Annotated in this window: 39 protein-coding genes (1 of these 39 running past the window's edge); 16 read left to right on the plus strand and 23 right to left on the minus strand. The window is 42.2% G+C overall.

The window, feature by feature from the left end; genetic code table 11:
* A protein-coding gene (locus tag AC1DO4_RS06535; protein ID WP_477414033.1) for a cellulose binding domain-containing protein crosses the window boundary here: on the plus strand, window positions 1–4,957 show its 3' portion. 2,297 nt of this gene lie to the left of the window's left edge; 4,957 of the gene's 7,254 nt are visible here — the last part of the coding sequence; its start codon lies beyond the left edge, outside the window; the stop codon is at window positions 4,955–4,957.
* A 21-nt stretch (window positions 4,958–4,978) separates the two neighbouring features.
* A complete protein-coding gene (locus tag AC1DO4_RS06540; protein ID WP_477414035.1) occupies window positions 4,979–5,917 on the plus strand; it encodes a PorP/SprF family type IX secretion system membrane protein in 939 nt (312 codons plus the stop codon).
* A 107-nt stretch (window positions 5,918–6,024) separates the two neighbouring features.
* Here AC1DO4_RS06540 and AC1DO4_RS06545 read toward each other — a convergent pair whose 3' ends face one another.
* From AC1DO4_RS06545 to AC1DO4_RS06580, 8 genes are all read right to left on the minus strand, one after another.
* Window positions 6,025–7,047, minus strand: coding sequence for a LacI family DNA-binding transcriptional regulator (locus AC1DO4_RS06545; RefSeq protein ID WP_477414037.1), 1,023 nt, complete (start codon window positions 7,045–7,047; stop codon window positions 6,025–6,027).
* 63 nt (window positions 7,048–7,110) lie between these two features.
* Window positions 7,111–8,598, minus strand: coding sequence for a glycosyl hydrolase family 28 protein (locus AC1DO4_RS06550; RefSeq protein WP_477414039.1), 1,488 nt, complete (start codon window positions 8,596–8,598; stop codon window positions 7,111–7,113).
* 252 nt (window positions 8,599–8,850) lie between these two features.
* Window positions 8,851–9,432, minus strand: a complete 582-nt coding sequence (locus AC1DO4_RS06555) for an RNA polymerase sigma factor (protein WP_477414041.1) — start codon at window positions 9,430–9,432, stop codon at window positions 8,851–8,853.
* Between the two features lie 234 nt (window positions 9,433–9,666).
* Window positions 9,667–13,809 (minus strand): hybrid sensor histidine kinase/response regulator, encoded by a 4,143-nt coding sequence (locus AC1DO4_RS06560; protein ID WP_477414043.1) that lies wholly within the window; start codon window positions 13,807–13,809, stop codon window positions 9,667–9,669.
* 692 nt (window positions 13,810–14,501) lie between these two features.
* On the minus strand, window positions 14,502–16,178 hold the full coding sequence (locus AC1DO4_RS06565; RefSeq protein ID WP_477414046.1) for an RICIN domain-containing protein: 1,677 nt from the start codon (window positions 16,176–16,178) through the stop codon (window positions 14,502–14,504).
* A 473-nt stretch (window positions 16,179–16,651) separates the two neighbouring features.
* Entirely contained in the window at window positions 16,652–17,275 is a 624-nt protein-coding gene (locus tag AC1DO4_RS06570; RefSeq protein WP_477414048.1) for a hypothetical protein, read from the minus strand.
* 130 nt (window positions 17,276–17,405) lie between these two features.
* Window positions 17,406–17,693 (minus strand): hypothetical protein, encoded by a 288-nt coding sequence (locus tag AC1DO4_RS06575; RefSeq protein ID WP_477414050.1) that lies wholly within the window; start codon window positions 17,691–17,693, stop codon window positions 17,406–17,408.
* A 390-nt stretch (window positions 17,694–18,083) separates the two neighbouring features.
* Window positions 18,084–18,851, minus strand: a complete 768-nt coding sequence (locus tag AC1DO4_RS06580; protein ID WP_477414052.1) for a GH12 family glycosyl hydrolase domain-containing protein — start codon at window positions 18,849–18,851, stop codon at window positions 18,084–18,086.
* A 340-nt stretch (window positions 18,852–19,191) separates the two neighbouring features.
* Here AC1DO4_RS06580 and AC1DO4_RS06585 point away from each other — a divergent pair, with 340 nt between their 5' ends.
* Window positions 19,192–19,872 carry a GNAT family N-acetyltransferase gene (locus tag AC1DO4_RS06585; RefSeq protein WP_477414054.1) on the plus strand — a complete coding sequence of 227 codons (681 nt, stop codon included), beginning with the start codon at window positions 19,192–19,194 and terminating at the stop codon, window positions 19,870–19,872.
* Window positions 19,873–20,014: 142 nt separating this feature from the next.
* Here AC1DO4_RS06585 and AC1DO4_RS06590 read toward each other — a convergent pair whose 3' ends face one another.
* Window positions 20,015–20,923 (minus strand): metallophosphoesterase family protein, encoded by a 909-nt coding sequence (locus AC1DO4_RS06590; RefSeq protein WP_477414056.1) that lies wholly within the window; start codon window positions 20,921–20,923, stop codon window positions 20,015–20,017.
* A gap of 17 nt (window positions 20,924–20,940) precedes the next feature.
* Entirely contained in the window at window positions 20,941–21,108 is a 168-nt protein-coding gene (locus tag AC1DO4_RS06595; protein ID WP_477403888.1) for a hypothetical protein, read from the minus strand.
* A 248-nt stretch (window positions 21,109–21,356) separates the two neighbouring features.
* On the opposite strand from AC1DO4_RS06595, the gene AC1DO4_RS06600 reads away from it, so the two are divergent.
* Window positions 21,357–22,166, plus strand: coding sequence for a lysophospholipid acyltransferase family protein (locus AC1DO4_RS06600; RefSeq protein WP_477414058.1), 810 nt, complete (start codon window positions 21,357–21,359; stop codon window positions 22,164–22,166).
* 15 nt (window positions 22,167–22,181) lie between these two features.
* Here AC1DO4_RS06600 and AC1DO4_RS06605 read toward each other — a convergent pair whose 3' ends face one another.
* The 8 genes from AC1DO4_RS06605 to AC1DO4_RS06640 all read right to left on the minus strand — a co-directional run bounded on the left by AC1DO4_RS06605 (window position 22,182) and on the right by AC1DO4_RS06640 (window position 35,425).
* Window positions 22,182–23,183 carry a ligand-gated ion channel gene (locus tag AC1DO4_RS06605; protein WP_477414060.1) on the minus strand — a complete coding sequence of 334 codons (1,002 nt, stop codon included), beginning with the start codon at window positions 23,181–23,183 and terminating at the stop codon, window positions 22,182–22,184.
* Window positions 23,184–23,237: 54 nt separating this feature from the next.
* Entirely contained in the window at window positions 23,238–24,221 is a 984-nt protein-coding gene (locus tag AC1DO4_RS06610) for a glycoside hydrolase family 43 protein (RefSeq protein ID WP_477414062.1), read from the minus strand.
* Between the two features lie 110 nt (window positions 24,222–24,331).
* Window positions 24,332–25,339 (minus strand): family 43 glycosylhydrolase, encoded by a 1,008-nt coding sequence (locus tag AC1DO4_RS06615; protein ID WP_477414064.1) that lies wholly within the window; start codon window positions 25,337–25,339, stop codon window positions 24,332–24,334.
* Window positions 25,340–25,418: 79 nt separating this feature from the next.
* Entirely contained in the window at window positions 25,419–27,392 is a 1,974-nt protein-coding gene (locus AC1DO4_RS06620; RefSeq protein WP_477414066.1) for an alpha-L-arabinofuranosidase C-terminal domain-containing protein, read from the minus strand.
* A gap of 191 nt (window positions 27,393–27,583) precedes the next feature.
* Window positions 27,584–29,071 (minus strand): family 43 glycosylhydrolase, encoded by a 1,488-nt coding sequence (locus AC1DO4_RS06625; RefSeq protein WP_477414068.1) that lies wholly within the window; start codon window positions 29,069–29,071, stop codon window positions 27,584–27,586.
* Between the two features lie 169 nt (window positions 29,072–29,240).
* A complete protein-coding gene (locus AC1DO4_RS06630; RefSeq protein WP_477414070.1) occupies window positions 29,241–30,800 on the minus strand; it encodes a RagB/SusD family nutrient uptake outer membrane protein in 1,560 nt (519 codons plus the stop codon).
* 28 nt (window positions 30,801–30,828) lie between these two features.
* Window positions 30,829–34,110 (minus strand): TonB-dependent receptor, encoded by a 3,282-nt coding sequence (locus AC1DO4_RS06635; RefSeq protein ID WP_477414072.1) that lies wholly within the window; start codon window positions 34,108–34,110, stop codon window positions 30,829–30,831.
* Between the two features lie 220 nt (window positions 34,111–34,330).
* A complete protein-coding gene (locus tag AC1DO4_RS06640; RefSeq protein ID WP_477414074.1) occupies window positions 34,331–35,425 on the minus strand; it encodes a FecR family protein in 1,095 nt (364 codons plus the stop codon).
* 155 nt (window positions 35,426–35,580) lie between these two features.
* Here AC1DO4_RS06640 and AC1DO4_RS06645 point away from each other — a divergent pair, with 155 nt between their 5' ends.
* Window positions 35,581–36,063 carry a PDDEXK nuclease domain-containing protein gene (locus tag AC1DO4_RS06645; RefSeq protein WP_477414076.1) on the plus strand — a complete coding sequence of 161 codons (483 nt, stop codon included), beginning with the start codon at window positions 35,581–35,583 and terminating at the stop codon, window positions 36,061–36,063.
* A 153-nt stretch (window positions 36,064–36,216) separates the two neighbouring features.
* On the opposite strand, the gene AC1DO4_RS06650 is transcribed toward AC1DO4_RS06645, so the two are convergent.
* On the minus strand, window positions 36,217–36,810 hold the full coding sequence (locus tag AC1DO4_RS06650; RefSeq protein WP_477414078.1) for an RNA polymerase sigma-70 factor: 594 nt from the start codon (window positions 36,808–36,810) through the stop codon (window positions 36,217–36,219).
* 51 nt (window positions 36,811–36,861) lie between these two features.
* The gene (locus AC1DO4_RS06655) at window positions 36,862–38,037 is read right to left on the minus strand and encodes an aldose epimerase family protein (protein WP_477414080.1); all 1,176 of its coding nucleotides are present in this window, start codon (window positions 38,035–38,037) and stop codon (window positions 36,862–36,864) included.
* Between the two features lie 306 nt (window positions 38,038–38,343).
* Here AC1DO4_RS06655 and AC1DO4_RS06660 point away from each other — a divergent pair, with 306 nt between their 5' ends.
* The 8 genes from AC1DO4_RS06660 (at window position 38,344) to AC1DO4_RS06695 (ending at window position 50,126) form a co-directional block, all read left to right on the plus strand.
* Window positions 38,344–39,051, plus strand: a complete 708-nt coding sequence (locus tag AC1DO4_RS06660) for an NUDIX hydrolase (protein WP_477414082.1) — start codon at window positions 38,344–38,346, stop codon at window positions 39,049–39,051.
* Window positions 39,052–39,151: 100 nt separating this feature from the next.
* The gene (locus AC1DO4_RS06665; protein ID WP_477414084.1) at window positions 39,152–40,870 is read left to right on the plus strand and encodes a ribulokinase; all 1,719 of its coding nucleotides are present in this window, start codon (window positions 39,152–39,154) and stop codon (window positions 40,868–40,870) included.
* Window positions 40,867–41,565, plus strand: a complete 699-nt coding sequence (locus AC1DO4_RS06670; protein ID WP_477414086.1) for an L-ribulose-5-phosphate 4-epimerase — start codon at window positions 40,867–40,869, stop codon at window positions 41,563–41,565. Before AC1DO4_RS06665 ends, AC1DO4_RS06670 begins: the two co-directional genes overlap by 4 nt.
* Window position 41,566: 1 nt before the next feature.
* Window positions 41,567–42,934, plus strand: a complete 1,368-nt coding sequence (locus tag AC1DO4_RS06675) for a glycoside hydrolase family 27 protein (protein ID WP_477414089.1) — start codon at window positions 41,567–41,569, stop codon at window positions 42,932–42,934.
* 70 nt (window positions 42,935–43,004) lie between these two features.
* The gene (gene araA / locus AC1DO4_RS06680; RefSeq protein WP_477414091.1) at window positions 43,005–44,495 is read left to right on the plus strand and encodes an L-arabinose isomerase; all 1,491 of its coding nucleotides are present in this window, start codon (window positions 43,005–43,007) and stop codon (window positions 44,493–44,495) included.
* A gap of 539 nt (window positions 44,496–45,034) precedes the next feature.
* The gene (locus AC1DO4_RS06685) at window positions 45,035–46,735 is read left to right on the plus strand and encodes a sodium:solute symporter family transporter (protein ID WP_477414093.1); all 1,701 of its coding nucleotides are present in this window, start codon (window positions 45,035–45,037) and stop codon (window positions 46,733–46,735) included.
* A gap of 324 nt (window positions 46,736–47,059) precedes the next feature.
* Window positions 47,060–48,880, plus strand: a complete 1,821-nt coding sequence (locus AC1DO4_RS06690) for a S8 family peptidase (protein ID WP_477414095.1) — start codon at window positions 47,060–47,062, stop codon at window positions 48,878–48,880.
* Window positions 48,881–48,914: 34 nt separating this feature from the next.
* Window positions 48,915–50,126 carry a ComEC/Rec2 family competence protein gene (locus AC1DO4_RS06695; protein ID WP_477414097.1) on the plus strand — a complete coding sequence of 404 codons (1,212 nt, stop codon included), beginning with the start codon at window positions 48,915–48,917 and terminating at the stop codon, window positions 50,124–50,126.
* A gap of 42 nt (window positions 50,127–50,168) precedes the next feature.
* Here the strand turns inward: AC1DO4_RS06695 and AC1DO4_RS06700 are convergent, their stop codons facing one another.
* Window positions 50,169–52,469, minus strand: a complete 2,301-nt coding sequence (locus AC1DO4_RS06700) for a PAS domain-containing protein (protein ID WP_477414099.1) — start codon at window positions 52,467–52,469, stop codon at window positions 50,169–50,171.
* 313 nt (window positions 52,470–52,782) lie between these two features.
* On the opposite strand from AC1DO4_RS06700, the gene AC1DO4_RS06705 reads away from it, so the two are divergent.
* Complete coding sequence (locus tag AC1DO4_RS06705) at window positions 52,783–53,022, plus strand: hypothetical protein (protein ID WP_477404782.1); 240 nt, start codon at window positions 52,783–52,785, stop codon at window positions 53,020–53,022.
* 38 nt (window positions 53,023–53,060) lie between these two features.
* On the opposite strand, the gene AC1DO4_RS06710 is transcribed toward AC1DO4_RS06705, so the two are convergent.
* Window positions 53,061–54,281 (minus strand): family 8 glycosyl hydrolase, encoded by a 1,221-nt coding sequence (locus AC1DO4_RS06710; protein ID WP_477414101.1) that lies wholly within the window; start codon window positions 54,279–54,281, stop codon window positions 53,061–53,063.
* Between the two features lie 583 nt (window positions 54,282–54,864).
* Between AC1DO4_RS06710 and AC1DO4_RS06715 the strand changes: the two genes are divergently transcribed.
* Window positions 54,865–55,224, plus strand: coding sequence for a response regulator (locus AC1DO4_RS06715; RefSeq protein WP_477404786.1), 360 nt, complete (start codon window positions 54,865–54,867; stop codon window positions 55,222–55,224).
* 91 nt (window positions 55,225–55,315) lie between these two features.
* Window positions 55,316–57,181 carry a CHASE3 domain-containing protein gene (locus AC1DO4_RS06720; RefSeq protein WP_477414103.1) on the plus strand — a complete coding sequence of 622 codons (1,866 nt, stop codon included), beginning with the start codon at window positions 55,316–55,318 and terminating at the stop codon, window positions 57,179–57,181.
* 117 nt (window positions 57,182–57,298) lie between these two features.
* Here the strand turns inward: AC1DO4_RS06720 and AC1DO4_RS06725 are convergent, their stop codons facing one another.
* Window positions 57,299–57,598, minus strand: coding sequence for a hypothetical protein (locus tag AC1DO4_RS06725; protein ID WP_477414105.1), 300 nt, complete (start codon window positions 57,596–57,598; stop codon window positions 57,299–57,301).
* Window positions 57,599–57,671: the final 73 nt, after the last annotated feature.

A 57,671-nucleotide genomic window follows, 5' to 3' on the forward strand; every position in this document is an offset into this window, starting at 1 on the left:
CTGGAAACCGACGACCGAAACCGATTCACTAAAGCTGGCTTCCAACTGGGTAGAAAATGCTATACCGGCAAGCCCGGCCATTATAATGTTCAATGCATCGGCCGATACTATTTTGACTAATGACATTAAAGGGCTGGCGGTTGCGCGGATGCAATTTAATGCGGGCGCAAACAGTTATACCATGTCTGGCGATACACTTCATTTAAAGAATGACCTGGTTAACAATGCCACAACCTCTCATACCCTGAGTACACCTGTTGTACTGGATACTTTACTCAATGTAAACAACGTAACCAGCGGTACGGTATCCCTCACCGGAGGGATAAGCGGAAACGGAAGTTTGCTTAAAAATGGTATAGGATATCTTTATATATCAGGAAACAATACTTACACCGGCACCACCACACTAAACGGTAACGGGCAAAGCTGGCCTCCTGTATATGGTATGGAGGTTTCGGGCGCTGGTACCGGAACGCCTTCGGCTCCAACATCCGGTCCGCTGGGCACGGGTAAGATCATTATGAATGGCGGAGCATTGTTCTCTGCAAATGGCGATGCAACCTTTTATAACGACTTTGAAATAGCTGCCGGTAAAACCAGTTATTTTTATCAAACCAGTAATGCGATAAACCTGCGGGGCAAGCTTTTGGGCAGCGGCACCATTGTACAGGATGGGAACGTTTATGCTGGCTTACACCTTTTTGGCGATAACAGCAACTTTACTGGTACTTTTGTATCCAAATTACGTAGCGGTAACAACCGGGTGCGTTTTGAAGTACCAGAATCGGGTAGTGCAAAAGCTTACTGGAACCTGGATGCCAACGGAAACGACTGCCAGGGCATACTGTTCGCTACCGGTACCATCAGTTTTGGCGCACTTTCCGGCAGGGGGGCAATCCGAACAGATGCGGGGGGCAGTCCTACCATCAGCATTGGGGCATTAAACCTTAGTACAAATTTTGGAGGCGTCATGTCGGGCTCAATGAACGTTGAAAAGGTAGGCTCGGGCGTACTTATTTTTAGCGGCAATAATTCATATAGCGGCACCACAACCATCAATGGCGGAAAATTCTTGCTGAATAACGACCCGTCATCCGGCGTATTTAACAGCGCGCTTACGGTTACAGCCGGTTCATTCGGCGGAACCGGTAAAGGTTCAGGATCAGTTACTATCGGAACCGGAAGCGGAACAGGCGCGATACTTGAGCCCGGAAACCAGGCAATCGGTTCGCTGATAACCGGAGCCTTAACATTAAAGTCTGATGCTACCTACAATGCCGAAATTGATTTGGGAAGTGCTGCGGGAGATAAGATAACAGCTACCAGTGTGAGCCTGGTCAATAATCCTAAATTATCTGTAACCGGCATTGCCGGCACATTACCATCGGGCACTTCTTATACCATTATTAATAATACAGGCAGCACCGCCATTGCCGGAACTTTTAAAGATTTGCCGGAATTGTCGTTAGTTACCGTGGGCGGTTATAGTTTCCGGATAACCTATCAGGGAGGAACGGGCAACGATGTTCAGTTACTGGATGACCGTACTTTGCCCGTTACCATCACCAGTTCATTAACCGACACTGTTGTAGTCGGAAAGTCTTTTAATTATACTATCGGGGCAATCAAATCGCCCAATAGTTTTTCGGCAAGCGGGCTTCCTGCCGGGTTGAATATTAATACAAATACGGGAGTAATTTCGGGCGCTCCAACCCAAACCGGAGTTTTTTCTGTTACCCTAACTGCATCAAACGGAAGCACTGCGGATACCGCAGCTCTTGCTTTAACCGTTCAAAGCAACATAGTTAGCGGAATCCTGGTTGCAGCGGGAGATGCTAAAAACATTATTGAATGGGGGCCCATATCAAACTTCAGCTATAAAGTTAAACGTTCCACTACTTCCGGAGGGCCTTATACCACCCTTGGAAATGTTAGTACTACACAATATACCGATGCGAACGTGACTAACGGAAGCACCTATTTTTACGTGGTTACATCAATTGACAGTACTGTTGAAAGCCCAAACAGCATAGAAGTAATTGCGAAACCCAATATTGGCCAGAATGATTATTATAAATTTGATGAGCAAAGCGGCACCAAAGGGGTCGACGCCTGGGGTGCAAAACATGCTACACTGGCGGCTACAGCCAGCCATGGTACCGGCAAGTACGGCCAATCGCTCCTGTTGGATGGAACGGCCAATGCTTATACAACGCTTCCATCGGGCATTATGAGTACGCTAAATGATTTTACCATTTCTACGTGGGTAAGAATGGACGCTATTACTACCTGGATGCGTGTATTTGATTTTGGGCAAAGCACTACTCAGTATATGTTCTTAACAGCTCAGGCAGCCGTGGTAAGCGGAAAATCAACTATCCGTTATGCAATTAAAAACGGGTCTGCTGCCGAACAGAACTTGAATTTTAATTATACCTTCCCGCTCAATACCTGGACAAACCTGGCAGTAACAAGGTCGGGCAGTACTTGTACTTTATATATCAACGGCGCAGCTGTAGCGTCCACCACAGCTATCAGTATCAAGCCATCGGCCCTGGGAACTACAAGTTTTAATTATTTAGGCAAATCGCAATTTTCAGGTGATCCTATGCTTAAAGGCTCAATTGACGCGTTTAAGATTTACAGCAGGGCATTAAGCGCTACAGAAATTGCTGCCGATCTTCTTAGCGATCAAACAATTACCTTTAACCTTATGACGCAGAAGGCAATGGGTGATGCAGATTTTGCACCTCCTGCCACAGCATCTTCGGGCCTTCCACTAACATACGCCAGTTCAGACACTACAATTGCAGCTGTTGTTAACGGGAATGTCCATATTAAAGCAGCAGGAACGGCTGTCATTACCGCTTCCCAGGCCGGAAATACTGCTTATAAAGCGGCAACATCCATGAACCAGACTTTAACCATAGTTAAAAAAGATCAAACGATAACTTTTAATACGTTAAGCTCTAAAACCGTTATCGATACTGATTTCTATGCGGGTGCGGCAGTAAGTTCAGGCCTATTGATCTCTTACGCAAGTTCTGATACAACAGTTGCAGCTATCTTAAGCGGGAAAATTCACATCAAAGGAGCAGGTACCACTGTTATTACCGCTTCACAAGCCGGCAATGCTACTTATCTTCCGGCAAGTTCGGTAAGCCAAAACCTTACTGTAAGCAAACTGGCTCAAACTATAGCTTTCAATACTTTAACCCCCAAAACTGTTATCGACGCCGATTTTGATGCAGGTGCCACTGCAAGCTCAGCCCTATTGGTGTCTTACGCAAGCTCCGATACGACAGTTGCAGCCATCTTAAACGGGAAAATTCACATCAAAGGAGCAGGTACCACTATTATTACCGCTTCACAAGCCGGGAATGCCACCTATCTTCCTGCAAGTTCGGTAAGTCAAAGCCTTACAGTAAACAAACTGGCTCAAACTATTACTTTCAACGCCCTGCCTGCTAAAAGACCAGGCGATGCTGATTTTAGTATTTCCGCAACTGCTTCATCGGGTCTGCCGGTAAGCTTTGGCAGCAGTAATGCAAACGTTGCAACGGTAACCAACGGACTGGTTCATATTGTGGGAACCGGAACAACTGTTATCACTGCCAGCCAGGCGGGTAATGCAACTTATAAAGATACGACGCTTAGCCAAACCTTTACCGTTATTCCGCTTAACCTGCAGGTACAGTACCAGGATGGGGATACCGGGCAATTGACCAATAACATCGCCCGCCCATTTGTGAAGGTAGTGAATGCCGATTCTGTTGGCGTAGCCTATAGCGAGTTAACCATGCGTTACTGGTTCACTGCAGAGAATTATGCCGGCATCAATACCTGGATTGATTACGCCCAGCTGGGGAACAGCAATGTAAAAATGAAATATGTTCCGTTGGATCAGCCCCGGAATGGCGCCCTGGGTTATGTGGAATATAGTTTCACTGCAACAGGGAACCTGGGCGCTAACAGCAATACCGGGCAAATACAATCCAGGTTTGCCAACCAGGACTGGGGATTGTTGAACGAGGCGGATGACTATTCCCATCAAAGCAATACCAGCAGCTATGCTGGTAATAACCATATCACGCTTTACCGCAACGGGATGCTGATATGGGGAACCGAGCCAACTGCTGCTACCCCGCTTACCAGCCTGAACGTGTTTTACCAGAATCAAAACACCGGTACCAGCGGCAATACCATCAGCACCTACCTGGCCATTAACAATACCGGGAATGTACCGGTAGCTTTTGGCGACATTACTGCCCGTTATTGGTTTACCAAAGACGGCACACAAAGCCTGAACTACTGGATAGATTATGCTAAAAAAGGCAGCGGTAACATCAGCGGTAATTTTGTACCGTTAAGTACTTCGCTTACCGGGGCCGATACCTATTTTGAACTTGCGGTAAATTCCTCAGCCGGTACCCTTTATCCTTTAAGTTCATCGGGCAATATCCAGTACCGTATTGTCAAAGCAGACTGGTCGAACTTTAATGAGCTGAATGATTACTCGTACCTGGCCAAAGATGTGATGAAGGAGAATAGCCACATTACGGTTTATTATAAAGGCCAGCTCATTTACGGAACAGAACCTTCTACAGGCTCCATGTCGTTAAAGAGCGCCCCGCTGGCCGTAGCTCCGCCGCAGCGCGATATCAGCAATGAAGGAATTATAGTACACCAGGGCCTTTCTCCAAACGGGGATGGTATTAATGATGTGCTGATCATAGACGGCTTAACAGCCTACCCGGATAATAAATTAACGATCATGAACCGCAGTGGTGTTAAAATATTTGAAGCGAATGGCTATGATAACAGCTCGAAAGTATTCGACGGGCATTCCAGCATAGGCGGTGCCATGCAACAGCCGGGCACCTATTTTTACACGCTGGAATATAAGAAGGGTGAAGAAAATAAACATAAAACCGGTTTCATCATCATTAAATACTAATAGCACGGCATGACCCGGGATATGAATAAAATTTATAATAACAAGAAACCCCTGCTTGTTGCATTAAGCCTGTGCCTGTTACTTATAGTAACAGGCAACGGCGCTGTTGCGCAGCAGCAAGCCTTTAGTTATACCCAGTACATGGATAACTTAACACCGTTTAACCCGGCCTATTCCCTTTTGGATAAAGCAGGCTCAATTCATACCCTGGCGCGCAAACAATGGGTAGGGATAGACGGGGCGCCGGTAACCTACCTCATCAACGGGAACCTGCCCATCGAATCGATTGATGGTGCAGCAGGACTGATCGTATTTAATAACCAGTTGGCCATTGAACATCAAACCGAAGTAAATGCCTATTTTGCAAAAGGGGTACAGTTAAATTCAGAGAGCTATTTAGCCGTGTCGCTCAATGCGGGTGTACGGAGTTATGCAGCCAATTATTCTACATTGGATTCCAACGATCCAACCTTCAGGAATGATGTAAGGGGAACCAAACCCAATATTGGATTTGGCGTAATCTATTATACCGGCTGGTACTACCTGGGCATCTCGGCGCCCGAGCTTACCATAACCAGTTTGGGTACCGCATCTATTCAAAACAGTTCCAATTTCAGGAGCCATTATTACTTTTCGGGGGCATTGCTGACCAATATCAGCGAGGATATCAAATTTAAACCGGCAACATTGGTTGCCTATGCAAAAGGAGTACCGCTTGTTGCGGATATATCTGGTACAATGTATATAAAAGAGACCCTGGGGCTTGGTATCAACTACCGTACCGATAAAACGATGGCGGGGATTCTTACATTAAATATGAATGCTTTTCATATAGGTTACAGCTACCAGTTAGGGACCTCATCGGCCAACCTGGGGGGCTTTAACAATGCCACCCATGAGATATCTATCAGCTATCGGTTTGGGAATGGGAAACTTCTTAATAATATTAATTTACTATAGCCCTTTTTCCAGCATTATTAAAAAGCTGTTGCAAAAAGAAAAACAAGGTAGTGTTCATTTTAAAATCCGGGAATTAATTTCCCGGTTTTTTTGTAATAAACTGGCTATTATCTTGCTTGTGATGATGCCCGGATAATAAGTTCAGCATCCAGAATAACTGTTTCCGGGCTACTCTCATCATCGTTGGTGCGGGTAAGAATCGCGAGCATCAAAGCGACCAAATGGCTGGCGATTGCTGTAATTGGTTGGGATATGGCAGTAACAGGCGGCGAATGTAATTTAAACAGCCTGCTATCATCAAATACAATTACAGCCACATCTTGCGGAATTCGGAGGCCAAGATTCCTGATCGCTTCCAGTCCGTTTTCGGCGATATAGTTTGTTGAAAAGTAAAGCGCGTCGATAGCGTTGTTCTCTTTCAGGAAATTTTCAATTTCAACTATGCTTTGCTCCCTCTGGCTATGATACCTTATTTTTTTAATTATTGGCGATTGTTTTAAATCAGTTATTGCTTTTAGGTATCCATTTTGCCGTTCAATCATTTGAAATTGCTCGGATACCAATGTTATTAATGCAATATTTTGATAACCTTCCTGCACCAAATGCTTTACTCCCGAAAAGCTTGCAAAAAAATTGTTTACCAGAACAGTATCTGCATTAATATTCCCGAGCGGGCGATCGAATATAACGATAGGAAAACCTTCTTCCAATAATTCGCTGACAGCGGATTCAATACCCGGTGCCGGCGCGATAATAAAACCATCAACACCATGGTTTTTAAAAGCCAGTATTAAATCCTTAGCTTTCCTGGTGTCATTTTCTGTGCTTCCATAAATGATCTGATATCCTTTGTTGTATGCATGCTCCTCGGTTGCTCTTGCAATAGATGAAAAAAAGGGATCAGAAATATCCTCAATCATCATACCCAGAATTTTGGTTTTTCCCGCCCTGAATCCCTGGGCTATTTTATTTGGTATATAACCAACATTCTTTACATAATTCAGGACTTTATTTTCTAAATCAGGAGTAATCCCATATTCTTTCGCCTTCCCGTTCAGGATAAATGAAACCGTAGTTTTAGAAATGTTTAATTGGTTTGCGATATCCTTTATTCCTAACTTCTTTTTCATAAAAGCTCCCGGGCATATTTACACTTTGAAATGTTCAGGTTTATTTTAAGTAGCTGTGATTAATCATTCCGTTTTGATAAATCTTAAACCCTCAACATGCTCACCAACAAATATATCCGCCATATCTCCCGTTTTGTAAAACGACGGCTTATTAACCATATCATCCGAGATGATCTGATCTGCGATTTTCAGGTTCTCAAATGTTATATTCTTGATTCCCCGTTTCTCATCATAACCAGCAATAATTGACATGTTCGCGTTTTTACCTGCATAATGAATATTTTTAAAATAAACATTCTCTATACCATCACCGGGCGACGTATTATACTTATGATTAAACATTACCCTGATATTGATAAGCTGGCCCTTGCTTATGCTTTCAACTGCAATATTTTCAAATCGAATATCGCGCAGCAAATTGCTATCCCCGGCATTTAACGACATACATCCCTGGTAATCTATCTGGTTTTCATGCTGATTAAGTATGATTATATTTTTGAATTTTATGTTTTCGAGCGTATCTGGATTTTTACTGTCGCCATGGGTGCCTACCAGGATGGGATGGGCTACATCAGCCCACAAAATTGAATTACTTACGGTTAAGTTTTTTACATTACCATAATAATCCCAACGGTGCCCATATACGGCCACACAGTCGTCAGAATTTCGCATAAAAACATGATCAAGCAAAATATCTTTACTACAGAACACATCAATTCCATCTGCATTTCCCTCCGAACTGAAGGATTTAAGATCTTTTATGCTTACGTTCTCCGATTGACCAATAAGTACCGAATATTTATGAGGAATAACGATAATGCCGCTGATCTCGACGTTTTTTGAATATTGAACGAGAATGGCATCCTTTCTTGTTGTCACAGAATCAGTTGACTTGTTATTTTCGTGCCGGGCAAACTCTTGTCCAACATTTAATTGTGTTAAAATACCGCGACCAAAAATCTTTACATTTTCTGCGTGATCAACTATAAAGCTGCCGTGTACAATAGCTCCTCCGGATATATAAACTTTTTTATTTGAAGGCAGAAGCATCCTGCCGATTTCATGAATTCCGGGACCAAAATAAATAAGGTCCGCGTTTCCTGAAGTGGGTCGTTCGGTATCAATAGCATTCGCAAAGACCTGGAGGTTCTCAAGAATATTCCCGTTTATTTCAACAGAAACAAACTGTGAAGCATCCATAGAAAAGGTAATGGTATTTCCGTGTATTTGCGAAACAATCCCATAAGCCGCCGGGCGGATTTTAACACTTTTAACTTTGGCATTATTTACCGTTACCGAAACATTTACCTTAGCCGAACAATCAAAATAAGTATAGGAAGTATGCTTTACTGCCATCCTGTTATTAACCGAATGGGCAACGTTTGCATAATACACGTCCGGCCTTTGCCAGGCTGAGCCTGCCTCTTTTATCTTTACCTGGTAGGCTTTACTTATTATTGTACAATTAGGGGCTTTATAGTTAATTATTTCTGCAAAACTGCAAATTGTGGTTTGCAGAAAAATGCATACCGTAAATATTGATTTAAACATATATTATTTATAAACACTGAAATTTTAGAAAAGACAGCCTAATTGTATTTACATACTCATGTTATTAAGGATAAATTAGAAAAAAGCCCCGATAGCTTAAGCCTTATAACCAATTGATACCCGTATGTATGAAGAAGGCTTAATTACAGATGTTAATTATAGTTGTGAAGTAATAGTTTTAGCATATGTTAAATAAAATCATTGATGTGGATTGTAAATGCAATATTTATTTAAAATTGAGGTCTTAATTTTTTAAACGGCAACTCTGCAATCTGCCATGTATTTATCTTCGGACAGCTCTGTCCTCAACTGAAGTATCCCACGATGGACATGATTAACTACCGACTGGTATTTTATACCTGTAACCTCGGCTATCTGCTCATAGTTCCAGCCGTCAAAATATTTTAAAAATATCATTTCACGCTGCCGTTTTGGCAAGCCATTGAGTGCAATAGAGAGCTGCCGCTTCATTTGAAGGTTAATTTCCTTGTTAACCAGTATTTCTTCCTGGGAAAACACCATTTCAATCTCAAAGTCTTGTATAGTGTGAGTATACCGCACCTTATCACTTTTAATATAATTGATAGCAATGGAACGGGCGRCTTTAAAAAAGTACACCTTAACGTTACTAATCGGGCCAAGCTTTTCCTTTTTTTCCCATAATTTAATAAAAAGATCCTGGAGTAAATCGTAGCATACATCTTCATCCTTCAATATCTTAAGTAGATAATGAAACAGACCGGGAAATAATTCATTATGGATACATTTGAATGCCCCAACGTCCCCACTGCGGGAATCTTCCCACCAACTTGATAACTGACTGCTCTTATTCATAAACGGTTTTGGATTTTCTTAATGCTACATACTTTATACATACAAAACTCAATATGCCGTGCACATTGGCTGGTTTGAAGAACAAAGAAATAACAATGAATAATTGGTTTAACAAGAGCTAATATGGCGCGAATTGCACATAAATACGGGGTACAAACAAGCCATTTAAAGGGTACAATTCGACCAAAAAAGGCTCTCTAAACCGGTTTAGAGACAAAACCAATGGATTACCTGTTAAGTGCCGCTAACGTTGAAGCGTTTTTTAAATACCGGGCGCTTCTGACGAACAAAATCGGAAGGATTCACCCCGAAGAGTTTAAAAAACTGTGTACGAAAGTATTTAATATTGTTGAAGCCGGTTTCAAGCGCAACTTCATTTACATTCATATCTGATTGAATCAATAGTTCTGCCGCTTTACGCAATCTTATATACCTGATGAAGCTGTTGATTGAATGCCCCGACAGGAACTTTACTTTCCTGAAAAGGTTTGAGCGGCTCATCCCAATTTCATTTGCAAGTACATGTACATTAAAATGTTCATCTGTAAGATGCTTTTCAACCACCTCGATACATTTTTCCAGGAAGTGTTTATATTCTTCCGAAATGTTAATATTACTTTTTTTCAGTGTTACCGCATTATAAAAATAGCTTTGTAAATTGCGTCTCATCTGCAATAAATTGGCAACCCGCGCAACGAGAATTTCTTTTTCAAAAGGCTTGTTTATATAATCATCCGCCCCACTCTCCAATCCTTTAATTTTATTTTCTGCTGATGAGCTGGCAGTCAGCAAGATCATGGGGATATAGTTGAGCAAAGGATCTTGCTTGATTATAGCACACAATTCAATGCCGTTTAAGCCGGGCATCATTACGTCACAAATAATCAAATCAGGCAGCTTTTCCTTTGCAACAGCAATACCACTCAAACCATCTGCAGCTTCGCATATGAGATAACTTTTTTCGAGTATACTTTTAATGTACCGCCTCAGTTCGTGATCGTCATCAATAATTAATATTACCTTTTTATCTGTAATTATTCCCTGGCCCTTAAAATCAAGCTGATTTTCAACTATGTCAGCAACCGGCAAACTATCGGCCAGTTCAATTAAAAGTTCTGAAGACTGTGATCCCTTTGCTGCTATTTCCTTACCTGCAAAATGCGCTGTACCCTTTTTCAATTGAAGTAAAAAAACCGTTCCGGTTGATACTTCGCTTATATAAGAGAGCGAACCATGATGTTCGGCAGTAAATTGCCTGGCAAGATACAAACCGATACCAAAGCCAGCCTTTAACAATCCCGTGGTATCTTTTGACCGGTAAAATTTATCAAACAATCTTTCTTTAACATCCTCCGGGATTCCCTGTCCGGTATCAGCTACGCTGATATTTACAAATTCAGTATCCTCTTTGATACTAATGATCACTTTTCCGTTTTGAGGAGTATATTTTATTGCATTTGAAATTAAATTAAAAAGGATAATTTCAATCTTTTCCCTATCACCATAAATAACCAGGTCCTTAACATCGGCAATCAATTCATAATGCAGGTGCCCTGTTTTTGCCTGAGGAATAAAGCAGGACTTTACATCACGACAGACTTCAAAGATATTTATGGGTCCTATATTTAATTGAGAAATGCCATCGTCAGCTTTTCTGAATAAAAGCAATTGGTCAACCAGGCTTAACAACCTTCTTGCATTCCTGTAAATAATATTCAGGTCCTGGCGGTCATTCTCCAAACTCCGGTCTAAAAGATCCTTGATGGGATTAATTATTAAAGATAAGGGCGTGCGGAATTCATGAGACATTCCTGTGAAAAACTCCAGTCTCTTCTCGTGTAATTCTCTTTCCTTTTCCTGCAGGGTCTTTTGGTTTTCGGCATTAGCTACCGCCAGCTTAATTTCATATTTCAAACGGGTTTCTCTAAACTTATAATCCAGGTACCAGTAAATAAAAGATATGACCAAAAGCACATACACAAGATAAGCCCACCAGGTGCGATACCACGGAGGCAGGACTATTACCTTTAAATAAGCTTGTTTTGATAACCACTGCCCTTCAGAATTGGTGGCATTAATTTTAAATGTATATTTTCCGGGGCTTAACCTGGTGTAAACTGCGGTTCTGTTGTGCCCGGAGTAATTCCATCCCCTGTCCCAGCCTTCCATTGTATACCGGTAGCTAATTCTTTCCTGGGCAGTGAAATTGATAGCTGCAAAATCAAAAGAAAGAGACGCTTCATCATAAGGCACCGTAAGCGAGGTAATAAGCTTCTTACTATCAGATTTTAGCCCGAAAAGATAATCACTTGAAGGGTGATTATTTATTTTTATCCCGGTGATAACCAGGTTGGAATTATCTTTTATCGGGACAATTTGCTCCGGACGGAACAGGCTTAAACCGTTAATGCCGCCAAAGGCAAGTTCTCCGGTCGACAGGTGTAAGGAGGCATTATAGTTGAATTCCCTATTCAGAAGGCCATCACTCTCAAAATAATTAGTAAATATCCGTTTTTGCGGATCGAACCTGGAAATACCATTGTAAGTACTCATCCACAAGTGCCCAAAACTATCTTCTTCGATAGCCAAAATGGTGTTATTGCTTAATCCATCATCAGTAGTGTACTTACGGACAATACGATGTTTATTCCTGTCAAAAAGCATCAAACCGGCCTCTGTTCCCAACCACATATTACCCCATTTGTCTTCGTGTATTGATCGGACAGATTTGCCAACCGGAAAAAACTTATGCTTTTTATTTATCCTGTCAATTTCATAAATACCATCAAATGATCCTCCCCACAATTTCCCGTAATGGTCTTCGGTAATCGCTATAATATTAATTAGTTTAGAATCAAATACACTGAATCGGTCATGTTGTCTGTCGTAGCGGTAAAACCCATCCTGCAATGCACTTGCCCAAAGATTATGTGCGCGATCTTCCTTCAACATCCAAAAAATTGAAGTGACCGGATTTCCCGCTTCATTAACTCCTTTATAAACTTTGAATTCTTTAGATTGAGGCAAATATTGATTTATCCCGTTACTGTAGGTGGCAATCCATATTTTGCCGTACGAATCCTGCTGGATGCCTGTAATAAAATTGGAATTTATCTGGCGGGAATCCCCCGAAGAATGGCTGTAGTTTTCAAAAGTATTTTTCTGTCTGTCCCAAATGCTCAGACCGCCGCCATCGGTGCCAATCCAGATTTTTTTGTCTGAAGTCTCAAAAATAGATTTGACAAAATTATTAATCAGGCTATTCGCATTTATCGGGTTATGAGCAATATTAAGAAACCTGGATTTGTAATCATCTATTATATTTACCCCTCCCCGCAGTGTGCCAATCCACTTTCTATTTTGCTTATCAACGTAAATGGCATATACAGCGTTGCTGGATAGGGAAAACTGGTTCAGGTTGCTGTTCAGATAATTAAACTTCCCGGTATTTATATTCAGAATGTTGATACCTCCGCCATCTGTACCAATCCACAGCGAACTATCCCGCATTGGTTGAATACTTGTTATCCTGTTTGAACTAAGCTTCTCCGGCCCCTCGCTCAGATCGAGGTTATAATAACCCAGTTTTATATCGTAGCGATGTAATCCGGAGCTTGTTCCAATCCAAAGCTGACCTTTGTCTGCCTGCATACAGGAAGCCGCTGTAATTGATTTATTGATGACCTCAACCTGTTTTTTTTTGTTGTTGTACAAGCACAATCCGTGGTCTTTAACCATTAAATAAACATGTTGCAAGCCATCGGTACACAGGCTCGTAACGTTGTAATTCACGATAATTTTATGGTCATCAATAAGGGGGACACCGTAGCCGGTTTCCTGATGTTTTCGATCGAAGACTATCAGTCCGTTGTCCTGTGAAGCCACATACACAAATCCTGTGGCATCAGTTTTAATATCCTTTATGTATGTGCTGAGTTTTTTTGGCTGCTTACTACCAGGAAAAAAGGCATAAACCGGGGTAAATTTTTCAGACACCCGGTTAAAAAAATTTATACCCTGCCTGGTTCCTACCCATAAATCATGCCTGGTATCTTGCGTAATACAGTTAATCCAATTATTTATGATGGATTTTGAGTTATTTGGATTATTGCGGAAGATCTTGAAATTATAGCCATCATAACGGTTTAAACCATCATATGTCCCAAACCATACAAATCCCTGGTCGTCCTGGTAAATGCAGCGGACTTCATTATTTGATAAGCCATTATTGATTGATAAATGATCTATTGCAGGATAAACGATAGCAAAAGATAATAATGGCTGAAGTATCAGAACAACTACCAGATATACAATGCTGATATAGTTGGCTGACTTCGCAACTTTAGGATATAAGCAATTGTTAACCTCGGGATTCACTTTTACTTCTCTTATTAAACTGGTATCACTATCTGGGCCGGATTTAATTGTTATAAATCTAACAAGAAGCCTATTGGTTAGGATTCATCTGTACCCCGGGACTTGCTGATCTTAGTATATATAGAGTTCCAGTTAGAAGCGATCAATTTCGGGGGAATTTTAAGTTTCCTTATCCGAAAGGGAGGCACGGGCTCTATTTCATCTTTCTTTTTAATCATTTGTACAAATAAAAGATTTTCCATTCATTTTCTCAAATTATCCGGAAGCTTATATAATTGGCTGTCCTTCAAGGCAAACTAAGTCGGGTGCGTCTCTTAATTATTTTCTTTCAAAAGCTTTATATATTAAAGTTTTTTTCGGCGAAACATTAGTGTTAAATATCACAACGCAATATAAAAAAGGCTCCCTGAAGAGCCTTCTAACCAATTATTAATCAATAGTAACCCAACCGGTATATCAAGATAATATATAGACAATTGCGATTGCTTTATATACTCACCATTTTCATTTTATTACGATAAATTATTTGACTTGCGTAATTTAAACAATTGGGAATAAACGCAAAAAGACCTGAGTTTATTTCCCGATACGCCCGATGATGGCCTGGTTTAAACAGGCAATGGCACGAACGTATAGTCCATGCCATTTTTTGTTTATAAATATAAGCTTTCCGTTTTTTAGCTACATGTTTATCAAGGTGCAATGGTCCATAACTGATTGTTGCTGGTTCCGCTTGCCCAGAATTGCATGATGGATCCATCCACGGTACCTCCTCCGGTATCCAGGCATTTGCCATTAGTGCGGTTTACAATTTTATAGTAGGATCCTACCGGTATTATTGTCCATTGTTGATTGGTGCTTCCGCCGCTTGCCCACTCGGCAACTGTAGAACCGTCGGCTGTGTGGTCATAGCTATCCAGGCACTTGCCACCTGTTACACAAGCTAATTTGTAATAACCGCCGCTATATGTTATTACCCATTTCTGGTTATTACTACCGCTTGAGGCCCATTGCCCCACATTTGCTCCGTTGGTATTTACGCCTAAATTATCCAGGTATTTTCCGCTTGCGCGATTGACTAACCTGTAGGTGCCATTGGCTATAGGCTGCGTTCCTACAGAATGTGTTAAAGTTCCAAATCCTAACTGGTCATACCCTCCGCTATTGGGCCCATAATCGCCGCCGCCGCCTTCGGGCCTTACATTAGCAGCATACTGCCCGCTAAAGGTTGTTCCGGTAATGCCATGTGATATCTGGTAATTGTAGATCAACTCCCAGCTTGGGCGGATATCTCCCCTACCGCCGGCTGCAATAACCGTTTGTGTTTGCCATGTGCAATTTTGCCCATTAGCCCAGTTATAAGTGGTGAAAGGCACCTCGTTTCCAAGATTATAACTGGCAGTATATTCGCAAACTGCCAATGCTTTGTTATTTTCATAAGCAAATAAATCCTGATTTTGGTTATAAGCCATTTGGCAGAAAGCCCCCAGCAGAGAAATATCCAAACATTGGTGCCCCTGATCACGACCAGCTTCCTGCCCTTGCCCTAACTGACCTGAATTGTATAAAAAAGGCACAGCATGATCAATTGAACCATTTCCGGCGCCGGTTTTGAAATAGGTTATTGCTTCGTCAAATTTGTTAGTGTCATCACATAATATGCCAATTGAAAGAATTGACGCCATACTGCACAAATCCCAGTTTGCCCAGTAATTTGTTATGCAGGCGCCATTATGATTCACCAAAAAATCATGGTTCATTGGATAAAATACGTTAAGCATCATATTTTTAAAGCGTGTAAAGTCTGCTGCTGCCCAGCCGCTGTAGTCACGCATGATCTCGGCTGCATTGGCAAACTCGTAACCATATATACCGGCAGCAAGCCATCTGTCTGCAGACCCCTGGATCGATACCAGGGTAGATGACCACGCGTTCATAATGGCCACAGCCTTATTTCCACAGGCTACATCGCCATTAATTTTCCAACGTAAAGCATTTTGATAAGCGGCAGCAATATCATTATACAGTTTTGAATAGTTTTCCGGCGAACCAGAACCCCTGTAAACGGTATCCACAGGCCCTTTCATGGCATAAGTTGATAGCGAGTGTGAGTTGGCTGTAAGTTTGTTCCAGCCAGATAGCCAGGGATCTGTCCCTGCGTTAACCATGGTCTGCATCCTGATCAGATCTGCCTGGGTATGCAGCATTCCGGGATGAATAAATGTAGTGGTTGCGTTTACGGCAAGTTTAGAAACAGATGTTTGCTTATTGCTATCCGCGTTTGCCGCCACCGGCAAAGATGACTTCTTACAGCCTACAGTAAACATCAGAAATAAACAGCTAAGAAAAATCAGGCTTTTTGACTTCATTTTTTTTAAATTTTGGTTAAGTTATAATTTGGTTAATTAATTGCAAATGAAAAACTACCAAAAACGCAAAACCGAACCCAAATACTTAGCGTGGAGTTAATTAATAATAAAATATCTTGCAACCAAGATAAGAGAACTGGCTTCTGTATTGACTAATAGGTAATAATTGTGAGTCAAACATATACCAATTAATAAATAATAATGAGGGGCTAATTGACCATTTATGAGGCACTAATAGGCCATGAGGAGTAATAATATTAAATTTCAGCAAAAGATATCACAATTTATAACAGCAAGTTAAATCACCCGGCATTTACGCCCGTAAGAAATTGATCCTAAGGCATGTCGCAATAAATTAAGGACTTTAAATTTTTATCTTCCCGTTGTGTATACTTAAAGACAGCCACAAACAAGCAGACTTTTGCAGGTGTGTCTTATTCCTACATCACCCAAAAAAACGATCTGGATTCAAATTACCGGGAGGGAGTTGTTTTACCCTTACCGGGCTTCCAGATCTTGAAGTTTAACACAAATTTATTTTTTTGGATTAGTGAACGCCATTCGACAAATAAAATAGAGCACAGTAAAAGCAACCCCAATATTAAACTTGCAATTGATTTCCAGGAAAATCCTTCCTTGATTATGCTTTCCGCATTTTCTGAAACATATTTTCCCATATGCACAGTAATGGCATCGCTTGTAAATTTCCCTACAAAAAAAGTGGGGATTACATACCTTGCGCTTATTTTTGCCATACCACTGGCCAGGAATAAAGGTGTAGTAGGAAGAGGTAATAAGGTGTAAGCAAGTATGACTACCTGGCTTTTCCATCCTTTTTCTTTCAGTTTTTCGCCAAGGAACTGAACATCTTCATTCTTCGATTTCTTAAAAATTCTTCCGGCCAGCATAGGGATATATAACGTAAGTATATACCTTCCGATAATAGACCCCAAAACTCCAATTGTAATAACCCACCAAACATTTAAGCCATATACAACCTGTAAAAAAATCATAATGGTAAAAGCAGGTAGAAATGGGAAAGGAACAACATCAAACAAAAAAGCCCCCGTAAAAACCAGTAGGTATTGCCACCACATATTTATATATCTTTATTATCAAATCTATAGTTTTAATCTTAGATACAAAGATTGCCACAGAGGTTATTACCTATCTTACCGGATAATTAAATATAATTTAGCGAACGGAGTTGAGTATAAAACATCCTGATTAATTTACAGCTTCAGGATCAGCAAAAATAAAATCGGTAACCAATAAGCCTTTCGATCCGTTTGTAGTTTCGATGGTATAGATGTATTTATAGGTTTTGGATAACTGATCAAATCCCTCGTCAATCACTTTTATATTCAGATCAGCTAAAGAAAAATCCTCACTGTTTTGGATACATAAAAATCGTTCATCCTGTATTGGTAAAAAATCGTCAGTATATCCCTGGTCGTGCAGATCAATAACCCTGCTTGTTAAAGCATTGCTTAATCTTTTTTTATTGTTTTTCATGGTAATTTTCAATTTAACAGCTTACAAACATACCTCCCTACTTATTTGCTACTCAACATCTTAGCAAATTTCAATCCAAAAACATGTAAATTCAATTACATTGGGAGTGTTTATTTTTTTTTCTTAAACCTGTTCCAAAACTTCATAAAATCCAGGTCAACTCCGCTCTGCAAATAGCACCCTGTGTTTGGATTTTAATACAACAATAAGTCAAATTGGCAGGGTTTAACTTTTAAGTACTGCCGCTATTTTTAAAGCACGGTAAATAAATGGAATTATGATACAGTAAAACATACAACGCCAAATAATCATACCCGTTACCAGGTATAATTATTTGGCGGTTTTAAATAACATAGCATAAAGCACCTGAAGTGTTTATGCTTATAGCTATTAGTTATAGCTAACAGAATAACTGTTGGTAGTAAAATTCAATCCGGAGCCATTAGTGCCGTATGATGAGGTGATCTCAAAACCAAATTGCACATTTCCAACGGTGACATTGCCAAACCAACCCTGGTTTTTTATCCAGTTTTGGATGGCCTTAATATCAACCGTAGTTGAATTTGTTTTGGTGGTTCTTAAAAAAGAATAAACGTTATTGCTGCCATTGTTACCTCTGAATATATTCCAGGTTTGGCCTCCAACACTTAAATTGGTATATACAGGTATTGGATTACCCGCGGCATTCCAATTATATGAAATAGGTTTAACATTTCCGCTGCCATCGGTATTGCCGGTGTAATTCATCCATAACATGGTTTCATTAGCGTTGGTGCTGTCCCAAATATCGTATGTTGATTCCCATGCACCACCGGATGGCGTAGTTGCGTTGAAACTACTGGTACAACTGTTAAGGCTGCTGAGTAGCACACCCACGTACCTGGTAGAGTTTGGATAGGACTTGATACCACCGGTATTGGGATGGTTGGCCCATATGCCCCAGTTACTGTAAGAGTTGGCCCAAATGTTTTGTGCTCCCGCACCACTGCCCCAAATATTGTTGTATACGGTATAACCACCGTTTTGCCATGAAGCGTACTGGGCAGATGACGACCAGTTGGCTTCAACCCGTGCATTTGTTGACGCAGGCGCATCGTTATTTTTTTTACATGCACTAAATAATACTGTAATTAACAGTACACAAGATAATTTTTTCATAAATGATTTTTAGGTAATAAAATTGGTTGTTTGATAACCAAATATAATTGCAAAAAAACAGAGGGGTTTATACTAATATCTCAAATATTTACACCAGCATCTCACTTATTATAACAATATCTCAATTACCGAAATTATTATTTCATCTATGCAATTATACTTTAATGCCCCACCGAAATTTGCGTATCTTCTTAAAATACAGGGATTACTTAAAACCTGCCTGTTTCATGTAAACACTCCAAATTTCCGGGATCGATAAAAACTAAAGAGGTTTATTTTAATACCATTTGGTATTTTTCATAATTTTAGCCAAACAAAATTTGAATATATCAACACTTACATGCAACACCCACTTGATAACCCGGCCTGGAATGCTTTAACATCTGGTAATAAAAATCTTTCGGCAGGTGTTCAGCAGGTTAAATATTTTATAAAAGATGTTTCCCCTTTTGCAGGCATGGCAGAAAACACGCCAGGGAACTTCGATACCCTTTATAATCTCCTGCCGCCTCAAACAACGGTGGCTGTTTTTAATCCGGACGAGGTGGAGATCCCTAAACAATGGAAAATTATTCAGCAAATGAGGGCTTTGCAAATGGTATACAATAACCCGGCACCACAGGAAGTAGCCGGCGCGGAACTCATACCTTTACGAGATGAACATATACCCGCCATGCTGGCGCTTACCAAGCTAACCAACCCCGGTCCGTTTTTTAGCCGTACTATAGATTTTGGGAATTATTACGGCATTTTTAATGACCGTCAATTGGTAGCCATGGTCGGACGTCGTTTACAGCCTTTGCCCTACATGGAGGTTAGCGCAGTTTGTAACCACCCCGATCACCTGGGCAAAGGCTACGCCAGCCAGTTAATACGACACCAGCTGCGGTTAATTAAAGCTGACAGTGGTATTCCATTCCTTCATGTGCTTTACAATAATGCAAATGCTATTAAGCTTTATGAAAAGCTGGGTTTTGTAACACGGATGGAAATGAGCATTTGCGCGATACAGAAGGTTTAATTATTGGGCATACCAGGGCAGGGACGGGCTTTACTAAGAATGAGGTCGTGAGTCTGCGTTAGTAAAAACAGGTACACATTCAAATCTATTTTAATTTATAACATCCGGAATACATTAACCTCCGTGGCATATCTGTTTCCTTCTACCCCAGGTAATTCACATATTGCTCCTCAAACGTTCCATCACTGTAAAGATCAATAAGCCCATAGCCTGGCGCGGTTTCGCGGAGATTACCTTCCCACCATGCACCGCTTACGGCCCCGTTGCAGATGTAGCTAACATTATTGTAAACCACCTTATCCCTTAGGTGGATGTGGCCGCTCAAACATAATTTAACATTGGGATGCTGGTAAAACAAGCGGATAATTTTTGCTGTATCGGTATGCATATCGCCGCCCAGTATTTCCCATTTGTTGATAATATCATCCTGTACCATCAGTGTAGCACTCAGGATAGGAATATGCGACATCACCAGTACCGGCATTGCAGGGTCGGTGGTTTTCAATTCATTCTCCAGCCAGGCAAACTGCTCATCGCCCAGTTTACCAATATACCAGGTTCCGTCAATATCAAGATGTACACTGTCAAGCAAAATAAATTTCCAGCCGCCTTTGGTAAAACTGTTGTAGGGCTTTGAAAGTTTTAGCTGGTCCATGGAGTATTGTTTGCCGTAAATAGCCTGGCTTTTATTGTTCTCGTTCCACCATATATCGTGGTTGCCAAGACAATAATGTACGGGAATGCCGCTTTCGCCTTTCATCACGCTGTTCATCAGCTGCCATTGATCGTTAATGGTGCCGAGGTTTTCCTTGTTCATATCAAAAACAATATCCCCGCCATTCAGGATCAGGTCTGGTTTGGGGCTTTGCTGCTGCAAATGGTGCAGGCATTTAACAAATTTGGCGGGAGCATCAAACTTGTTTTTAAGATGTACATCGGTCAAATGCGCTATCCGGAGCACATTTTTTTTAGGATCGATGATGTTACCAAAACCCAGGGTTGGCGCCAGTAACAGGCCGCCAATATTTTTTAATGCTGATCTTCTTTGCATATGAAATGTAAAACTAATTAGATACGAGGTTTTTTATGCTCCCCTTTTTCCGGCTTCATTTCTGATTTATTACTATCTTTTTCATATTCCTTTTCATCCTTTTGATTCCTGCGGATGAGCCATATCACCAATGCAGCCAGTACAAGCGTTATGGCTATTACTAAGGGATAATTTATCGCTTCCATAGTTGGTTTGATTAAAACAGATGTAGGGAAAGGGCTCGAACCTTTCATATGCTGCCGGCCAGCGCCCTACGCAATGATCTCAATGACCGGCGCAAAGTTAAATGCACTTTTTGGTATTAATAACCCAGGTGGATAATTTAACAAAATGGTAATATGCCGAATTGAATGGCAGTGAAAAATCAGCATCGTACTACAAAGCATAACAACAACAGGACTATTCCTTTACACCATAACCTTATTTTTGCCAAATGGCAATAATCAGCAAAAATGATGTTATAAAAGCAACGGGAACTAAAAGGCTTCCCGGTTTAGCTACGCTTTTAATGAAGCTGATGAAAATTGATGCATTTAATAGTATGATGCAGCAGGCCGGCATTTTAAAAGGTGTTGATTTTACCCGTTTCGTGCTTAATTTTTTGGGTATAACTATCCAGGTTGATGAAGAGGATCTGGCCAGGATTCCGGCTTCGGGCGCTTTTATTGCGGTAGCTAATCATCCTTATGGCGCTGTTGAATCGCTGGCCTTGCTCAATTTACTGGTTGCATCCAGGACCGATACTTTATTTATGGGTAACTTTCTGCTAAAGCGGGTACCAAACCTGGCTGATTATATCATTGCTGTTAACCCTTTTGAAACTGTTAAAGATAACTCCAGCATCAGCGGACTAAAAAACACCTTATCCAAACTTCGCAGTGGCACCCCTGTTGCTATTTTCCCCGCCGGGGAGGTTTCTGCTTTTGATTTTAAAACCAGGCAGGTTACCGACAGGCAATGGCACCCCGTTGTAGGAAAACTTATTGCAAAAGCCGGAGTACCTGTGCTACCCATTTATTTTCACGGCGATAACGGGATAGGCTTTAGTTTGCTGCGCTATATACACCCGGCCCTGCAAACGGCCATGCTGCCAGCCGAACTTTTTAACAAAAAAGGGATGGTATTACGTGTGCGCATTGGCAAACCTATATCACCCTGCAATTTTCAAACACAGCAAAAAACCGATGAGCTGCTGCCTATACTGCGCGCAAAAACATATGAACTAAAAGAAGTTGCTGCCTGATATTTAAGAAACTGGTTATTGCCCGTTCGCTTTATAAATAAACCAGGCATTCAATACCAGGTAAACTACCAGCAAAACCTGGCCGCAAATAAAGTCGAACTTTTTGGCCTTAGCTATTTTTTCTTGTTTTACCAGCCTGAGGGAATATGCAGTGCAGATAATTGTGGTAAGGATAAAAAACAAAGTAATTCCGTGCAGGGTATCCACCAGGGTGAACGTGGTAGACTCCGGCAGCGCCGAATCAATGATATACTTATTACCAATAACCGCAAACAATGCGCCTACGCTTAATCCAAACCGCGAATCAATACTATCCGTATGGATATAAAAACACATGTAAGCAATCAGGAAAGCCACGTACATACCCAGGAACATTTTCCAGAACAGCCCCATGGCGTCCCTGTCAATTTGAAGCCTTACCTTAAAATTGCTGTATTCGGTGTGCGGTTTTTTCAGGCTTTCATCGCCAAAACTTGTTTCATAGGCTTTAATCCCGGTGGTGATACTTAGGCTATCTATGCGCCACCCCCTTAGTGTGAAACGGGGATCAAAATGTTTGCCCAATGTATCGGCAGCAAAAACAAGCGACTGGGAATCAAACTGCGAATTCTCGATGGAAAACCTCAGCTTCTGCCTGTCGAAGGGAAAGTTGTCAATCGCCCAGGAGTCTTTCATCACGCATTGCAGTTTCATTAACATATAAACCTTGCTGCCGCTTGAATCAATGGTTGAAAACGATTTGGTAACTGTTTTTGCCTGGGGCACTTCCAGGTTTTGCAAAAAGTCAAATTTCCTGTTTTCGTATTTCAGCCAGAGCCAAAGGTCGATGGTATATTCTTTATCCTTAAAATTTATATCATGAATGCTGGTAATATAAACCCCGGTTTTTACAGTATCAGGATTTACAGGCCTCGCCATGGCGGCTGCCGATGCGAAGAATATGAACAGGATGAATAGCAGGGAGTATTTCAAAAGATTATCTGTTGTATAAATTAAAGCTAATATAGTTTTAATCATATAATATAACAGATAATCTTTTAATTGAACAAAGGTAGTTTCCCTCACAGGTAACTATTTTACCTTCTTCACCCCCTCGCTTGTCATTACCACCCGTTTAATAGTACCTTCCTTATTATAGTACAGGTAATCAATACATACCGAGCGGTGGAAACTGCCTGCATCTGCTGCTAAGGCCCCATTATGATAAATAAAATAGGTTTTACCCTTAAAATCTATAATAGCCTGGTGGTTGGTGTTGGAGTTACCTGCAAGCTCATTAATTATTCCCTTGTAAGCCCAGGGACCATTTATGTTCCTGCTCATGGCGTAGGCTATCTTCTCGGGGAATTCATATGCATATGACAGGTAATACCAGCCATTGCGCTCATGAATCCACGGCGCCTCGGTATAATGTGGCAGGGTGATGGTTTTTATCGGGCCATCAAGCTCGGTCATGTTGGATTTTAATTTGGCGTAGTAGCAAATGCCGTTGCCCCAAAACAGGTAAGCCTGCCCATCCTTATCAATAATAACCGATGGGTCGATATCATCCCAGGAGTGTTTAACGGCCTTGGTCATATCGTTGGTAACTAAAGCTGTTCCGCGGGCATCTTTAAACGGCCCGGTAGGGCTATCACTTACTGCGACTCCTATCGCCTTGCCGGGGATTGTGCCATGTTCGAGCGCTACGTACCAGTAAAACTTACCATTGCGCTCAATTACCTGCGATGCCCATGCATCGGCTTTAGCCCATGCAAAATCTTTTACATTTAGGGGGGATGGATGTTCTGTCCAGGTTACCATATCCGATGATGTGAAGCAGGTCCAGTTGTGCATTACGTAGCCATTGTGACCGGCGGCTGCCTCATCGTGCCCTGTGTATAAATACACCTGCCCTTTATAAACCATAGCAGCCGGATCGGCAGTAAACTTATGGCGAATGATGGGGTTGCCCATGGAGTGAATGATGGTATCTGGTTTAATAACCGTGGCCTGGGCTGAGGTTAAGCAACCAAGGGCTATAGTTAATGTGAGGAGGTATTTTGATATCTTCATTGTTTTCTTATCCGTTTTTAAATTGTGATCCCGAAGAACAAAGGATGTGCTTCTTCTCTATCCATGTTGGCGAATAAATACTTCACTCGTTCAGCAAAACAAAATCATTTTTATAACTCTTGTATCACCGGCCACCCGTCTACCCATTTCAATTTCTTTAGCTGCAATTTTGAGATTCCCCTATCCGCGGCATCATATCCGTGGTAAACAATATAATCATCGCCATCAAACCGGGCAACGCCGTTATGGCCTACGCCGTACCAATCCTTATCGCCTTGCAAAAAAACAGTACCGCCCCCTTTGTTCATAGCTGTGCCGGTTTTATCCAGGTATGGGCCCTTTAAGGCTTTTGATCTGCCGATGATCATTTTATAGGTGCTTTTTGGGCCTTTACAACAATAATCTATCGAGGCAAACAGGTAAAAATATTTGCCGTGTTTGTAAATAAATGGTGCCTCAATAGCATTACCCCCGGCATCAATTGGGTTGCCATCAACTGCGGGCAGGTTTTCAACGGCGTCTTTTTTGCGGGTGGCAATAGTTGGCAGGTTGTCAATATTTTCGGCAACGCTAAGCCTATCATTACTAAGTTTAGCCAGTTTAAGGCCATCCCAAAAGGAACCAAATACCAGGTAGGGCAGTCCATCCTTATCCGTAATTAAATTAGGGTCGATGGCATTCCAGTTGGTTTTGCCGGGGATAGACTGGATAACCTTACCATGATCTATCCATTTATAAGCCGCATCGTTAGTGTGTAAGGTAGTATTGGTAGCTACCCCTATTGCCGAGGTGTTTTTACCAAAGGCAGAAACCGAATAATACAGGTAATACAAACCATCATGATATGAAATATCCGGCGCCCATATATGTCCCTTAAAACCAGGAATAGCATCAACTGCCCACTGCGGGGCGGCGGCAAAAACCGGCTGTTCATGTTTCCAATGCACCTTATCTGCCGACGACCACATGGCTATGCCCATACCCGTGCAAAAAATATAATAAATACTCTCCTGCTTAATAATCACCGGATCATGTACCGAAATATCGGTTTTTAAATCCTGTGCATTGGCAGTAATGCTGGTGATGAGCAGGAAGATAGCTATGGTTAGTTTTTTCAAAGTATATGTATTTAAAAACCCCGTCATTGCGGCGAGATACGAAGCAATGACGGGGTTGGGTGGGGGCGTATTTTTACCCCTACTTGTTCTTCAGCCTGATCACTTTCAATGCATAAGGCTCAACGTTCACGTTTACAGATTTACCGCTAACCGCAATAGTACTTTGCACCGGGCTTACCGCTGTAGGGTTTTCCAACGAGTTTGCAGCACTGCCTTTTTCGCTGCTTAACGTTGTAACATTAGCCTGTTTCTGGTAGCTGCCGCCATTTAGCTTAAAGCTTGCGCTTTGGGCATTGGCACCGGTATTTACAAACTTGATGACCAGTTCATTGGTATTTTTGTCCAAACTGGCAGTGGCGTAGCAACCATCCTGGCCGGCAACAACATCGTTGTTGAGGGTTAGCGGCACTACATCAGTTCCTTTGTTTAGTGAAAATAGTTGCTGCACGTAATAATTTGGTGTGGCGTAGCTGTTCAGGTTATCAAACCAGATGAGGTTTGGCGTCCATTGCCAGCCTTCAACGTGGGCAAACAGCGGGGCGTATGAGGCCATGTTCACCACATCGGCATTACGCTCCAGGCCGGTCATAAAGGCGGCTTCGGCCAGGGCGCATTCCCAGTTGTTTTTATTTTCGGGACTAACCGTAGATACGCTCTGCGCTGCATATTCCCCGGCGAAGATCTTCGGACCTTTACGGTCATAATTATCATAACGCCTGGCATTATCGCGGAACCATTTTGGGGCGGCGTAGTAATGCTCATCCAAAATATCGGCACCTAAACTGCGGAAGGTAGTGTTCAGCAGGTCAAACTCCTTACCATCGGGTGATGGGCCTAAGGCTGATACTATTTTCACGTTAGGATATTTTGTTTTAATGGCTTTGGTGAACACTTTCCAACGCTCTACATATTGCGGGCCCCATTGCTCGTTACCTACGCCTAACATTTTTAAATTAAACGGCGCCGGGTGACCAAGATCGGTACGCATTTTGCCCCATTTGGTGCTTGCATCGCCATTGGCAAACTCAATAAGGTCTAAAGCATCCTGTATATACGGATCAAGCTGATCCATTGGTACCAGTTCGGCGGTGTTAAACTCGCAGGCCATACCACAATTAAGAATAGGCAATGGTGAGGCGCCAATATCTTCGGCGGTCATAAAATATTCCATAAAGCCCAGGCCAAAAGTCTGGTAATAATCGGGCGTAGGGCGATGCTTAAACTCCATGTTCCAGCGGTTAATGATATTGGTACGCTTATCAATATCGCCAATACTCTTTTTCCATTGGTAACGGTTGCCCAGCTCGCGGCCTTCAACAATACAACCACCGGGGAAACGCAGGAAGCCTGGTTTTATGTCGGCCAGTTTTTGTACCAGGTCGGCACGTAAACCACCGGGACGATTTTTCCAGGTATGCTCAGGAAACAGCGAGATCATATCCATATCGATAATGCCTTTGCCGCTCAGCCAAACATACAGGCTTCCTTTTTTTACCGTAGCCGACGATTTAAATTTCACGCTATAGCGGTTCCATTCTTTATCAGTCGGGGTAAGATCAGCGGTACCTATGATAGCATCGTTATCACCATGCAGCTCGATGTGCAGCTTTACATTGGCATCGCCTTCCTGTTTGGCCATTAACGAAAAGCTGTATTCCTCGCCTTCCCTAATACCCATCCCACGGAAACCTTCGTTTGCCAGGCCATAAGAACCGGCATCTGATGCTATATAGGTTTTTATAAAATGCGCGTTCTCCGGCCTTTCTGCCGATCTGTTTATCACCTCTGTACGACCATCGCCGCCATCTTTTTTATGTGTTGTCCACGCCATCAACGGCATATTAAACTCAAACGACCGGTTTTTAACCAGTTCGGCGTATACACCGCCATCGGCGGCCAGGTTAATATCTTCAAAGAAGATACCATACATGGTTTTCTGTATAGGCGTTTTTATTTTATCGGCCTGAATGGTGTAAACCTTAGGCGTTTGCGCCTGGGCCGACAAGAGCAAGCCGGCGCTGCAAAAAGTAAAAAAAGCTTTCCTGATCATCATTGGTTTTATTGGTACGCTAAAACTACAAAAAATTATTATTAAGTGTGTTTTTCACAATAATTATTTTTATAGTTTAAATTGTCATTTCATCTTAACGCTCTGTATTCAACAATGTCGTTCGAAGCATGATTCCGAACGTTTCTCCTCGTCCCTCGTCAAAATGACAACATCTTTATAATTCATCTCTGCATTTACTTCTTCTTCCCCCAAATAGCTGTCCCGGCATTATCCAGCCCGGTGAATACTAAGGTTGATGTTATTTTATTTTCCCAGTCGCGCTCGCGCTCAACTTTCAGTTTATAGGTGGCTCCAATACTGTATTTAAGGGTGATGTATGGCGATGCATAGGTCCAGGTATCAGTTGCGCTGCCGTCTATTGTACCTGCAGCATCCAGTTTAAATTGGGTTGAAACCTGGAAATCCGGATTTGTTTGTTCGGTACCGTAACCTACTACTACGTGATAACCAAGTGTTACTTTTTCATAAGTACCGGCAATATCCGTATTGGCTATGGCGGTTTGGGCAACATTGGCATAACGTTCTGGTGATACTACAGGCCAGCCATCCGGCGTCCAGGAGATTTTGCGCACATGCAGGTCCATAAAGTAGGAGTTGATGCCCGGCCTGCCCTGGTGGCCCATAAAATACTGGCCGCTGCCATCGTCAAACACAGCGCAATGGCCCGTGCCCTGCCAGCCGCTTTGGTTGCTGAACTGGTACGGCGCCAAAATCATCGGCCCATGATCTTCATCCGTATTAATATCGTGCCCGTTGTAATCATAAAAAGGCCCCGTGGGGCTATCACCACGGCCAACCCTTACGTTGTATTTGGTTTGCAGCCAGTCGTAAGAAATGAACAGGAAATACTTTTTCAGATCGGCATTGTAGATCACTTCTGCGCCTTCAATATTGCCATTGTATTTGCCGCCTGTAAAACCACGGTTGGCAATGCGTTTACCCTTATCACCAGCCGAGGCCGCCAAACCGGTTGAGGCGTTAAGCTTTAAAATATAAATACCGTCCCATGCCGATCCATAGTACATGTATTGCTCGCCGCTGGTGGTAGTAATTACAGTTGGATCGATGGCATTGGTTTGTATGGCGGCATCGTTTGCTGATGTTACCACCAGGCCTTTTTCGGTCCAGGGGCCGTCAGGCGATGTAGCTGTCGCCATACCGATAACGCTTAAGCGCGCTACCGCGGATGAGAGTGAATAATAAAGCCGGTACTCCGAACCTACCTTCATTACATAAGGCGCCCATAATGCATTAAATGGTGTGCCGCCCTTTGAGGTAATGTATTGCGAACCTAAAGCCGGTAATGACGAAAATACCCAGCCCACATATTCCCATTTCACGAGGTCTTTCGACCGGCGGATCTGCAGGCCCGACCGTACATCTATCCCAAAACCCACATCGGTACTGTAGCAATAATAATAATCGCCAAATTTTTTAATGGATGGATCGTGCACATTGTATACCGTCCATTTGGGGTAATAGATAAATGCCGAGATATCGGCATAGGTATCTGTTATGGAATTAATATCAAAAGCGGTTGTAACCGGGGGAGTAGTTGTGGTAGTATCCGTTTTTGCAGGCGTTGGCGTTTCCTTTTTTGAGCAGGAAAACATTGTAGTTGCCAGCGCGGTGGCTATGTATAAAACCTTTGCTTTCTTCATCTCGCTTTCTTAATCTTTTGTTTTAATTCCCTCCCAACGGGAGGGGTGAGTGGGGTTGTGTGCGATGGCAGGGAGGGGTTTATACGAGCGATTGACCCGCCTGATTAAACCCCTACCTCCTCCTTCCCCAAGGAAGGAATCGCACTATCCCGGTTCTTTTCCCTATTACCTAATATCCCGCATTTTGCACCAAACCTGTGTTGGTTTGTACCTCGGTAAGTGGTATTGGCAGATACTCTTTGCCTGTTGTATAAGTATTAAATTCGGGGTCTCTTGATTTTAGCCAGGCCAGTTTGGTTGGATCCTGCAACCAGCCCCAGCGACGGATATCATCAAAACGGTGTCCCTCCAAAGAAAACTCAAGGAAACGCTCATGACCAATCTGATCGCGCATTTGTGCCTGGGTCAGGTTTGGTTTCACAATTGCCAGGCTGGGCAAGCCAACACGGTTGCGCACCTGTTGAATGTACGGGTATGCATCTGAGGTTTGGCCCAATTCATTTAAACACTCAGCATACATCAGCAACACATCGGCATAACGCATCAATCTTTCATTGATGCCCGATCTCCAATCGTATTCGTTTACCTGGCCGGAATCACCATTTTCATACTTATGGCAAAACAAAGCGTTTAATGATGAACTGCCATTATACGCGGTGGCAAATGAAACACCATATAATTTTTCGCCGGGTTTATTGTAATACATGGTTACATCCAAACGAGGGTCATTACCACCGGTGGTTGTTTTTTCTTCCAGGTATTCATTGTACAAAGCAGGTGTTGGCTGCACATCGGTAAAGCCAAAGCTTGCCGCACCAAAAGTGATAGCCCTGGCAGATGTACGCCCCCATCCGGATGAGGGGTCGCCTCCCCAGCCCAGGTCTGTGCCCCCGGCATTTCTTGAAAACTGCACCTCGAAAATGGATTCGGCATTATTTTCATTGTTGGCAAAAAAGTTATCGTAATAATTAGGCACTAAACTGTAAATACCCATATCTATCACAGATTTAAACTCGGCAGCAGCCTCGGTATATTTTTTGGTGAACAGATAAGTTTTGCCAAGGTAAGCGGCAGCTGCACCTTTTGTAGCGCGGCCAATCTGGTTATCAGAACTGGTTAAGCCAGTGTAGCTTGTTGGCAGCATATCTTTAGCAGCTTTAAAATCACTGATAACCTGTGCCCAAACTACGTCCTGCGGTTGCTGTTTTTGAAAATAATCTGTACTTGTTTCCGCCGGAACTAAAGGCATCGGCACATTTTTATAAAAATCGGCCAAATGGAAATAATACAAGCCACGCAGGAAATAAGCCTGGCCCAATACCCTTTTTTTCTGGTCGGCATCCATGGTGATGGATGGTACATATTTCAATACTTCATTTGCTCTTAAAATACCCTGGTAATATGCTGTCCATGAAAACAGTACGCCGTCGCCGGTACTTTGCATATTAAATTTACCCATGTTATATATCTGGTCCCATGGGCTGTAGCTTGTAGCATCGTCGCCCCTTGTGTTTTCAACTATCGGCGAAAAACGCATGTATGAACCATCAATTATCAGACTTCCGTACACAGCATTAATCCCTTTTACAGCATCATCGGCATTTTTCCAAAATGTTTGTGTGGTTTGTGCATTTGGGTTAACCGTATCTAAATCTCCTTTTTTACAACTCATTATAAAAGCCGACAGTACTAAGCCAGTAACTACGGTTTTTTTGAATATATTTTTCATTATACTAATGTTTAATGTGAATCAATAATTATAACCCTACCTGTAAACCAACCAATATGGTACGCGGATTAGGGAATGAACCATAGTCGAACCCGCGGTTAATGGTACCATCGTTAATAAAGTCAGGATCGTACCCTTTGTATTTGGTTATCGTGTACAGGTTTTGCCCCGAGAGGTAGATTCTGAAACTTTTAACAACATGGGTGCGGTTGAGTAAAGAGGCCGGCAGGGTATAACCCAACTGTGCGGTTTGTAAACGGGCATATGATCCGCTCTGAATAAACCTGTCAGAATTTCTTCCGTTCGCATTAGGATCACCAATTACGGGTCTTGGCACATTGGTATTGGTGTTGGTGGGTGTCCAGTAGTTCAGTTCATCTGTACTTTGGTTACCGTACTGGCCTGTCATTAAGGCCTGGTAAACACCATTACCTATTTTACTGCCATAGTTACCTTGTATAAATACCGATGCATCAATATTTTTATACGTAGCGCTAAAGTTAAACCCGTAATATAGTTTAGGAATGGCCGAGCCCTGGTAAACACGGTCAGCATCGTTTATGATGTGATCGCCATTTGTATCCACAAATTTAACATCGCCGGGTACAGCTCCGGTTTGGGTAGCATGTGCGGCTACATCTGCAGCATCCTTAAAAATACCTTCAGTTTTAAAAGCATATATCTGTCCTACTTCGCCGCCTACTTCGGTTTTGCTGTAAGCGCCATAAATTGGGTTATCACCTTTTCCTAATGATAGTACTTTATTTTTAAGTGTTGAAACATTAGCACTTATATCGTAATGAAAATCGCGGGATGCGGTGCTGTGGTAAGTAGCCGTAAACTCAAGCCCCTTATTGGTAAAGGTGGCAGCGTTAACAACCGGCGTATTAATTGCACCCACCGAAATTGGAATAGGTACCGCTAATAAGATCCCATCAATTTTGTTCCTGTAATATTCGGCTGTAAATGATAACTGATCATGAAACAGGCTCAAATCCAAACCTACGTTGGTAGTTTTCTTTTGTTCCCATTTATTGGTTTGATCAAACACGCGGGTTTGGGTAGTTCCGGTTGCCAGGTTATCGCCAAAAACGTAACTCGAATTGGCATTTACAATAGTTTGGTAATCATAATAGCCCAATGCGTTTACGTTACCTACAGTACCATAACCTGCACGTAGTTTTAAGTTGGTGATAGCGTCCGGCAGGTGAAGGAATTTTTCTTTATTGATATTCCAACCGGCAGATATACCAGCAAAATTTCCAAAACGGTTAGCTGCAGGCAACTGTGATGTACCATCGCGCCTGTAGTTGGCGGTTATAAGGTAGCGGTCGTCATAATTATAGTTAAAACGGCCAAATATGGGCGAGTAAAATTTACGTAAGCCACTGTTACCAAATAACGATTTATTGGTAGGGTCGCTTACATTATCAAATGCATACAGGTAAGGTTGGGTTAAATTAACAGCAGCGCCGGTAATATTGGTATTGGCATCTTTTTGATATGCCGTACCGGCCAGTAATTCAACATTGTGTTTTTGTACCGAAAATTTATAACTCAGGGTATTTTCTATAAGAGTGGTATATGCCGAGCCCCGCGAATCATTATAATACGCGGATAAACTTGGGTAAAACCATCCCAGGTCATAAGCTGGTTCAAAAAATGTACTCCTGGAATCGAGCCTGTCGTAGCTTACGTTCAGGCGGTATTTAAGATTTTTAACAAATTCAAGCTCCATCCATGTTGAACCCAGTAAACGGTTACGCTGACCGGTACTATTCAATAAATTGTTTACACCAATAATATTCAAGGAAATTGCTCTTTGCGTGTTTTGATCAACACCTCCGTAACCACCCAAACGGTTAGCATCAAGCACCGGCATAGTAGGGATAGCGGTTATCAGATCCACTATCTGGTTACCTGTACCATGTAAACGTGGGTAAGCAAGGTTGTTATAGTCACCCTCGGTATAAGCTATTTTTGATCCGAAAGAGAAGATGCCTTTATGCCCCTGTAGATTTGCACTTACATTGTACCGGGTATATGATGGACCTGATACTGTAGTACCCGTTTGGTTAAAATAGCCAAAAGCGATATTGTAAGTGGTAAACTCGTTACCGCCAGATAAGCTTAAATCGTGGTTTTGAGTATAACCGGTTTTGAAGCCCTCTTTTTGCCAATCGGTATTTACATTGCTAATGAATTTGCTTGATGTTGGATCATTACCCGGAGCTAATGATAAACCTGCATTTGTTTCGGCAGCATTGGCAATTTTCTGATAACCTACCCTATCGGTAACTGATAATTTTTTAGGATTTTTCTGGAAGCCTGCATAACCACTGTAATTAACTTTAAGCGGACCATTCTTCCCTTTTTTTGTAGTAATAAGAATAACACCGCCCGACCCGCGAAAACCATAGATAGAAGCTGCCGATGCATCTTTAATTACCTGTAAACTTTCAATTTCATTAGTAGGAAAATCAAAGGGGGCAAATGTTGGCACACCATCAATAATATAAAGCGGGTTATTATCATTCAGCGAGCTTACACCCCGGATACGGATAGATACACCTTCGCCGGGTACTCCTGATCCGTTTACCTGTACGCCTGCCACCTGGCCTTGTAATGCCCTGGCAATATCGGGTGTAGTGCGTTTATTGGCATCTTTAACGTTTACAACGGCAACAGATCCGGTAAGGTTTTCTTTCTTTTGCGTACCGTAACCAACAACTATAACCTCGTTTAATGAGTTTGATGCTGCCTTAAGCTGAATGCTAAGCGTTGAGCTGCCATTCAGCGGCATTTCCTGGGTTGTATAACCTATAAACGAAAACACGAGCACCACATTGCTGGCGCTGGCATCCGGAATGTTAAGCACATACTTTCCTTGAATGTCGGTTTGGGCCCCCACCTCTGTTCCTTTTACCTTTATGCTTACCCCAGGCATTGGCAGGCCTTCTTCGTCGGTAACTTTCCCGGTTACGGTAAGTACCGAAACTGTGGCACCCTTTTCTGATAGGATCACAAGATTATTATCACTTAACTTGTATACCAGGTTGGTATTGGCAAGCAAAGTATTCATTGCCTGCTCAAGTGATGCATTTGTGACATTCAGGCTTGTGGGTAAAACATTTTTAGCCAGTATATCATCGTTGTACAAAAAGCGGTAGTCAGATTTTTTTTCAATTTCTTTGAATGCCTTTTTTAAGGTTACATTCTGAAAATTGACATTTATTATACTCTGGCCATATCCCTTTGAAAAAGCCTGAAATGATGACATGATCACCAGGGCAAGGATAAATTTAAACATAAAAAAGACTTTCAAAAATTGGTTTAACCGCACTTGGTTAATGCGGTGTACATTTTTTTTCATAATTTAGCATTAAGGTGTTTTAACTATTTGGTTTTCTAAAAGGGCTGGTAGTTAACTTGTACCAAATACACGGGGGGATGCGTCAACATTTCCCCGTTTTTTGGTTTAGTTTAGATACTTATATAAGCATAGGCTGTTTAATTAATTGGTTAAATGGTTAATAAACTAAAATTTGATTGTTATCGGTTTTATAATGAAAATAGGTTGTGGTTTGCAGGGCTTTCATGGCTTTACCGATAGATTCGTTTTGAAACTTACCTGTAAATCTTAATTTTCTAAGGCCTTCGTTCTTAAAACTAATGGTAACGTTATAACGGCGTTCCAGCTTTTTGGCCAGGCTTTCAAAATCCTCGGCATCAAAGGCAAGCTTATTTTCAATCCATAGCGCCTCTGATGGTAAACTATCCTTTTTCGCCATATGGATCTGTCCTAATGCCATCAGCGGAGTTTCTTCTGTTATATTTTTGGCAACCAGCACCGGGGCTTTACCGGCAACAAGCGGTTGCTCATTATTTATGGTAAGCTTATCAGCTGCTTTTAAAATGATCTTTTTCTCGGGGGTTTTTAATATGGTTAATTCTATCCGTCCCCGTATCAGCGAAGCTTCGGATGTTTTATCGTTACTGTATGCACGTACATTAAATTTGGTACCCAATACTTTTATGCTGATGGTTGGCGTAGTAACTATAAAGGGATGCTGAGTATCCTTTACAACATCAAACAAAGCCTCGCCCTGGAGCGAAACTTTTCTTTGCTCAACGCCATAATTAGCATCATAAATCAGCTTGCTGCCCGCGTTTAACCATACCCTGGTACCATCGGATAATTGAATTTTACTGATCCCGTTTTGCGGCGCTGTTATCTGGTTGGTTTTATTGATGTTAGTTACATCCCTTTTATTTACAATAATAAACACCAGGGCAAAACATGCTGCTACAACTAATGAAATAATTTTAAGGAATTTTATGATACCCGGTTTGGGTTTATCCTGTTCAGGATTTTCTGACTGGATTAAATCTTCAGCCTCTGTTTTATCGGCATCATCCAGCTTATTTTCAAAGGCCAGCCATTTTGATTCTAATTTTTCGTCGGCCTTTGTTTCATTTTCTTTTCGCCAGATCTCTTCCAGTAAAGCAAGCGGATACTGATCTGCAATGCCTTGCTGCAGCAGTTCTTCCAGTTCAAGCAATTCTTCGGCAGTAGCCTCTCCGCTTAACTTTTTACCAATAAGTATCCAAATATTATTAATCATTATTTACTGCTCTACTTATATAGACTGTAAATAATGAAAACACCCTGGGAGAAAAATTAATTTTTTTTTAAGGGGAAGATTATCACGATACTTTTGCCTTTTCTATATCACTGGTATAATGATTCTTATTAGTTTTGGCATAGTAACACATAAAAATGAGATCAAAAAAAAATCCGTTCGCGCTTTTTGAAAATATCAAAACCGTAATAGCCGAAACACAGCATTATATTGTCAGGAATGTTAACGCTGCTATGATCCTGGCTTATTTTCAGATAGGTAAGATGATCGTAGAAGATGAGCAACAAGGAAGCCAACGTGCAGAATATGCTAAGGAAACGCTAATATATTTAAGCCGTGAATTAAATAAAGAATTTGGGAAAGGGTACTCCGTTTCTTTCGACTTAAAAATTGGCAAGTTAACCCACCAGGATATTGGCCAGATGCAGATGTATGTAAACTATTACGACAGAAAAATAAAAACTAAGGATGAAAACCCAACAATAGGTATTATCCTTTGTAAAGAGGAAAACAGAACAGTTATAGAGTTTACATTATCGGAGGGTAACAATCAAATATTTGCCAAAGAATATAAAGCGGTATTACCAAGTAAAGAAGCTCTTAAAAAGCAGCTGGAGTAAAAAGGTTAATAAGTATTATGCAGCTAAGCCTTGCTATGTTGCTCTGTCAGCTCAATAAGGGTCTGACACAGTTTATTTTACAGACCCCACGCAACAGCACATTGCCTTGTATAAATGTAATTTACCGCAAAAAAGAAAGCCGCATTGTTAAAACTATTTCTTTTCTGAAAATACTTTTCCCTGTGTTACAACATTGCTTTTCTGCGAATCAGCAATCCCAATCGAGATCTGTTTTAGCGCATTGCCCATATGATATTCAACGGTTTTTATAGACAGGTTCAGCAGGTCGGCAACTTCCCTGTATTTTAAACCGTCCTCCTTTACCAGTTTAAAAACCAATTTGCATTGGTCTGACAGCCTGCTGAGCGAATCATTAATAAGTTTTGTTGTATCTCTGCAGATAAGCTTGTCTTCGCCGGTTGCCGAAGGATCAATGATCTCCACGTCCACCTCATCAATACTTACCTGGTTTAACTGCGCTTTTGAGATATGGGTTAGGCATTTGTTTTTAACCGAGACATAGCAATAGTTACTAAAGTTACTAATGTCGGTTAGCTTTGCACGCTGCATCCACAGGTTTAAAAATACATCATCAACAATCTCTTCAGCGGCCTCATCCATTTTTACAAACGATTTGGCAAACCAAAATAATTTGCGGTAATAAAACAGGTACACCCTTTTAAAGGATGCCCTGTTGTTATTTAAAGCTATATCATTCAGCAGATATTTTATTTCGGTTTCAGCCATCTCAAGCGGGGGTATAATCAAAAAATGGAACTACAATTATTTATAAGAAGCCTACTTGCTCGAAAATTTATAAATGGTTGTTGTATGATAGGTTGCCCCTGGCTTTAACACAGTTGATGCAAATGCGGGCTTGTTTGGCGCATCAGGAAAGTGCTGGGTTTCCATGCAAAATGCCGAACGGTGCGGGTACGCTTTGCCGCCTTTACCATCGTTGGTTGCACCAGTTAAAAAGTTACCGCTGTAAAACTGCAATCCTGGTTCGTCGGTATAAATGTCCATTACAATACCTGTCTTAGGGCTGCTCACAGTTGCTATCGATTTGCTGATATCGTGCTTATTAAGCGCAAAGTTATGATCGTAGCCTTTGCCATTTTTCAATTGCTCGTCCTTGTCATTAATATTGGCGCCAATGGTTTTTGCAGTGGTAAAATCAAAAGGAGTACCTTTTACAGGCTGTAATTTCCCTGTCGGGATCAGTGTGGTATCAACCGGGGTAATGTTGTCGGCATCAATTTTTACAATGTTATCCAGTATAGTTGAATCGCCCGCGCCATTAAGATTAAAGTAGGCGTGGTTGGTTAAGTTTACAATGGTTGTTTTATCAGTGGTTGCCGTGTATTCTATCTTCAGCGCGTTATCGGCAGTAAATGTATAGGTTACTTTAGTTGTAAGCGTACCAGGGTAACCGCCTTCAGCATCTTTAGATACATAGGTAAGGTTAAGGGTACTATCATTTGGTTGGGCGGCGTCAAACACCTGGGCGTAAAAACCTTTAAAGCCGCCATGCAGCGTGTTTACGCCATCGTTAATATCCAGTTGATAAGCTTTGCCTTCCAAACTGAATTTTCCTTTACCAATGCGGTTACCATAACGACCTATAATGGCGCCAAAAAATGGTTCTTTTGGTTTCTGGTAAGTTTTAAGGCTATCGTATCCTAAAACCACATCTGTTAAAGCTCCCTTGTTATCTGGTACCATCAGGCTTACAACCCGGCCGCCATAATTGGTTATAGCCACGCTGGCGCCCTTGCTGTTTTTTAATGTATATAGTTTAACGGCCTTGCCATTCACGTCGCCGTTAAAATTTTTAGCGTCAAGTGCGGCCGCGGCTACTGTTGACGTAGAATCTCCGGCGGCAGCTTTCTTTTCAGCCGGCCCACTGCAGCTTACCAATAGCGATAGCGCGAGGCTACATAATAAGTATTGTTTTTTGTATACTTTTTTCATGATTTTTTAAAATAGTTCTCCATTTTTCTCAACTTTTCTCAAAGTTTTCTGAATGGTTAACTGGTTATAATTTGGTGGTTGGTTTTATTATCAGGATTTATTGATTCCCTAATTAAAATCTAAGGTAGAATAAAATTATTTTAATTGTGATAAAAACAATTAAAATAATTTTCATTTTATTTGTGCGAAGGACACAAGCAAAGTAGGATTCATGCGTTTATAGCCGCTTTACCAATAAACCAAGGCTCAGAATTAAATTTCCTGTATCTAAAAAATTACATTTGCCGTTCTCTTTAAACCAATCACATGCAGAAATATTCTAAACAAACGCGACTTTTACTGGCAGTGGACTGTATTATCTTCGGATTTGATGGCCATACCTTAAAGATTCTGCTCATTAAAAGAGGTTTCCAGCCCGAGAAGGATAACTGGAGTTTGATGGGTGGATTTGTGCAGCCCCAGGAAAGCCTGGACCAGGCGGCCAACCGTATTTTAAAACAACTTACCGATCTGCAAGGGGTTTATTTAGAGCAATTACACGCATTTGGTAACACTAAACGCGATCCTATAGAGCGAACAGTGTCTGTTACCTACTTTGCATTAATAGATATTAATAAATACGAAACCCAGCTAAGTAAAGATTACCATGCCGAATGGTTCCCGCTGAAAAGGGTACCTAAGCTCATTTTCGATCAGCAGGAAATGGTGGAAGCTGCCAAAAAGAAGATCAGGTACAAGGCGGCAATGCACCCTATTTTATTCGAGCTTTTACCAGGTAAATTTACACTTCCGCAATTGCAGGCGCTTTATGAAAGTGTTTTTAATACCCAGATAGACAAGAGGAATTTTAGTAAAAGAGTTTTAGCCACCGGATTGCTGATTAAGCTGACCGATAAAGATAAGGCCGGCTCAAAACGTGGCGCCTATTATTATCAACTGAATATGCAAAACTATTATGCTAAATTTCAGGCATTTATGAATTTCATCCCAAACCCGGATACCCTTTTGAACTAATTTTTATACCCCTGTTTCCGTAACAATTTAAATGTTTTTTAATAAAAATTTTTTATTGTAAAAAAATAAGTGTTACTTCAACACGAATTATTTAACCAATATGAGAGAAGACCAATTTGTTATTGGAGTGGACTATGGGTCCGACTCTGTTCGCTCAGTTTTAATCAATGCGCAAAACGGCGAAGAAATAGCCTCATCCGTATTTAATTACCCCCGCTGGCAGCAAGGATTATTTTGTAAACCTGCAGAAAACCAGTTTAGGCAGCACCCCCTTGATTATATAGAAGGGCTGGAAACCACTATTAAAGATTGCCTTCAAAAAGCAGGTGGCGCCGATGTTGCCAAAGCGGTTAAAGGCTTATCTATAGATACCACCGGATCAACCCCAATCGCGGTTGATAAAACGGGCACGCCGCTGGCTTTAACCCCGGGTTTTGAGCAAAACCCCAATGCAATGTTCATTTTATGGAAGGATCATACATCGGTATTAGAAGCCGCCCAGATTAATGAACACGCAACAAAATTTGATATCAATTATTTAAAATATGTAGGCGGCATCTACTCATCCGAGTGGTTTTGGGCCAAGCTACTACATATTATAAGGGTTGATGAACAGGTGCGCGAATCACTACACTCCTGGGTGGAGCATTGCGACTGGATCCCTTTCCTGTTAACAGGTGGCACTGAGGTTACAGAGATCAAACGCGGTCGTTGTTCTGCCGGTCACAAAGCATTATGGGCCGAAGAATTTGACGGCTTACCGCCCGATGAATTCTTTTCATCTCTTGATCCGCTGTTAAAAGGCATTACTTCTAAACTATTTACAGAAACCTATACTGCCGACGAAGCCGCAGGAACTTTAAGCGCCGAATGGGCCGAAAGATTAGGTTTATCTACAGATGTAATTGTAGGTACAGGAGCTTTCGACGCGCACATGGGCGCTGTTGGCGGGCAAATTGAACCTTACCATTTAAGTAAGGTAATGGGTACATCAACCTGCGATATATTGGTTGCCCCGTCTGCCGAGATCGGCGACAAACTGGTTCGCGGTATTTGCGGGCAGGTTAACGGATCGGTTATCCCTGGCATGACCGGCTTAGAAGCTGGCCAATCTGCCTTTGGCGATACTTACGCATGGTTTAAAAACGTGCTTTTATGGCCTTTAAATAACCTGCTGTCGCAATCAACAGTAATAGATGCAGCAACTGCAGAAGCTTTAAAAGCTGAAATGGCAGAGTTGATTATCCCGGAACTGAGCAGGCAGGCAGATCTGTTGCCTTTAGATTTTGACAACGAATTATCTATCGACTGGTTTAACGGCCGCCGTACACCGGATGCCAACCAGGAGCTGAAAGGCGCCATCACCGGCTTAGGCCTGGGCAGCGATGCACCGCGCGTGTTCCGTTCATTAGCCGAGGCTACCTGTTTTGGAGCTAAAAGCATTGTGGAGCGTTTCATTAGCGAGGGTATCCCGGTTAAAGGGATCATCGGTATTGGCGGCGTAGCCAAAAAATCGCCGTTTGTGATGCAAATGATGGCTGATGTATTGGGAATGCCTATCCGCATCCACCAGTTTAAACATACCTGCGCTTTAGGTGCTGCCATGTTTGCAGCGGTTGTTGCCGGTATTTACCCAACTGTTGAGGAAGCTATGCAGGCAATGGGCCGTGGTTTTGATGTAGAGTATTATCCTAATAAAGATCTGGAAGCAGCTTATTTAGCCCGCTATAATAAATACAAAACTTTAGGTGCTTTTATTGCTCAGCAAATCGCAGTAAACTCAACGCAAACCGCAGCAGATAATTCAGTTTTAGCATGAGCAAGTATCAGGATATAAAACAAGCTGCTTTTGAAGCCAATATGCAGCTGCCCAAACTTGGGCTGGTACTATTCACCTTTGGCAACGTTAGCGCGGCCGACAGGGCGCAGGAGGTATTTGCTATAAAACCAAGTGGTGTTCCGTACGAGGACCTATCACCGGAAAAAATGGTGATCGTTAATTTTGACGGGGTTGTTGTAGAGGGCGATCTGAGGCCTTCATCTGATACACAAACCCATGCCGTTTTATATAAGCACTGGCCAAATATCGGTGGTATTGTTCATACTCACTCCACCTATGGTACAGCCTGGGCGCAATCACAACGCGATATCCCTATTTTCGGCACTACGCATGCCGATCATTTAACGGCCGATATACCCTGCGCGCCACCCATGAGCGATGAAATGATAGAGGGCGATTATGAATATCAAACCGGTTTCCAGATTATGGATCATTTTGCTGATCAGGGCCTGGATTATAATGAAGTTGAAATGGTATTGGTGGGTAATCACGCCCCCTTTACCTGGGGTAAAACGCCGCACAAGGCAGTTTATAACAGCGCAGTTTTAGAAGCAGTTGCCCAAATGGCTTACTTAACCGAACAGATTAACCCTAAAGCCCCACGCTTAAAAGACTCACTCATCAAGAAACATTTTGAACGCAAACACGGACCAAATTCATACTACGGCCAATAAAATGAGATCACTACGTTATATAATCATCCTGGCAGCAGGCTTGCTGGGTGCCAAAGCATCGGCACAAACCGTAGCTGCTACCCCACCCATGGGCTGGAACAGCTATAACTGTTTCGGCTCGGCCGTGCATGAAGATGAAGTAAAAGCCAATACCGATTACATGGCCAAATACCTGAAGCCTCATGGCTGGGAGTATATTGTGGTCGATTTTCTTTGGTCGTACGATAACCCGCCGGGAAGCAACATCGGTAATCCCTTTCAAATGCGCTTGCAGGATGGCTCATATGTGCCATGGCTTACTATGGATAAATGGGGCAGGTTAACACCGCAGCCTAATAAATTTCCTTCTGCCCTGGGTGGCAACGGATTTAAGCCTTTGGCCGATTATGTACATGGTAAAGGATTAAAATTCGGAATTCATGTAATGCGCGGCATCCCGAGACAGGCTTATTGGGCAAAATCGCCCATAAAAGGCACCAACGGTATTACTGCAGATATGGTTGCCGATACCAACTCCAAATGCCCCTGGATGAACCACATGTACGGGCTTGACATGAAAAAACCAGGTGCACAGGAATACCTGAACTCATTGCTGGAGCTTTATGCTTCATGGGATGTAGATTTTATTAAGGTAGATGACCTTTCGCGCCCATACAGCAATGCCGAGGTAGAAGGCTACAAAAAAGCGATAGAAAACTGCGGCAGACCAGTAGTATTAAGCCTTTCGCCCGGCGAAACGCCGGTTGCACAGGCAGTACATGCCACCAAATATGCCAACATGTGGCGCATGGCCGATGATTTTTGGGACAACTGGAAAGAGATATTACACATGTTTGATTACGCCAAAAGCTGGGAAGGCGTAGGCGGCCCCGGTCACTGGCCCGATTGCGACATGATCCAGATTGGTAAACTGAGCAAACGTGGCCCAGTTGGGCAGGAGCGCTTCAGCCGCTTTACCGAAGATGAAGAAATTACCCATATGACCTTTTGGAGCATTTTCCGCTCGCCCCTGATGATTGGTGGCAACCTGCCCGAAAATCGCGAGTTGGAATTGAAATTATTTACCAACGATGAGGTTTTGGCTGCTAATCAAAAAGGAGCTAATCCACGCCAGTTGTATAAAAAAGATGGCGCTATGGTTTGGTATTCGCAGATCCCCGGCAGTAAGGATGTTTATGCCGCCTTGTTCAACATTGGCGATACAAACAAAAGTATTGCAGTTGATTTTGCGGCCATCGGCTTAAAGGGCAAAGTAAAGGTGCGCGATCTGTGGAAAAAGCAGGATGTTGGTCAGTTTAAAAAAGGCTATCAACAAAACATCAACCTGCACGGCGCAACATTGCTAAGACTTTCGCCTGCAGCTAATTAATCAGTCATAATCAAAAACCAATATAAAAATTCATTAAATCAATAATTCGCTAAATCACTAATTAAATATAATGATCGATCTTAAAACATTTGAAGTTTGGTTTATTACAGGAAGCCAAAATTTATACGGAGAAGAAACACTAAAAAAAGTTGCCGAACACTCCCAGGAGATTGCTGCCGGAATAGATGCATCCGGCAACATCCCCGTACGCGTGGTTTACAAACCTATTGTTAAATCAACTGAAGAAATTTATACTACCCTGCAGGCTGCAAACGTTGCCGAAAATTGTATCGGCATCATTACCTGGATGCATACTTTTAGCCCTGCAAAAATGTGGATTCGTGGTTTAAGCATCCTCAAAAAACCAATGCTGCACCTGCATACCCAGTTTAACCGCGATATTCCATGGAGCTCAATAGATATGGATTTCATGAATCTGAACCAAAGCGCCCATGGCGACCGTGAGTTTGGTTTTATGGTATCGCGCATGCGTATTAACCGCAAAGTAGTAGTTGGCCACTGGCAGGCCCCAGAGGCTTTGGCCGAAATAGAAACCTGGACCCGCGCCGCTGCTGGCTGGCACGATTGGCAAGGCGCCAAATTTGTCCGTTTTGGCGATAATATGCGTTTTGTTGCTGTTACCGATGGTGATAAAGTGGAAGCAGAATTAAAATTTGGCTTCTCGGTAAATACCTATGGTGTTGGCGACCTTGTTGCTGTGATTAACGCGGTAAGCGAAGAGGCTATTACTGCTTTAACAGATGAGTATGAGGTTACTTATACTATGGCCGATGATCTTAAAAAAGGCGGCGCAAAATATTCTTCGGTTTACGAAGCTGCCAGGATCGAGATCGGGTTGCGTAAGTTTTTAGTTGATGGCGGTTTTAAAGGTTTCTCGGATACATTTGAAGATCTGCATGGCATGATCCAATTACCGGGTATTGCTGCCCAGCGCCTGATGGCCGATGGTTTTGGCTTTGCCGGTGAGGGTGATTGGAAAACGGCTGCCCTGGTGCGTGCATTTAAAGTTATGGGTGCAGGCCTGGCCGGCGGTAATGCCTTTATGGAAGATTATACCTATCACTTTGACCCTAACAATGCTTTGGTTTTAGGTTCGCATATGCTGGAAGTTGATGCTTCTTTAGCCAATGGCAAAGCATCTTTAGAAGTTCACCCCTTAGGCATTGGCGGCAAGGCTGATCCCGCACGTTTGGTATTTAACGTGGCAGGTGGTGCGGCGCTTAATGCATCTATTGTGGATATGGGTAACCGTTTCCGCTTACTGGTTAACGAGGTTGAGGCCGTTGAACCGGTTGAAGACCTGCCAAACCTGCCTGTTGCACGCGTACTATGGAAACCACTGCCCGATATGAAAACCGGCTGTGCAGCCTGGATTTACGGTGGTGGCGCACACCATACTGCCTACAGCCAGAACCTTACTGCCGAACATATGCAGGATTTTGCTGATATGGCAGGAATAGAATTTTTGAGGATTGGTAAGGATACAACCATTCCGCAGTTCAGGAACGAGATATTGTGGAACGAAGTGGCTTATAAATAGGAAGCATAAGCCCCCTTTAAATCTTCCCCTAAAGGGGGAGACTTTTGATTTACGTGATACAAATCACGTCATAAGAGGTACGAAGCAATCCTGGGCTTACAGAGCCGCTGCACAGCTTGGAAATTGTTTCGCACCTCTTAATGACAGGTGATTAAGGGACTTTACAAGTAAAATAAATTCTGAAATTCGGTGAATTCCGGTTCGGAAAGATGCGTTAGGGATAGCAGTGGATACCGGCCTGAGCGCTATGCCTGCAGGCGTATGAACGGATAGCCCGGCCCGCAGGGAACGCCATGTTGGATAAAGGATTAGTAGAGCTAGGGCCGATAGAGCAAGAATTGTTAGAGCAAGGATAAAAGACAAAAGACGCAGACAAATTGGAGAATAAATTCTTCGCTGCACCCGGGATAACAAACTATAGTGAAACAAAAGTATATTGCGACAAAAATTATATGATACAAACATGCAGCCCAAGATGGGATTCCGGTTGCTTGTTTTTTAAAAAAAACTAACACAATTAAATAAATTAAACCCCCATTATGAATAAATTTTCAACCATTGATTACGTCATTTTCGTAATCTATTTTGTTGTGGTGTCCAGCTACGGTTACTGGGTATACAGCCGCAAAAAAAAGGCCAGTATATCGGCCAGCCATGACTTTTTCCTGGCCGAAGGCTCACTTACCTGGTGGGCTATCGGTGCTTCGCTTATCGCATCAAACATTTCGGCCGAGCAATTTATAGGCACCAGCGGGCAGGGTTTTGCTGTCGGCCTGGCGGTTGCAGCTTATGAGTGGGTTGCAGCTATCGCCCTTATTATAGTGGCGGTATGGTTTGTACCGGTGTACCTCAAGAATAAGATATTTACCATGCCGCAGTTTTTGCATACGCGGTACAACGAAACAGTAAGCTTTGTGATGGCCATTTTCTGGCTGTTTTTGTACGTGTTTGTTAACCTTACCTCAATACTTTACCTGGGTGCACTGGCCATTAACAGTCTGGCAGGCGGCGGCTATCTCCATGAGATTATTATCGGGCTGGCTATTTTCGCTTTGTTTATTACACTTGGCGGTATGAAAGTTATCGGCTTTACCGATGTTATCCAGGTGCTGGTATTGGTTGTAGGCGGTTTGGCCACTACTTATATCGCCCTTACTTTGGTGAGCGAGCATTTTGGTTTAGGCAAGGACGCTATGGCCGGCTTGAACGCTATGTTTAAAGATGCGCCGGAACACTTTAAAATGATGATGGCCAAGCCCAAAGCCGGAGCTTCGCAAGACGAAATCAATAAGTACCTGGCACTACCGGGCATCGCTATGTATTTTGCGGGCCAGTGGATTGTGAATCTTAACTACTGGGGTTGTAACCAATACATTACCCAACGCGCTTTGGGTGCCGATCTTAAAACTGCACGTACCGGGATATTGTTTGCCGGTTTAATGAAACTGGCTATGCCTATCATTGTAGTTTTACCGGGTATTGCAGCATATGTATTGTACAAAAATGGCGGCCTGCATCAGGAAATGGCATCAGGCGGGCATTTCAACTCAGATAATGCGTATTCGGCCATACTTGGCTTTTTACCTACCGGGTTAAAGGGGCTTTCTGTTGCAGCGCTAACGGCCGCTATTGTGGCTTCGCTTGCAGGTAAGGCTAACAGTATCAGCACCATTTTTACGCTGGATATTTACAAAAAGCACATGGATAAAGAGGCCACCGAAAAGAAGATGGTTATTGTAGGCAAGCTGACTATCCTGGCTGCCCTGATCTTCTCCATTATACTTACCTGGAAAGACCTTTTGGGTATTGGCGGCGAAGGCGGCTTTACCTTCATCCAAAAATATACCGGCTTTATTAGTCCGGGGATATTTGCCATATTCATATTGGGCTTCTTCTGGAAACGTACTACCGGCGCGGCGGCTATCGCGGGGATCCTTACAGGTTTCGGCATGTCAGTATTGTTTAATAATTATGCACCGGCCTTGTTTGGTCACGAAACATTGCTGTATACTGCCTTCCCTAATGGCAAGGGTGGTTACGAAATTCCGTTCCTGATCTGTATGGGACTGTCGTTCATGTTCACTATTATAGTAATGGTAGCCATCAGCTTTGCCGGACCGAAAGTGAACCCGAAAGCATTTGACATACCAAGGAGCATGTTTAAGGTTGATAAATCAACCCTGGCATTAATTATAATAACCCTTTTATTACTTACCGCACTTTATGTTAAGTTCTGGTAATATATAACAGTACAATAAAACTTTTAGGTTTACATTATATTTGATTTAGTCTCCCGGAGTGATTACCGGGGGACTTTTTTTGTATCGGGATGCTCCACAGGGGCACCTATATAACCCCGGCTTAACTGATGTTACCTATCAAACCGGTTAATCAATTCACCTCCAAAAACAGCCCTGATAACCAACAAATTGTGAATAAATAATTCTATTTGCACCTTGCCTGATGCTTTATAATATGCTAACTTGGTATAGCTTAACATAGTTTACAGCTAAACGATATTAAGCCTCAAATTAACATCAAGTTAAACCTAAATCCTTTCTTGTATGATCATCAATCCAGGATTAATAGAGGGCCTTATCTTTAAAAAATTCCAGCAAACGTTGCGCTTCACACAGGATTCCCCGGTTTTTCCTGATGTTTGGCTTGCCTATTTTGAACAACGTAAACAGCTCAAAAAAAGCCGGGTAGACCTTATTTTAACACCCCATAAAAATTCCTCAGCCTCAGAGTTATTCAGTGCATTGTCTCAAAATTTGCTGCGACAGGGAAAGCCGGAGGAAACAAACGGATGGCAACTGGCAACCAGTGGAGAATCTGTAGCGGCCTGTCTTACTTTTGAAGAACTAATATTGGTTGCTTTACCAATGACACAGTGGTGGCAAACTTACCTGTTTAAGCAGGGCATACCAACCGAAGATTATTATTGGCTTATCCGGCTTATAGGTGCAATTTTGTTATCGGCAAATACAAAAAAAACTCAAAGCGATAACCCTGTTGAAATAAAAGAAGAATTTGAAAATGCTTTTCATGCTTATTTTGATGAATTTAAACCATTTGAAATAAAAGCCCCCGTTACCTTATGGGCTATAAACCGCAACAGGCGCGCAACTTTAACCATTGAAAGATCGGTGCCGGCAACCAAAGCCGATGCCGGCCGGCGCTTATTTGAAATTGATGGTTCGGGAATTGCCTGGGCCGTACTCGATTCTGGTATTGACGCACGTCACCCGGCCTTCAGAAAAACAGATGTAACTACAAAAAAACCTTATGATAATGCTTTAGGCGAAAAAACAGACAAATTCTCAAATCATACCAGGATAGTAGCCTCATATGATTTTACAAGATTCAGAAAAGTGCTTGCAAGCATTCATAAGCAATATGCCTTTGACAAACCACGGCATATTCCTTCGGCCATCAAGTCATCTGGCGACAGCAATGATGCCGGGCTTTCAACTAACGAGGTTATGGACTTTGTTAAAGAAATAGATAACGATCTTAGAAACGGCAGGCTCCTGGATTGGTCGGTTATTGCCCCACTGTTGCGGATTCCGCATAATATCCTGGAATATTACCCACCGGTGCATCCGCATGGCACCCATGTAGCGGGTATTATTGGCGCAGGCCTAAAAGATGAAACTACCATGCAAAACATCATAGGGATGTGCCCTGGGATAGACCTTTATGATATCAGGGTAATGGATGATTCCGGATCGGGAGAAGAATTTAATATCCTGGCGGGTATACAATTCATTAGATGGATGAACTATCAAAGGGATGAGCCGGCTATCCATGGTGTTAACATGAGCTTTTCGATGGTGCATGAGGTGGCCAGCTATGCCTGCGGGCAAACCCCCGTTTGTACCTGCTGCGAAAAGCTGGTTAACGACGGCACCGTTGTTGTTGCAGCCGCAGGTAACCTAGGGCAGGCATTGTTTCAAAGCCCCGACGGCAGTAGCTTAAGTGCTGGGTTCCGGATGGTTAATATAACCGACCCAGGAAATGCCGAACTCGTTATTACGGTTGGGGCAACTCATCGCAACAGACCGCATGATTATGGCGTTTCCTATTTTTCGAGTAAGGGTCCAACAGGCGACGGAAGGCTAAAGCCCGACCTTGTTGCCCCTGGAGAAAAAATTGTTTCAACCAGTATTGATAACCGCATGGAACGTATGGATGGTACCTCAATGGCCGCTCCTCATGTTTCGGGTGCAGCTGCGCTGATATTAGCCAGGCATCGTGAACTTATTGGCCAGCCGGCAAAAGTTAAACAGGCATTGTGCAAAACAGCTACCGACCTTGGCCGGGAAAAGTACTTCCAGGGTTGCGGCATGGTTGATGTGCTGCGGGCCATTCAATCGGTTTAAAAATCAGTTTATCATTAACTAAATCTCATCTCATATGCTTTTCAGTTTAGAAGTTCTTGAAGCTAAACATGGTGATTGCCTGATGCTTCATTTTGGTGATCCTAATGATCCAAAATCTATATTAATTGATGGCGGCCCACCGGGCGTTTACACAAAAACACTGAAGCCCCGCCTTATGGCAATTAAAGCAAAGCTTGCCGGCGGTGAGCCCTTGCCCCTGGCCATGGTAATGATCAGCCATGCTGATGAAGATCATATACAGGGAATTATTGATCTCACAGATGCCATGACAGATAAATTATCTGAGCAGGAGCAACAGGATTTTATTATTGATAATTTTTGGTTTAACAGTTTTGATGATATAATCGGGAACCTGCAGATACCAATCATTAAAGATTTAAAGGCTTCTGCACATGCAGCGGATATAAGCTCCTTACAAATACCTGAGCTTGATAATGCCCCTGAACATATTGTTGCCGTAATTGCTTCCACAGGCCAGGGAAGGCATATCCGCGATAACATTGCCAAATTAAATCTATCTGTTAACGCGCCCTTTAAAAACCTTAAACCGGGTAATACCAAACTTGTTCGCGGCGATACCAAAACTAAAAGCTTGCACATCGGCGATCTGGAAATCATTGTAGTACACCCCACTGCAAAACGATTACAGGAGCTGCAGGTACAGTGGGATAAAGACCTTAAAAAAGCAGCCAAAGCAAAAAGCAAGGAAAAAAGTAAGCAGATCATCGTTTCGAGCCTTATTGATATTAATAATGATAAGTCGCCATTCAATTTATCCAGCATAGTTTGCCTGGTTAAGTTTGGGGATAAAAAAATGTTGCTTACCGGTGATGGGCGGAGCGATGACATATATGCTGGCTTAAAACTAAAAGGGCTGCTTGATGAGCGTGGCAAAATACACGTTGATATACTAAAAATGCCGCATCACGGGAGTAAAGCAGATATGACCCCGGATTTTTTAATGAACGTAACGGCAGATCATTATGTAGTATCGGCCAATGGTAAATTTAATAATCCAGATCAGGAAACATTGGATATGATGAACCAGGCTGTAAAAAAGGGAATTCTGCATTTAACCAACCATGACGGGGAACTGGGACTTAAAAAAAAGATGGATGATTTTGTAAAAAAACTAAGCAGCAATGGCAATCCTTTACAGGTGGCGTTCCGGGATGAGGCCAACTTATCATTTATCATTAACTTGGAAGACAAAGTCAATTTTTAACGACACCTATCGCCAGATCAAATTGTGGCTACTACCGTTGAGTTACGACAAATCCACAACATCGTTAATCTTGTTATGGATTTGGTATACTATGCCATCCATTTCATTAACGCATACTTTTAACAGCTCAAAAATTTCCTCTTTTTCTTCCTCGTTGTCGGCTATATCCACCAGGTTCATGAGGCCAAGCATGGTGGCTACCGGCCGCCTTATCTCGTGCGAGCTCATCCACGCCACCTCCTTCAAAAACTCATTCTGCCGTTTTATTTCCTGTTCCTTTTCTTTCCGTAGGGTGATATTTTGATAAACCGCAATGTAACCCAAATAGTTACTGTAATCATCAAACACAGGGGTCAACTCAATCGAAACCCACAAAGGCAACTTAAATTTAGTGTTGATCACCAGGTCAACCGAAAAAGCTTCGTGCATTATTTGCTTTGCATACATGTTGCTAATTTCGCCCCCATCCATGTATGGTTCCCTTAAACGCTCAAAGGGGTCCCGGCCTTCCATTTCTGCAAAATTAAACCCTGTAATATCTTCAAAGGCTTTATTGATCCATTGTACCCGGTTTTTAGGGTCGGTTACAATAATCATGTTGTTAACCCGGGTAATAATATCGGCCAGGCGCTTATTTTCCTGGGTCGACCGTTTAAGCGCGTCTATATCCTTAATTACGCCTATTAACCTCGTGGGCTCTTTTTGTTCATTGTAAATAAAATACCCCTGGTCCATAATATATTTATAATGACCGTTACCGCAATTCACCCGGTACTCGTATTCCCAGTTTGTTTTTCCTTCACTTTTTATTTTATGCTGACTTTCTTTAACCCCGGCAACATCATCAGGGTGAATTAATCCACGCCACCATTCCAGGCAATACTCAATCTGGGCATAAGGGATGTCAATAAGTTGGGTTAAACTGGTGTTGTAAATAATATGATTGCTCACGATGTTAAGATCATAGATAACATCCTTTGTGGCCTGGGCAACCAGCTCATATCTTTCTACAGCTTCTTTAAGCTTAGTATCCTTTAATTTATCCTCCGTTATATCCGAAAAGTAAATCGCGACCCCATCATCTGTTGGATAAGCTGCCAGGCGAATCCATTTTTTTAGCACGAGCGAATATTCTTCCTGCCTTACAATCACCCTTTCTTCCAGCGCTTTCTGATAGTAGGGATATAACCGGTTCATTTCTTTCGGGAACAGGGTAAAAATACTTTCTCCCACAATATTTGTAATCTTTTCATCAACCAGCTTCCTGAAAACCTGGTTAATGCGCGTGATATTCATATCAAAATCCAAGGCGAAAAAAGCATCGCTGATGCTATTCAAAGTATTTTCCAGGCTGTACAGGTATTTATTCCTTTCCATTTCCAATTGTTTCAGCTCGGTAATATCCTGCATCGAACCAATTAGTTTTAAAGGAGTAGGGTGTTCTTCGTCTAACCGGGCAAGCTGTCGTACATAACGGGTTTCGCCGTTTAGTGCTACAATACGGTGTGTAATGTCCATAGTTTTACCTTTGCCAATGAGGTCTTCCAAACCCCGGATCATCATTGGCCTGTCTTCGGGAAATATATGCTCCATGTAAATATCAAAAGCCTCGCGCCCGTCGTCTTTACTTACACCGGTAAGCATATACAATTCATCAGACCATACCAGTTTTTGAGTTTCAGGAAAATACTCCCATCCCCCAACTTTCGACATCATTTGCGTTTCCCTTAATTTTCTTTTCCCGCTCTGCAGGTCCTGGTTTATTTTCTCTAACGTTTGTTCAAATATCACCCGCTCGGTCATATCCTTTATCATAACCAGTATATTTGGCTGATTGTTAAAGATGATCTTATGCGATGTAATACTCACATAAATGAGGGTTCCATCTTTTTTAACATGCCGCCAGGTACCATTTAAATTCAAATCCCCTGCAGGCCGTTTTGCCGGTTCTCCATTTTTGGTATCATCCTGCGGTCTGATGTCGAGGATACTTTTTGTTAAAAACTCATCTTTGCTATATCCGTAGGCATTAATGGCGGCATCATTAACCGAAATTATTTGAAACTCTTCGTCATAGATCCACATCGGCACCGGGTTGGCTTCATACATATAGCGGTACTGGTTTTCGCTTTGCCCAAGTTTTACATCATTCTTCCTTATCAGGTAATATAAAAAACATCCGGTTGCTATTACAAAGAAGTATCCTTTGGCACTGCTGAACAATAAAGACTGGTATTGGGTAAAATTATGCAGGAAATAAAAGAGCAGCCGGTCGCTAAAAGTGATCCAGAGAAGACTGATTATAACATAAATAATAGCTATCCGGAAAGCGCCTTTTTGCATAGATGAGCGTTAAATTAACAATTAAATTAAACGGATTAAGCATATTATTAGTTACACCAAAACATGTTTTAGCTGTTATTAACGCTGCGGCAGATCATATTTAATCAACAATTACTTGTCGATAAATTAATTACAACTATTCACAAACGAATGGATGATATTGTTTTTTTGCGATTTCCTATTTCCCCTTTCCTTCTCAAATCACACATCTAACCAGGATTCCTTAAATTATGTTAAATTTTTTACCGCTTGCAATAATGAAATGGTTGAAACGTATTTTATAAGGTACCAGGATTTCAACATACATCATACTATGGAATACAAAATAAAATTAGCAGACGGAACCGCGCATATCATCAGCATTACAAGTGCCTACTTTAAAACATGGCATGTATGGAATATTAAATTTAAGGATGGACGGGCAGCCATGCTTTTTAAAATGGGCAGCGAATGGATGCAGCGAAATGAAGATTTCCTGGACGAGCACGTTTTAACGGCGATAGGCAACACTATTGATAAAATCATTCAAAGGCGCAATACGCTGTCGTTTTAAATTGAGGCTACCTCTGTTGGTGTTACTGCAAGGCCTCCTCACCCCTTCCAATAATTACCGCTTAAAATAATCATGTTGAGCATTTTTATGCTGTTGTCGTAATAGTCGTAATCTTTAAGTTTAAAATGCAGCAGGTAATCCCATGTGTGGTTAAGCCATTGCTGATTTTTGGCCCCGGTTGTGGCAGCTACGGCAAAGGGAGCAATAAAACTAAGTGCCTCGAAATAACGGGCAGGCAGGTCATTCCCCGATAAAGAATAACCTGCAGAAATGTTATCAGGGTTATCGTTCGTAGTTGAGCGGATCCAGCGGTTAATTTTGGTGGTTATAGCCTTGGCACGTGTGTCGCCGTACAATAAATAGTCGGTAGCTATGCGCCAGGGAACCCGGCAGGCGTTGTAGTTATAGTATCCATCGTACTTTGTTTCGAGATACATGGCTTTGGCCGGGCGCGGATGATGGTTCACCTGTTGAATAAAATCGGGCAGCAAACCTGCGTCCGGGCTGTATCGCTGTTGCATCCGGGCAAATAAGTGGTAGGTGCCGGCTATCACCTTATCCCAGCGCGCATCCCCGGTAGCGACTTTAAACGCCTTGAAATGCGAGGGCATAAAATCGGATGGGCGGGTATCAAAATAATCTTTACTATCCGCCTCAACCTCATTACTCAGCAGGATAGTGAAGGTTTTCTGGTTTATTTCATACCGCATAATATCGGCTATCAGTACCCTGGCTTCCTTTAAGTAGTTGATGTCGCCCTGGCTGCCCCATTGCTTATCTGCCAGCAATAAGGAATATGCTATATCCATATCGCCGTCTGTTGCCGAAGAGTGATCAAGGTTATTGCCTTTTACATCCTGTGCCCAATTCATAAGGTGTTGCCCGCTTTTTGCCGGATGCGCCCTGTAATAACGGAACAAAGCGTCATAAACCACCTTTGCTGCCGGATCAGCACCTGCCATGAGGACAACGATAATCATGCCATACCCCTGTCCTTCGGATACGCATTGTTTGTTGCCGGGCCTTTCAAACCAAATGTAGCTTTGGTTTTTGCCGGCTACCTGTTTTACATAGCGGCTTTTCCATTCCCGGTAAAAAGCGCGCACGCTGTTGTCCAGGTTTTGCCGGCTTACATGGCTGGGGATAATGCTGCCCGCAGTATAGGAAGTATGCTGCGGAAAAGGTTTTAAGGCAGGCTGCGCATATAAGCTGTAAAAGGCAAAAATCGCAACGTAGAATACTATAACCTTTTTTAGCATAGCAAATCTTTATGGTTAAGAAAACAAACCGTGCGTTATCTAATTAGTTTTTATAGATACAAGGTAGGCTTTTTACCCAAACAGCAGATCAGGAGTTTAGACAAAACCAAAAAAAGTTAAGTAAAAAGCGCCAACAACTGTTTGCATATTATTTATTATCAATCATGAATAATAATTAGAATAACCAACAAACGGTATATTATAAACTTTCCGCAGTGTATAAGCAGGTATCCGGCCGGTACTTTTCGTGTTTCAACATTACCAAAACACTCAACTTGTTCTGCTAAATTTTCTGCTAAACCTTAAGCTGCTATTTGCTTTACCTTTTATAATTAGCAGTTTAGCCTAAGGCTAAACTTTTGGCAATGTAAATTATTTGACGAAAATTTCATTTTGATTAAAACGGGCTACAAAAACACACATTCAGGTTAAATTTTTAATTAATATAATATTTTTTTAAGCAAAGCATTGCAATATTGTATTCAACAATGTTAATTTGCATAATAAAAACTATAAGCAAAATCGATAAGATATTTTAATTTAACAGGGATTATTAATTAATTTATAATAACTTCATAGCAGAATGATAAAAAAAATACTTGTAATAGAAGATGATGAAGATATTTTAGATTCAATTGATACCCTATTGAGTTTGAATAATTTTGAGGTGAAAGGAATAACCCAGACAAATGATATCATTGAAGTGCTGAAAGCCAACAAACCTGACCTGGTATTAACCGATTATATTTTACCAGGTATGAATGGCGGCAAAATTTGCCAGGTTATTAAAAACAATAAAGAGCTGGCCCACATCCCGGTTATTTTAATGACCGCCTATCATAAACAAGCCATTGCGATCGGGAATTTCGGACACGATGCCTACCTTCCAAAACCTTTTGAAAATCAGCATCTTGTTAACATCATCAATAAATTACTAAACTAAATGTAATTGCACCTTCCTTAACTTCAATCCCTCCTACTATTATTTAAATGGCTTGATGTAAATTTCTTAAAAAGTCAAATCTTCCATTAAAATGAAAATATCGCTTAATCGTAATCTGCAAATCGGGTATGGTTTTTCTCTTTTTATACTTATCGTTATTTCGGTTTTATCCTATTTAAGTATCCACTTCCTGTTAAAAAGCGCCAACCTGGTTGATCATAGCTATACAGTGATCCAAAAGCTCGAAAATATCGAATCAATCATGAAAGATGCTGAAACAGGTCAGCGCGGATACCTGCTTACCAAACAGGAGGAGTTTTTACAGCCCTATAACGGTGCCGAAACAAAAGCACTTAAGCAAATACAGGAAGTCAGGCAATTCGCTGCCGACAATCCTCAGCAGCAACAGAATATAGACGGGATCAAAAAAGTTTTAACAACCCGGCTAAGTATTTTAAAGGAATTACTGGATAAGAATAAAAATAGCCAAACTGTAAGCATTAACGACCTCAAAAAGGGCAAACTCGCCATGGATGCCTTAAACCAATCCATTAACAAAACCGAGGCCGTCGAGAGAAAATTGCTAAATACCAGGCTAAGTGCCTACAAAACCTATGCTGCTTATGTACCGGCTATTTTTGTAATTGGAGTTTTACTTGCCTTAATTTTCACGCTCATATCATACATGAGCGTTACCGCAATTATTGCCGGGCGTACAAAAATCCAAACCGAGCTTGAATATAAAGAGCATGAAACAGCGGAGTTAAATGAAGAACTGGCTGCCGCAAACGAAGAAATGAAAGCCATTAATGAAGAGTTGCTTGCCAGTAACGAAGAGCTTTCTGCATCGCAAGACATGCTTCATGCACTTAATAACGAGCTTGAGGAAAGGGTTATTGCACGTACGCAGGCGCTATCATTAAGCGAAACCCGGTTTCGCAAAATGATGCAAACCATTCCGCAAATAGCCTGGACAAATACTGCTGATGGCGACGTTGACTTTTACAATCAGCAATGGTTTAATTATACGGGCCTTACCATTAAACAAACCAAAAACCAGGGCTGGCGCGAAGTGATCCACCAGGACGATCTCGCCCACAACCTGCAACGCTTCCAGGCCATACTTGATAGTAAGGAGGCCGGGGAGTACGAGATCCGCGAAAAACGCTTTGACGGCGAATACCGCTGGCACCTCATCAGGATGGCTCCATTAAAAGACAACCGGGGCAAGGTGCAACTGTGGGTAGGTACCGCTACCGACATCCAGGAGATTAAGCAGCTGCAACAGCAAAAGGACGACTTTATAAACATTGCAAGCCACGAGCTTAAAACACCCTTAACCAGCCTTAAATCGTCTATGCAGATCATCTACTCGATGAAAAATAAGCTTTCGCCCGAAAAGCTGGACGACCTTATAAGCCGGGCCAACAAAAGTGTTAATAAAGTAACCTATTTAATTGAAGACCTGTTGTATATAGGTAAATTGAACCAGGGCCAGGCTGATCTGGATAAAACGCCTATCACACTTTCGCGCATTATTAAGGATAGCAACAACCATATCAAAGTTGCCGGAATTTATAAAGTGATCACTACCGGCGATATGGAGCTGCAGGTAGTGGCCGATGCCCGGCGTATTGAACAGGTTGTGGTAAATTTTGTTAATAATGCCATAAAGTATGCTCCCGAATCCAAAGAAATCCACATCAGCATAGCGCAAGATGGCGGTATGGCCAGGGTATCGGTTACGGATAAAGGCCCTGGCATATCGTCAGAGAAGATCCCCTTTGTGTTTGACCGTTATTTTAGGGGGCACAGCAGTAGCAGCCAGTACTCCGGCCTGGGGATAGGTCTTTACATCAGTGCCGAGATCATTAAAAAACACGACGGGAGCGTTGGTGCCGAAAGTACATTAGGCGAGGGAAGTACTTTTTGGTTTACGTTGCCGCTGCAGGCATAACAAGACTATCCGCTTGCAACTATTGCTGTTGTAATCAATATGCTTTCAGTGGAATAAGAAATCTCCATTTAGCTTGCACTAATTGAGTAAGCTGGTGATACCATAAAACAGTAACGTCTACTTCAGGGCCTCGTAAATCTCGGCTGCCAATAAACCGCTGCCGCCGCCATAGTGCTGCACAATCCTTATTTCGGGATTGCAATTACGGAAATAAGCGCGCAGCTGATCTTCTGATGCCGTTTCAATACCGCCGCCAAGCAGCACCAGGGTAAATGCCTGCCCTTCGAAAGCCCGCATGGCTTCATCATCAGTTTGGCAACCGGTAGCCATCCAGTCGGGGTTGTTGTTTACCAGCCGTACTACAGTTGCCAGTATTTCGGGATGGCGGCCTATAACTAATATTTTTGTTTGTTCCATTTGCTAATTCTATAGTCGTCATTAAGATGACTTAGGTTTTTATTGTATTTCCCATCTATCATCTGCACATCCG

The sequence above is a fragment of the Mucilaginibacter sp. P5_A6 genome (genome assembly GCF_056400585.1).

What these genes read in the sequence shown, in the direction of transcription:
- AC1DO4_RS06705 (WP_477404782.1), top strand. Translation starts at nt 52,783, where the DNA reads ATGGAATACAAAATAAAATTAGCAGACGGAACCGCGCATATCATCAGC.
- AC1DO4_RS06610 (WP_477414062.1), bottom strand. Translation starts at nt 24,221, where the DNA reads ATGAAGATATCAAAATACCTCCTCACATTAACTATAGCCCTTGGTTGC.
- AC1DO4_RS06545 (WP_477414037.1), bottom strand. Translation starts at nt 7,047, where the DNA reads ATGAAAAAGAAGTTAGGAATAAAGGATATCGCAAACCAATTAAACATT.
- AC1DO4_RS06660 (WP_477414082.1), top strand. Translation starts at nt 38,344, where the DNA reads ATGCAGAAATATTCTAAACAAACGCGACTTTTACTGGCAGTGGACTGT.
- AC1DO4_RS06635 (WP_477414072.1), bottom strand. Translation starts at nt 34,110, where the DNA reads ATGTTTAAATTTATCCTTGCCCTGGTGATCATGTCATCATTTCAGGCT.
- AC1DO4_RS06640 (WP_477414074.1), bottom strand. Translation starts at nt 35,425, where the DNA reads ATGATTAATAATATTTGGATACTTATTGGTAAAAAGTTAAGCGGAGAG.
- AC1DO4_RS06710 (WP_477414101.1), bottom strand. Translation starts at nt 54,281, where the DNA reads ATGCTAAAAAAGGTTATAGTATTCTACGTTGCGATTTTTGCCTTTTAC.
- AC1DO4_RS06630 (WP_477414070.1), bottom strand. Translation starts at nt 30,800, where the DNA reads ATGAAAAATATATTCAAAAAAACCGTAGTTACTGGCTTAGTACTGTCG.
- AC1DO4_RS06575 (WP_477414050.1), bottom strand. Translation starts at nt 17,693, where the DNA reads ATGAAAAACAATAAAAAAAGATTAAGCAATGCTTTAACAAGCAGGGTT.
- AC1DO4_RS06675 (WP_477414089.1), top strand. Translation starts at nt 41,567, where the DNA reads ATGAGATCACTACGTTATATAATCATCCTGGCAGCAGGCTTGCTGGGT.
- araA (WP_477414091.1), top strand. Translation starts at nt 43,005, where the DNA reads ATGATCGATCTTAAAACATTTGAAGTTTGGTTTATTACAGGAAGCCAA.
- AC1DO4_RS06725 (WP_477414105.1), bottom strand. Translation starts at nt 57,598, where the DNA reads ATGGAACAAACAAAAATATTAGTTATAGGCCGCCATCCCGAAATACTG.
- AC1DO4_RS06550 (WP_477414039.1), bottom strand. Translation starts at nt 8,598, where the DNA reads ATGTTTAAATCAATATTTACGGTATGCATTTTTCTGCAAACCACAATT.
- AC1DO4_RS06645 (WP_477414076.1), top strand. Translation starts at nt 35,581, where the DNA reads ATGAGATCAAAAAAAAATCCGTTCGCGCTTTTTGAAAATATCAAAACC.
- AC1DO4_RS06700 (WP_477414099.1), bottom strand. Translation starts at nt 52,469, where the DNA reads ATGCAAAAAGGCGCTTTCCGGATAGCTATTATTTATGTTATAATCAGT.
- AC1DO4_RS06620 (WP_477414066.1), bottom strand. Translation starts at nt 27,392, where the DNA reads ATGATGATCAGGAAAGCTTTTTTTACTTTTTGCAGCGCCGGCTTGCTC.
- AC1DO4_RS06570 (WP_477414048.1), bottom strand. Translation starts at nt 17,275, where the DNA reads ATGTGGTGGCAATACCTACTGGTTTTTACGGGGGCTTTTTTGTTTGAT.
- AC1DO4_RS06625 (WP_477414068.1), bottom strand. Translation starts at nt 29,071, where the DNA reads ATGAAGAAAGCAAAGGTTTTATACATAGCCACCGCGCTGGCAACTACA.
- AC1DO4_RS06715 (WP_477404786.1), top strand. Translation starts at nt 54,865, where the DNA reads ATGATAAAAAAAATACTTGTAATAGAAGATGATGAAGATATTTTAGAT.
- AC1DO4_RS06655 (WP_477414080.1), bottom strand. Translation starts at nt 38,037, where the DNA reads ATGAAAAAAGTATACAAAAAACAATACTTATTATGTAGCCTCGCGCTA.
- AC1DO4_RS06720 (WP_477414103.1), top strand. Translation starts at nt 55,316, where the DNA reads ATGAAAATATCGCTTAATCGTAATCTGCAAATCGGGTATGGTTTTTCT.
- AC1DO4_RS06605 (WP_477414060.1), bottom strand. Translation starts at nt 23,183, where the DNA reads ATGATTAAAACTATATTAGCTTTAATTTATACAACAGATAATCTTTTG.
- AC1DO4_RS06670 (WP_477414086.1), top strand. Translation starts at nt 40,867, where the DNA reads ATGAGCAAGTATCAGGATATAAAACAAGCTGCTTTTGAAGCCAATATG.
- AC1DO4_RS06585 (WP_477414054.1), top strand. Translation starts at nt 19,192, where the DNA reads ATGCAACACCCACTTGATAACCCGGCCTGGAATGCTTTAACATCTGGT.
- AC1DO4_RS06695 (WP_477414097.1), top strand. Translation starts at nt 48,915, where the DNA reads ATGCTTTTCAGTTTAGAAGTTCTTGAAGCTAAACATGGTGATTGCCTG.
- AC1DO4_RS06540 (WP_477414035.1), top strand. Translation starts at nt 4,979, where the DNA reads ATGAATAAAATTTATAATAACAAGAAACCCCTGCTTGTTGCATTAAGC.
- AC1DO4_RS06650 (WP_477414078.1), bottom strand. Translation starts at nt 36,810, where the DNA reads ATGGCTGAAACCGAAATAAAATATCTGCTGAATGATATAGCTTTAAAT.
- AC1DO4_RS06590 (WP_477414056.1), bottom strand. Translation starts at nt 20,923, where the DNA reads ATGCAAAGAAGATCAGCATTAAAAAATATTGGCGGCCTGTTACTGGCG.
- AC1DO4_RS06665 (WP_477414084.1), top strand. Translation starts at nt 39,152, where the DNA reads ATGAGAGAAGACCAATTTGTTATTGGAGTGGACTATGGGTCCGACTCT.
- AC1DO4_RS06690 (WP_477414095.1), top strand. Translation starts at nt 47,060, where the DNA reads ATGATCATCAATCCAGGATTAATAGAGGGCCTTATCTTTAAAAAATTC.
- AC1DO4_RS06580 (WP_477414052.1), bottom strand. Translation starts at nt 18,851, where the DNA reads ATGAAAAAATTATCTTGTGTACTGTTAATTACAGTATTATTTAGTGCA.
- AC1DO4_RS06685 (WP_477414093.1), top strand. Translation starts at nt 45,035, where the DNA reads ATGAATAAATTTTCAACCATTGATTACGTCATTTTCGTAATCTATTTT.
- AC1DO4_RS06600 (WP_477414058.1), top strand. Translation starts at nt 21,357, where the DNA reads ATGGCAATAATCAGCAAAAATGATGTTATAAAAGCAACGGGAACTAAA.
- AC1DO4_RS06565 (WP_477414046.1), bottom strand. Translation starts at nt 16,178, where the DNA reads ATGAAGTCAAAAAGCCTGATTTTTCTTAGCTGTTTATTTCTGATGTTT.
- AC1DO4_RS06595 (WP_477403888.1), bottom strand. Translation starts at nt 21,108, where the DNA reads ATGGAAGCGATAAATTATCCCTTAGTAATAGCCATAACGCTTGTACTG.